Here is a 49784-nt window from a genome sequence, read left to right on the forward strand (position 1 = left end):
CTGCTCCCGGTCGTAGGCGAGCAGCAGCCGGCAGTCCTGGCCGTGTGCGGGGCGGACGTGCGGCAGCCAGCCCAGCCAGGACCAGTCCGCCACCCGCTCCTCGGTGCCGCGCGCACGGTCCGCGCTGATCAGCACGATTTCGAGGGTGCCGGGGGAGTGCAGGGCGGCGAGCTGGGCGACGGCGGAGCGGGCCAGCCCGGCGAGCCGGGCGCGCGGTCCGGCCAGGCCCAGGGAGCCCGCCCGGCGCAGCTCGACGGTGACCGGTACGGCGCTCCGGCCGCCGCCGCGGCTGGCCGTCCCCAGGCGGACGGCCAGGGCGTCGGGGTGGTCCCGGCCGCGCTCCCAGAGCCGGGGCCCCGGGCCGAGCGCGGTCAGCAGGACCGCGGCGGGGTCCGGCCAGCGCTCGTGCTCGGTCGGCCCGGAGGCGCCCGCGGCGCCCTCCGAGCCGCCGGTGGTTCCCACGGGGGCGGGGGTGCCGTCCGGCTCGTAGCGGGCGGCGAAGTCGGTACGGGCGTCGTCCGGGCGCTCCACCGCGGGCCGGCCGCCGGCCAGCCGCCGCGCCCAGGCGCCGATCCCGCCCCGCCGGCCGCCCTTGCGGGGCGCCTCGTCGCCGGGTGCCTCGTCGGCGGGCGCCAGTGCCCGCTGTCCGCCGTGCGTCAGGTCCTGCGCACCGGCGGGGGCGCCGCCGGCCGGCTCCGCGCGGAACGCGGGGCCGAATCCCTCGGCGGTGCCGGTGGTGCGGTCGAAGCCGTGGCCGTAGCCGTGGGCGGTGGCGGCGTCGGGGAGGGCGTCCGCGGTGCCGCCGTACGGGGCGCTGTAGCCGTGGCCGTCCGGGGCGCCGGACGGTGACCAGGTGTCCTGCGTGGGGGTGCCGCGCAGCGGTGTGTCGCGTCGCGTCGCCGGGCTCGTGGGCGGCGCGACGCGGGGCGGGGGTACGGGGGCGGCCGCGGCGGCGCCCTGGGGGCCGTGGTCGTACGCGCCGGGCGGGGCGTCCGCGCCGGTCCCGGTTCGGGGGCCGTCCGTCCCCGGGGCGATGCGCAGCTGCCCCTCGCCGTCGGGGGTGGTGCGCAGGGCGGGGTCGGGGGTGCTGGGGGCGGACTGGAGGCGGAGGGCGGATTCGCCGATGCGCAGCAGGGCGCCGGGCCGCAGCGGAGCGGGCCGTTCGCCGAGGTCGCCGCCGTCGATGACGGTGCCGTTGGTGGAGCGCAGGTCGGCGACGTGCACCGAGCCGTCCGGCTCGACCGTCACGGCGCAGTGCAGCCGGGAGACGTCCGGGTCGTCGAGGGGGACGTCCGCGTCGGCGGAGCGGCCGATGCGGATCTGGCCGCCGTGCAGCAGATGGACGCCGCCGGCGTCGGGCCCGGAGACGACGCGCAGCCGCGCGGTGCCGTGGGGCAGGCCGTGGGCGGGGGCGGGGCCGGGGCCCTGGAGGGAGAGCACCGCGCCGTCGATCAGCGGGGGCTCGCCGATCGCGGCGCGCTGCGGGTCGAGGCGCTCGGAGCCGGCGTAGAGCACGACGGGGCCGCTGCCGGCCTCCGCGCCGGTGCCCGCCACGGAGGCCGCGAGCGAGCCGGCCACGGCCGCCAGGGCGGTGCCGGCGGGAGCCGTCACGAGCACGTCGCAGGCCCGTGTGGTGTGGCCGCTGCGCGGCCCGAGGACGGTCAGCCGGATCTGCATCGCCGTCAACGGTCCCTTCTGCCGGGGCTCCGGCAGGGGGCCGCTCGCTCCCCCCGCCAGCCCGAGCACGTCGGCACGTACAAGTCCCAAGTGCACGCCGCGACAAAGACCGCGCCCCCACCGCTTCGTGCTGGGTGCATCCTCGCACCTGCCGCTGACAACACGCCCGCCGACCGTCAATCAGTGATCTTGATTGGTCTTCTAAGGACGAAAAAGTGCCTGCTTGTACGCGGTGCCCGGCCGGATTCGCGCTGCCGTGGTCATCTCGGAACCATCCCCGATCGGGTGGTGCGGCCCGCCGGGCGGCCGCCGACGGCGGCGGGCAACCATCTGTCCGAAACGCGCGTCTTCCCCACAAGCCCCGCCCGGTCCGCCGGACCGAAAAGCTTGTGCGACGGCACTACAGTGGATCGGACGGCCGCGGCTGACCCAGCGGGCCAGGCAAGAGATCCATCACGACCAGGGAGCGCATGACGTGCGGCCGGTAGGCAGCAAGTACCTGCTCGAGGAGCCGCTGGGACGCGGCGCCACGGGCACCGTCTGGCGTGCCCGCCAGCGGGAGACGGCGGGCGCCGAGGCCGCCGTGGCAGGACAGCCCGGTGAGACGGTCGCGATCAAGGTCCTCAAGGAGGAGCTGGCGCACGACGCGGACGTGGTGATGCGCTTCCTGCGCGAGCGCTCCGTCCTGCTGCGACTGACCCACCCCAACATCGTGCGCACCCGGGACCTGGTCGTCGAGGGCGATCTGCTCGCGCTGGTCATGGACCTGGTCGACGGTCCCGACCTGCACCGCTATCTGCGCGACAACGGCCCCTTCAGCCCGGTGGCGGCAGCCCTGCTGACCGCCCAGATCGCCGACGCGCTGGCCGCCAGCCACGCCGACGGCGTGGTGCACCGCGACCTCAAGCCCGCCAACGTCCTGCTGGCCGGGTCCGACGGCGGCGAGATGCATCCGATGCTGACGGACTTCGGCATCGCCCGGCTCGCCGACTCCCCGGGCCTGACCCGCACCCACGAGTTCGTCGGGACCCCCGCCTATGTGGCCCCGGAGTCCGCCGAGGGCCGTCCGCAGACCTCCGCGGTGGACGTCTACGGCGCCGGCATCCTGCTGTACGAGCTGGTCACCGGCCGCCCCCCGTTCGCGGGATCGACCGCCCTGGAGGTGCTGCACCGCCACCTGAGCGAGGAGCCGCGCCGCCCCAGCACGCTTCCCGAGCCGCTGTGGACGGTGATAGAGCGCTGCCTGAGCAAGCGCCCCGAGGAGCGGCCCAGCGCCGAGAACCTCGCCCGGGCGCTGCGCACCGTCGCCTCCGGGATCGGTGTGCACGCCACCCCCGCGCAGGCCGAGGCGGCGCTCGGCGTGGCCGCGCTGCTCGCCCCGGACCCGGCGCCCGCGTCCGTCCCCGGTACCGGCACGGACGGCGGCCAGGCCGCCGGAGGCGATGCCGAGCCCACCCAGGTGCTTCCCTCGGGCCCCGGCGCCGGCGGCTACGACCCGGCGGCGGCCACCAGCGTGCTGCCGTCCACCGGTGGCCCCGGTGGCAGGGACGCCGACCCGACCCGCGCGATGCCGCCGATGCCCATGGGCGCGCCGGCCGGTGGTCCGCCGGAGCCCGACGGCCCCCATCCGTGGGAGTCGCAGATGCGGGCCGCCCGCGACCGCAACGAGCAGACCCAGGTGCAGTACCTGGACCCCACCCAGGACCCGCTGCGCCGACGCCCGCAGCGCCGCCCGGCCGCCCCGCAGCAGCCGCCGCAGTACCGCCAGCAGCCCGCTCCGGTGCCGTACGCGCAGCAGCGGCCGCAGGCCCCGCAGCGCCGCCAGGAGCCGCCGCCGCAGCGCTACGAGCCGCAGCGGCCGCCCGCGCCGGAGCCCCGGCCGCGGCGGGAGCCCCGTCAGCGCAGCGCCAACCCGATGAAGATCCCGGGTCTGGGCTGCCTCAAGGGCTGCCTGGTCACGCTGATACTGCTGTTCGTGGCCGCCTGGCTGATCTGGGAGCTCACCCCGCTCCAGGAGTGGATCGGCACGACCCGCGGCTTCTTCTCCCAGATCGGGCACATGTACCGCGACGTCGAGCAGTTCGTGAACAAGCTCGGCGGCTGACGCCGGCCGCCCGTGGTCCCGTGCGCCGCACGGCGGCTCCACGGGCGGCTTCGTTGATTTGTCGACTTCTGCGGGCAATTTTCGCTCACAGAAGTGAAGGTTGCCGCCGTCCGGGGCAATGAACCCGGTGGCATCCGCGTAGCTTTGACGCCAACCTCAGCCCCCGCAGGACGCTCGGGGGCCCGACACGTCGGAGCAGTCTTGGCACGGAAGATCGGCAGCCGGTACACCGCCCACCAGATCCTGGGGCGCGGCAGCGCCGGCACGGTATGGCTGGGCGAGGGTCCCGAAGGGGCCGTGGCCATCAAGCTGTTGCGTGAGGACCTCGCCTCCGACCAGGAGCTCGTCGGCCGCTTCGTGCAGGAGCGGGCGGCGCTGCTGGGCCTGGAGGACCCGCATGTCGTCGGCGTGCGCGACCTGGTCGTCGACGGCAACGACCTGGCGCTGGTGATGGACCTCGTACGGGGGACCGACCTGCGCACCCGTCTGGAGCGCGAACGCCGGCTGGCCCCGGAGGCCGCGGTGGCGATCGCCGCGGACGTCGCCGACGGGCTCGCCGCCGCGCACACCGCGCGCATCGTGCACCGCGACGTCAAGCCCGAGAACGTCCTGCTGGACATGCAGGGCCCGCTCGGCCCCGGTGGTGCGCACCCCGCTCTGCTGACCGACTTCGGCATCGCCCGGCTCGTCGACTCGCCGCGCCGGACCCTTCCCCAGCCTCCGGCCGGGGGGAGTGCCGTCCCGCTTCGCTCGACCAAGGTCATCGGCACCCCCGACTACCTCGCCCCGGAGATCATCGAGGGTCTGCCGCCGCGCGCCTCGGTGGACGTCTACGCGCTGGCGACGGTCCTGTACGAGATGCTCGCCGGGTTCACGCCCTTCGGGGGAGGCCACCCCGGGGCGGTGCTGCGCCGCCATGTCACCGAGAGCGTGGCGCCGCTGCCCGGCATCCCCGACGAGCTGTGGCAGCTGCTGCTGCAGTGCCTGGCCAAGGCGCCCGCCTCCCGGCTGCGGGCCCCGGAGCTGGCCGCCCGGCTGCGCGAGCTGCTGCCCGGACTGGCCGGTATGCCGCCGCTGGACATCGACGAGCCGGACGACGAGCAGCCGGAGGACGAGCAGGAGGGCGCGGCCGGCAGGTCCCGCGAGGAATCGTTCTACCCCCCGGTGGCGGGTGAGGCCACGCCGCCGCGCGGCGCGGTCCCCCTGGTCCAGGGCTCGGCCCCGGACTCCAACCGGGAGACGCACACCAGCATGCGGGTCCCGGGCCCGGACGAGCTGGCGGGCGGCGCGCACGGCACCGCCCGCGCCCCCCGGGCGGCCGGTGAGCGCAGGGCGGGCTCGGCCCGGCACCGTGCGTCGCCGGAGGCGCTGCGCCGGCGCCGGACCAGGCTCGGCGCGGCCGCCGCGGTGGTGGTCGTGGCGGCGGGGCTGGGCGGCTGGCTGGCCTCGGGGGACGACGACGCCGGCGACGCCACACCGGGTGTCCACCAGCCGGACCGGGACGCTCCGTGACCGTGTGACGACCCCGAGTGGGGCGCGTCCTGCGGTGGGGACACGCCCTCCGAGGGCCCGGTCCGCCGGGGCGGGTCAGGTTGCCGGTGGTAGCCGTTAGGCTGGGTGCGTGGCAGTCGTCGATGTATCCGAAGAGCTGAAGTCCCTCTCCTCGACCATGGGGTCGATCGAGGCCGTCCTGGACCTCGACAAGATGAGGGCCGACATCGCCGTGCTTGAGGAGCAAGCGGCGGCGCCGTCCCTGTGGGACGACCCGGAGAGCGCTCAGAAGGTGACCAGCCAGCTGTCCTACCTCCAGGGCCAGCTGCGCCGCGCCGAGGAGCTGCGCGGCCGGGTCGACGACCTCGAGGTGCTCTTCGAGCTGGCCGAGGCCGAGGGCGACGAGGAGACCCGCGCCGAGGCCGAGGCGGAGCTCGCCGAGGTCCGCAAGGCCGTCGAGGAGCTGGAGGTGCGCACCCTCCTGTCCGGTGAGTACGACTCCCGCGAGGCGGTCGTCAACATCCGCGCCGAGGCCGGTGGCGTGGACGCCGCCGACTTCGCCGAGAAGCTGCAGCGGATGTATCTGCGCTGGGCCGAGCGGCACGGCTACAAGACCGAGCTGTACGAGACCTCGTACGCGGAGGAGGCCGGCATCAAGTCGACCACCTTCGCGGTGAACGTCCCCTACGCCTACGGCACGCTCTCCGTCGAGCAGGGCACGCACCGCCTGGTGCGCATCTCGCCGTTCGACAACCAGGGCCGCCGCCAGACGTCGTTCGCCGGTGTCGAGGTGCTGCCCGTCGTCGAGCAGACCGACCACATCGAGATCGACGAGTCGGAGCTGCGGGTGGACGTCTACCGCTCCTCGGGCCCCGGCGGCCAGGGCGTCAACACCACCGACTCCGCGGTCCGGCTGACGCACATCCCCACCGGCATCGTCGTCTCCTGCCAGAACGAGCGCTCGCAGATCCAGAACAAGGCGACCGCGATGAACGTCCTGCAGGCCAAGCTCCTCGAGCGCCGCCGCCAGGAGGAGCAGGCCAAGATGGACGCGCTCAAGGGCGACGGCGGCAACTCCTGGGGCAACCAGATGCGTTCGTACGTCCTGCACCCGTACCAGATGGTCAAGGACCTGCGCACCGAGTTCGAGGTCGGCAACCCCACCGCCGTGCTGGACGGCGACATCGACGGCTTCCTGGAGGCCGGAATCCGCTGGCGCAAGCAGCAGGAGAAGTAGCGGCTCGGGCCGGAAAACGCGCGAAACAACCGCCTCCTCGGGGAGGCGGTTGTTTTTGCTGTGGCGGTTTGGTCACAGTCGTATGTCCATGTACCACCCATCCCTCGGCAATTCGGGCATCGGGACTTTATTCGACCTTGACGATGTCGGCCTGACTGGGAAGGCTGAGCGCGGCATGCGTATGTTCTGGGGCGCGTGTATGAACGGGGGAAGAGTGGCCGGTCGGCATTCCGTGGCCAAAACTCGCGTACCCCCATCGGCTCGTCGCCCCGTACAGCGGTGCTCCAATGACGAGTTCAGCTACTGGGGGTAGCAGTACATGACGAAGAAGACGCGGCTGCGCGTAGCGCGCATTGCGGCCGGTGCGGTGATCGCGGCGGGTGCGTCGCTCACCGCGGCCGGCGCCGCTTCCGCGGCCAGCCCGGGTGATTCCGGCGGCTCGGACGGCGGGATCATCGGCGGCATCATCGGCGGGATCATCGGCGGCGGCGACTCCGGTGGCGACACCGGCGGTTCCGACGACGGCGGCACCACCGGCGGTTCGGACGACGGCGGCACGACCGGCGGCGAGATCGGCGGTTCGGACGGCGGTTCGGTCGACGGCGGCACCATCGACGGCGGTACGACCGATGGTGGAACGACCGACGGCGGTACGACCGACGGCGGTACGGTCGACGGCGGTACCGACGACGGCGGCACCTCCGACGGTGGTACGACCGACGGCGGTACGACCGACGGCGGTTCCTCCGACGGCGGCAACGCCAACGGCGGCAACTCGGGTGGCAACTCCGGTGGCAACTCGGGCGGCAACTCCGGTGGCCACAACTCGGGCGGTAACTCCGGCGGCAGCGTGAGCTCCGGTGGCAGCGACAGCTCCGGTGGTAGCGACAGCTCCGGTGGCAACACCAGCGGCGACTCCACCGGTACCGGCACCGACAACGAGGGCTCCAAGCCGATCGAGCAGCCCGGCCAGGGCAAGGAGCAGATCGGCGACACCCCCGGCCAGGCCAAGCAGCAGGCCAAGGGTGGCGAGCTGGCGGAGACCGGTTCCTCCGGTACCACCTTCCTCCTCATCGGCGCGGCGACGATGATCGCGGGCGGTGTCGGCTTCCGTATGCTGCCCCGTCTGATCAACAAGAACGGCGGCGGCGCGGCAGCGGCCTGACGCTGACGCGGCACCACGAGGGGCCCGGGACGCAAGCGCGTCCCGGGCCCCTCGGCGTTCGTGTGGCCCCGCGTCATGGTGGCCCGGGGCGGAGCCGCTATCGGTTGCGGTGAGTGCAACCCCGATCACCGGCGCCGGTGATCGGGTCAGACGGCCTGGTGGAGCAGCACACCGACCGCGACCAGCGCGATCATCAAAGCCACCAGCATCGCGGGGCTGAGCTGGGCGAATATGCCGCCCGCCTGCTGCTGGAGCCGTTCTCTGCTCGCCCGGCACACAGGGCAGCGGCCCTCGCTCACAGGGGCCGCGCAGTTGGCGCACACCAGTCGGTCGTACGTCATGCGACCTCCTTCTCCACTGCACCAACGCACCGGACGGCGCATTGGTTCCCTCTACCACTGTGCCAGCTCCTGGAGGGAACGGCGCGCCCCGCAAGATTGTGCGCCTTTTGTCCCGTAGATGCCGTGAATAAACGCACCAACCCCCCACGGCGACTGCACCGTGCTGCGAGGTTCGCGTATGGTCACGCACACCGACGGGAGCCGCAACTCGGCAACCGTGCCCCTATCCAGGTCGACCGTGGTGCATCTGTGATCCGATTCGACAACGTCTCCAAGACCTACCCGAAGCAGAACCGTCCCGCACTCAGGGACGTCTCGCTCGAGATCGAGCGCGGCGAGTTCGTCTTCCTGGTGGGGTCCTCGGGCTCCGGCAAGTCCACCTTCCTGCGGCTGCTGCTGCGCGAGGAACGGGCCAGTCACGGCCATGTGCACGTGCTCGGCAAGGACCTCGGCAAGCTCTCCAACTGGAAGGTCCCGCAGATGCGGCGCCAGGTGGGCACGGTCTTCCAGGACTTCCGGCTGCTCCCCAACAAGACCGTCGGGGAGAACGTCGCCTTCGCCCTGGAGGTCATCGGCAAGCCGCGCGGCCAGATCCGCAAGACGGTCCCCGAGGTCCTCGAACTCGTCGGCCTCGGCGGCAAGGAGGACCGCATGCCGGGCGAGCTCTCCGGTGGTGAGCAGCAGCGCGTCGCCATCGCGCGGGCGTTCGTCAACCGCCCGATGCTGCTGATCGCGGACGAGCCCACCGGCAACCTCGACCCGCAGACCTCGGTCGGCATCATGAAGCTGCTGGACCGGATCAACCGGACCGGTACGACGGTGGTCATGGCCACCCACGACCAGCAGATCGTCGACCAGATGCGCAAGCGGGTCATGGAACTCGAGAAGGGCCGGCTCGTCCGCGACCAGTCGCGCGGCGTGTACGGCTACCAGCACTAAGCGTGTACGGCCCCCAGCACTGAAAGGACGCCATGCGCGCCCAGTTCGTCCTGTCGGAGATCGGCGTCGGTCTCCGCCGAAACCTCACGATGACGTTCGCCGTCATCGTCTCCGTAGCCCTCTCGCTGGGCCTGTTCGGCGCCTCGCTGCTGATGCGCGACCAGGTCAGCACGATGAAGGGCTACTGGTACGACAAGGTCAACGTCTCCATCTTCTTCTGCAACAAGAACGACGCCGAAACGGGCGCCAACTGCGCCAAGGGTGCGGCCACCCAGCAGCAGAAGGACGACATCAAGACCGAGCTGAACAACCTGCCGATCGTGCAGAACGTGACGTACGAGTCCAGCGACCAGGCCTACAAGCACTACAAGGAGCAGTTCGGCGACACGCCGGTCGCCGGCCTGGTGACGCCCGACCAGCTGCCGGAGTCCTTCCGGGTCAAGCTCAAGGACCCGACGAAGTTCACGGTCATCAAGTCGGCGTTCTCCGAGCGGCCCGGTGTCCAGGAGGTGCAGGACCAACGGGACACCGTCGAGCCGCTGTTCAACCTCCTCAACGGCATGAACATCGCCGCGCTGTGTGTGATGGGGCTGATGCTCGTCGTCGCGCTGATGCTGATCGTCAACACCGTCCGGGTGTCGGCGTTCAGCAGGCGGCGGGAGACCGGGATCATGCGGCTGGTGGGGGCGTCCAGCTTCTACATCCAGATGCCGTTCATCCTGGAGGCGGCCATCGCGGGCCTGCTGGGCGCGGCCTTCGCCTGTGTGCTGATCGTCGGCGGCAAGTACATCCTGGTCAACAACTGGCTGGCGGAGAAGATCCAGGTGATCAACTTCATCGGCTGGGACTCGGTGGTGGCGGTCCTGCCGCTGGTGCTGCTGATCGGTCTGCTGATGCCCGCGCTCGCCGCGTTCTTCGCGCTGCGCAAGTACCTCAAGGTGTGAGCCGCAAGTACCTCAAGGTGTGAGCTTTGCCAAGGGCGCCGTACGGTCAACTCGCCGTGCGGCGCCCCTTTGTCCCCTAGACTCACCGGCATGTCGGGCCCGTGTTCGTACGACCGGCCCCGCCGCATTCGCCGCGGGGCGGCCCTGACGTTGTTTCTCGCCGGCGTGCTCGCCACCGGTGCGGCGACCGGCACCTGGAGCGGTCACGGCGAGCGCGCCGCGAGCCGTACGGCCGCGGACCGCACCGCCTTCGGGGCGCACGCACCCGACGCCGCCACCGCCGACCGCGCGGCCGTCGAGCGGGCCGCGAGCGAAGCCATCGAGGACGGGAAGTCCGGTTCCCAGGCCGCCGCCGAGGTCGTCAGCCGCAGCGGCGACCGCTGGTCGACGATCTACACACCGGGCGAGTTCGAGTCCTTCCAGGAGCAGTTGGACGGCGCGTACGTCGGTGTCGGCCTGTGGGTGCGGCAGGCGGCGGACGGCCGGACCGAGGTGTCGCGGGTCCAGCCCGGCGGTCCCGCCGCACGGGCCGGCGTCGGGGTGGGGGACCGGCTGCACGCCGTCGACGGCCGGGCCACCCGGGGAAGGCCGGTCACCGAGATCGTCGCCCGGCTGCGCGGGTCCGCCCCGCACGGCGCCGGCGGATCGGCCGCCGGTACGCCCGTACGGCTGGACCTGGAGCGCGGCGCCCGCCACTGGAGCGTGACCCTGCACCGTACTCGGCTGCGGACCCAGAACGTCGTCGCCGACCGGCCCGCCGGAGCGCACGGACCGACCCGCGTCAAGATCGCCGCGTTCGCCAAGGGCACCGGTGAGGCGGTCCGCCGCGCGGTGCGCGGGGCCTCCGCGCACGGCGGTCTGCTGCTCGACCTGCGCGGCAACACCGGCGGTCTGGTCACCGAGTCCGTCGCCACCGCCTCCGCGTTCCTCGACGGCGGCCTGGTCGCCACGTATGACATGCGGGGCAGCCAGCGCGCCCTGTACGCCGAGCGCGGCGGCAACACCCGCCTCCCGCTCGTCGTGCTGGTCGACGGCGGGACGATGAGCGCCGCCGAGCTGCTGGCCGGCGCGCTGCAGGACCGTGGCCGGGCGGTCGTGGTGGGTTCGCCGACCTTCGGCAAGGGTTCGGTGCAGATGCCCAGCCGGCTGCCCGACGGCTCGGTCGCCGAGCTGACCGTGGGCCACTACCGCACGCCGTCCGGGCGGGCCGTGGACGGCGCCGGCATCACCCCCGACCTGGTCGTCGCCGGCCAGGCCGAGAAGCGGGCCCGCACAGTATTGAGTGGCCTCGGGACCGGTGCTTAGTGCGAAAATGGCGGCACTATGAGCAAGCAGACCAAGGACAAGGACAAGGCGCCCGGGCGCAAGCTCGTGGCACAGCACAAGAAGGCGCGGCACGACTACCACATTCTGGACACCTATGAGTGTGGCCTGGTGCTGACCGGCACCGAGGTGAAGTCGCTGCGCCAGGGCCGGGCGTCGCTGGTGGACGGTTTCATCCAGATCGACGGCAATGAGGCCTGGCTGCACAACGTACATATCCCCGAATACGCCCAGGGCACCTGGACCAACCACGCGGCCCGGCGCAAGCGGAAGCTGCTGATGCACCGCGCCGAGATCGACAAGCTGGAGTCCAAGAGCCAGGAGTCGGGGCACACGATCGTGCCGCTGGCCCTCTACTTCAAGGACGGCCGGGCCAAGGTCGAGATCGCGCTGGCCAAGGGCAAGAAGGAGTACGACAAGCGGCAGACGCTCCGTGAGCAGCAGGACCGCCGCGAGGCGGAGCGCGCGGTGTCGGCGGCCCGCCGCCGGCAGCGGGCCTGAGGTGCGCGGGCCGGCCGGCCCGGCCGTCCGGCCACGGGGAAATACGCTGGCGACCTCGTGCGTTGTTCACGTACGATGGCTCCGCACCCCACGGAGGGTGCAGGCATCACCTTGATGCAGCTTTTCAATTCAACATGGGGATGATCGGTTTCGACAGCGGATGTCGAAGCAGGGGAAGCGAGTCGAGGAAGCGGCAATGATCTCGTAAACCATATGCCGAAACCAATAATCGCCAACACCAAGCGCGATTCCTTCGCCCTCGCTGCCTAAGTAGCGACTTGCGAAGTGTCAGCCCGGGGCTGTTCCCGACCCGGATCCTGGCATCAGCTAGGGGACTAAACTTCTAGACCCGGTCACGGGGTGTAGAAGGAAATCAAACAGTGACTGAGCCCGTCGGAGACTTGTCCGTGTGATCTCCGGGGCTGAGAAAATCGCAGCGGACTGCACTCGGAGAAGCCCTGGTTCCGCACCGTTGGACGCGGGTTCGATTCCCGCCATCTCCACAATTCCCATGTGACGGCCCAGGCCCCGTTCGTCCGACAGGACGAGCGGGGCCTGGGCCGTTTTTGCGTCCCGCCCGTGCCGCGGGATCAGCGGGGGCGGGGTGCGAGCAGGGTCGCGGTCAGGGCGAGCGCGGCCGCCGCGGCGGGGACGAGGTAGGCGGGCCCGGGGCCCGTCAGATGCTCCACGGTCCAGCCGCCGGCCGCCGAGCCTGCCGCGATACCGCCCAGCAGGGCCGTCACGGCGAGCGTCATGCCCTCGTTCAGGCGGCCCTCGGGGGTGCGGGACTGGACCAGCCCCATGCCGGTGACCATGGTCGGTGCGGTGGCCATACCGGCCGCCAGGAGCGCGACCGCCAGTACCGCCGGGCTCCCGGTCCCGGCGGCGAGCGCGGGCAGCAGCATCAGGGCGGCCATCGCGCCGACGCACAGCGCGAAGCGGTGCGCGGGGCGGGCCGCCGGGCGCAGCAGGCCGTAGAGCAGTCCGGCGGCAGCGGATCCGGCCGCCTGGAGGGCCAGCAGGCCGCCCGCGGCGGAGCGTATGCCGTGGTCGTCGGCGTAGGCGACGGTGACGACCTCCAGCGAGCCGAAGATCGCGCCGGTGCACAGGAAGGTGCCCAGCAGCGGTGCGAGACCGGACCGGCGCAGCAACGAGGCCCTGGGGGCCGCGGTGCGGCCCGCCGCCTGTGCGGTCACCGGTGGTTCGGTGCGGCGCTGGGCGGCGAAGAGCAGGACCCCGGTCAGCAGCAGCGCCGCGGCCACCGCCGTGCCGGCCTCCGGGAAGAGCGCGGTGCACAGCAGCGTCGCCAGTACCGGCCCGAGCATGAAGCACAGCTCGTCGGCGGCCTGCTCGAAGGAGTTGGCGGTGTGCCAGGCGGCCGGGTCGTCGCGGAAGAGGTGCGCCCAGCGGGCGCGGGACATCCCGCCGGTGTTGGGGGTGGTGGCGGTGGCGGCGTACGAGGCGAACAGGGTCCAGTCGGGCGCGCCGTGGCGCACGCACAGCAGCAGGGAGAGCGAGCCGAGCACGGCGAGTGCGGTGGCCGGGACCGCGATGCGGGCCTGGCCGTGGCGGTCGACGAGCCGGGCGGTCCACGGCCCCACGAGCGCCGTCGCCGCCAGCCCGGTCGCGGTGACCGCACCGGCCAGGGCGTAGGAGCCGCGTACGCCGGCGATCATCAGCACCGCGCTGACGCTGAGCATCCCCATCGGCAGGCGGGCGGTCAGGTTGGCGGCGGTGAAGGCGCGGGTGCCCGGTACGGCGAAGATCCGGCGGTAGGGGGCGAGCAGGCCGGGCCGGGCGCGGCGGCGCGGGGCCGGGCGCAGGGGCGGGCGGGGTCCTGCGGCGCCTGGGGGTCCCCCCGCGCGAGCGCGGCCGAGCGTGGGGGAGGGGCCGGCTGCGGGGGAGACCACCGGTCGGGCGGCGAGGAAGAGGATCATGCCTCTACGGTCGCGGCTGCCCCCGTCGCCGGTCCAACACCTGATCGGCACCCATTGACGCACTTGCGTTGTCAATCGGGGTGCGGGGTGCGGCGGGGGCGGGCACTGCCAGGATGTCCGGATGCCGTTCGCCATCGATCCGCGTCTGCTCCGGGCGTTCGTCGCCGTCGCCGAGGAGCTGCACTTCACCCGCGCCGCGGGGCGGCTCTACGTCGCCCAGCAGGCGCTCAGCCGCGATATCCGGCGCCTGGAGCGGGAGTTGGGCGCGGCGCTGTTCGTGCGGACCACCCGCCAGGTGGCGCTGACCGCGGACGGCGAGCGGCTGCTGCCGTACGCGCGGCGGGTGCTGGCCGCCCACGAGGAGCTGGCGGCGGCCTTCGCCCCGGCTCCCGAGCGGCCGCTGCTGGTCGACGTCCGGGTCCCGATCGGCACCGCCCACCGGGTGCTGGAGGAGGCCAGGGACCGGGTTCCGGACAGCTGTGAGCTGGTCGCCCGCTTCCACAGCGGGCTGACGGGCGCGGCGGCGGAGCTCGCGGCCGGGCGGCTCGATGTCTCCTTCGGGCGGTACGCGGGCCTGCCGCCCGCCGTCCGGGCCGGCCTCGAACACCAGCCGGTGCGGCTGGAGCCGATGGCGGTGCTGCTGCGCGCGGACCATCCGCTGGCCGCGCACGCCGCGGTCCGGCTCGCGGAGCTGGCCGGCGAGACGCTGTACGCGGCGGCCGGGAACCCGCAGACCGCGGAGTGGACACAGCTGGCGGCGCGGCTCTTCGCCGGGCGCGGTATCGCGATGGCCGGGCCGTTCCCGGAGATCGAGGGGTCGCAGGAGTTCGTCCGGGTGGTGCGCAAGCGCGGGTGGTCGGTGCTGGCGAGCGTGGAGTTCATCGAGGTGCCGGGGATGGTGTTGCGGCCGCTGGTCGACCCCGTACCGCTGTCGCCGGTGTCGATGGTGTGGCGGCGGGGGCTGCGGCACCCGGGGCTGGGCGCGTTGCGGGCGGTGGCGGGGGAGTTCGCCCAGCGGGGCGGCTGGCTGTCCGTCCCCGGCGGCGGGTGGCTGCCGCCGGAGGACGCCCGGGTGATGGGGGTGACCGGGACGGTCAGTTCCGGGCCGCGGGACGCGGAGGCCGCGCCGGGACGCTGAGGGCCGGGCCCGGCACCTCGGGTACGGGGGTGTGGGTCGGGCACTGCGCGCGGAGCCAGTACTCGGTGGCGAGGGTGGGGTCCAGGGCGTGCGGGGACGGCTGGAGGGAGGTCAGGTGGCGCTTGAGGACGCCGGGCCGGATCAGGCCGCGCTCGGCCAGCAGCGAGTCCTCGCACAGGGCGGCCAGGGCGCCCCGGTGGGTGCGCAGCCCCGTCCGGGCCTCGGCGTCGTGCCCGACGGTGGTGCCGCGGGAGAGTACGGCGCCGGGGACGATGCCGCGCAGGGCGCGGGTCAGCAGCGGGGTGTGGACGCCGGCCCGGGTGCGGTCGGCGAGCCGCAGGGTGAGCGCCGCCTCGATGACGGCGTCGTCCAGGAACGGCGCTTCGTAGCCGATGCCGTAGGCGGAGGTCAGGGCGGCGATGCCGCGGACCCGCTCCCCGGCCCGGACGGCGGCCCGGACGGTCTCGTGCTGGGAGCGCAGCGGCGCGAACGGCTCGGGGGCTCCGGCCGCGGCCTCGCGCAGCAGCCGGCGGACGACGGCGACGGCGTCCGGGTGGGTCCAGGGCGGCAGGGCCGCACGGACCTCCCAGTCGGCGCCGGTGGTCCGGGGGCCGGTGGCGGCCACCCGTGGCGCGCTGCCGGCCAGCCACCGCGGGTAGGAGCAGCCGCCCAGCAGGGTGCGCAGGGTGTCGCGGGCCTTCCAGTGGCACAGGTGGTGGGCCGTCCAGGCGCGCCGGGCGGCGGTGCGCGGGTCGCTGCGGGCCAGGGAGTTGAGGGCCGCGGGGCGGTGGGCGAAGAGCGCGTCGCCGCCGATGCCGGCCAGATGCAGCCGGGAGCCGCGCGCGGCGAGCAGGCGGGCGAGGTGGGCGAGGCGGGCGGCCTCGTGGAAGGCGGCGAGCGGCGCGGCCGGGTCGGCGGGGGTGGGGTGGCCGGGGTCGTCGGGCGGGGTGTACCAGGTGGGCGCCTCGGCGTACGGAAGGACGAGGTGTTCGCCGTCGCACGGGCAGGACCGCCGGCAGCCGTCGCGGCCGGCCTGCTGCTCGCGCTGGTGGGGTACGGCGCCGGGGCGGGCCGCGGCGCGGGCGCCGCCGGTGGTGTCGGCGCCGCCGCGGTGGCGGCACCCCCAGGACGTGGTGAGCAGGTGGACGTCCTCCCGGGCCGCGAGGAAGGCCAGGCCGGCGGAGTCGGTGGCGCCGAAGACGTCGGCGCTGAGCGTGCCGCCGCTCCCCGCCGTGCCGTGGGCGGCCCGACCGGCGCGGTGGGCGCGGGCGGCGACCGCGTCGGTCAGGGCCCGGCGCACGGTCTGCGCGGCCTGCTCCAGCGGGGCGTCCGGCTCCGGCGGCTGCCACCAACGGGCCACGCTGTGGCGCCCGTTGGCGTACAGGGTGAGGTGATGGCCCGGGGGGACGGCGAGCACCGAGCGCCACAGCGGGCGCAGGGCGAGGGGGAGCGGCGCGAAGGGGAACAGCAGGCGCAGCGCCAGCGACTCCTCGTCGACGAGGCCGGTGGCGGGGGCGCCGGAGAGCGGTTTCGCGCCGGCCGCGGCACGGGCGAGCGCGGCCAGGTCCTGGGGCCGGTTGCCGGCGACGGTGATACCGCCGATCCGGGCGTGGTGGACGGGGTGGACGGTGGCGAGGTCTCCGCGGCAGCGCAGGTCGCCTTCGGCGGCGGTCAGCAGCACGTAGCTGCCCGGGATGCGGCGGGCGCGCTGCCCGACGCCGTCGAGGTGGCCGGGGCCGGGCAGCAGCCGGGCCAGCGCGGCGGGGTCCGCCGAGGCGGTGCCGAGCAGCACCGCGCGGCGCGGCCCGGCCTCGGCCGTCACCGCCTCGTCGGCGGTCCAGCGGCCGACGATCCAGGGGCGCCCCGAAGGGTGGCGCAGGACGTGCGCGGGCGGGCCGGCCGGCAGCAGGCGGCACAGCGCCCGGCCGGCGGGGTGGTCGGGGAAGACGAGGAAATCCACGGTGGGGGAGCACTCCACTTGGTGCGCGGTGACGGAGCCCGGGCGCCGCCGGTGCCGGGCACGGACCGTGCCGAGGGCGGGAAGCGGCGCATTGGACAGAAATCCTGACAGTGTCCACGTCAATATCCATTACCCCGAACGAGTGGCGAAAGGGAGCGTGCGAGGCATTTCGGGGCGTCTGCCACCGGCGCGTACGCCGTGGCATCCGCCGTCGCTCACGTACCGCCCCCGCTCCCGGTGAGCGCAAGGTTTCCGGGCGGTCACCTCCCCGCCACGGCACCGGAAACCGGCCGTCCCTACCTTCGGGGCAGATGACCCGACTCCCTGGGAGGCGCGATGACGGCCGAGGCCGCGGGCACCCGAAGCGACAGTCCTGACCACGGCGGTACCGAGGCACGCACGCGGCGCGGCGGGCGGTGGATCGAGCACTGGGAGCCGGAGGACGAGGGCTTCTGGCGGGAGACCGGCGAGCGCGTCGCCCGGCGGAACCTGGTGTTCTCCGTGCTCTGCGAGCACATCGGGTTCTCCGTCTGGAGCCTGTGGTCGGTGATGGTGCTGTTCATGGGGCCGCAGTACGGGATCGATCCGGCCGGGAAGTTCTTCCTGGTGGCGATGCCGACGCTGGTGGGCGCGGTGCTCCGGGTGCCCTACACCTTCGCGGTGGCGCTGTTCGGGGGGCGCAACTGGACGGTGATCAGCGCGGTGATGCTGCTGGTGCCGACCGCGGCGGCCGCGGTGGTGATGGAGCCGGGCACCTCGTACACCACGTTCATGCTGGTCGCCATGCTGGCGGGGGTCGGCGGCGGGAACTTCGCCTCGTCGATGACGAACATCAACTCCTTCTTCCCGCTGCGCAAGAAGGGGGTCGCGCTGGGGCTGAACGCCGGCGGCGGCAACATCGGGGTGCCGGTGATCCAGCTGCTGGGGCTGCTGGTCATCGGGACGGCCGGGGCCGGGCACCCGCGGGTCGTGCTGGCCGTCTACGTGCCGCTGATCGTGCTCGCCGCGGTGCTCGCGGCGCGGTTCATGGACAACCTCGCCCCGGTGACGAACGACACCGGAGCGGCCCGCGACGCCGTGAAGGAGCCGCACACCTGGGTGATGTCGCTGCTGTACATCGGCACGTTCGGGTCGTTCATCGGCTACAGCTTCGCCTTCGGCCTGGTGCTGCAGATCCAGTTCGCGCGCACGCCCCTGCAGGCGGCGTCGCTGACGTTCGTCGGGCCGCTGCTGGGGTCGCTGATCCGGCCGGTCGGCGGGCGGCTCGCGGACCGGTTCGGCGGCGCCCGGATCACGCTGGGGAACTTCGCGGCGATGGGGCTGGCCACCGGCGTGGTGATCTACGCCTCGGCGCTGCGGTCGCTGCCGGTGTTCCTCATCGGGTTCATCGCGCTGTTCGTGCTGTCGGGGCTCGGCAACGGCTCCACCTACAAGATGATCCCGGGGATCTTCCAGGCCGAGGCGCTGCGGCGCGGACTGGTGGGCGAGGCGGCCGAGGCCCACGGGCGGCGGCTGTCCGGTGCCGCGATGGGGCTGATCGGTGCGGTCGGCGCGCTGGGCGGGCTGGGCATCAACCTCGCCTTCCGGCAGTCGTTCGCGGCGACCGGCTCGGGCACGCCCGCGTTCGTGTCGTTCCTGGCCTGCTACGTGGTGTGCGCCACGGTGACCTGGGCGGTGTACCTGCGCCCCGCGGCCCGCGCGCGGCGTACGGCGCCGGCGGGGACGGCGCCGGCCGCCGACGGGGAGCGGCGCCCGGCCTACGCGGAGGTCTGAGCCGGCCGGCGCGGCCGGCGGTCGTATCCAGGCCGCCGTGCCGCGCCCCTCGCCGGGCCGTGTACGCGGTGGCCGGAACGGGCCGCCGCGCGCCGCGCCGTAACCGCGGGGAAATACTGGAGGACCGAGCCTGTCACGTGCCGTTGGCAGCCTGGGCACCCTGGCACCCCGTGCCGCCCGAGCCGCGGCGGCCGGAGCGCAAGCACGCAGCACAACCACTCTGGGCGGAGCGGGCCATGCACGATCAGCAGCACAAGCAGGGCGAACAGGGGCAGACGGAGCCGGAGAACACGCCGGCGGTCCGGCCGCTGGACGGGTTCACGGTCGGGGTGACCGCCGCCCGGCGGGCCGAGGAGCTGGGCGCGCTGCTGGAGCGGCGCGGCGCGCAGGTGCTGCACGCGCCCGCGCTGCGCATCGTCCCGCTGCCGGACGACACCGAACTGCTCGCCACGACCCGGGACCTGATCGCCGACGCCCCCGACGTCGTCGTGGCGACCACCGCCATCGGCTTCCGCGGCTGGGTCGAGGCCGCCGAGGGCTGGGGCCTGGGCGAGGCGCTGCTGCACCGGCTGGCCGGTGTGGAGCTGCTGGCGCGCGGACCGAAGGTGCGCGGCGCGATCCGGGCCGCCGGGCTGACCGAGAAGTGGTCACCGGCCTCCGAGTCGATGGCCGAGGTGCTGGAGCGGCTGCTGGCGGAGGGCGTGGCCGGGCGCCGGGTGGCCGTCCAGCTGCACGGGGAGCCGCTGCCGGGGTTCGTCGAGGCGCTGCGGGCCGGCGGCGCGGAGGTGGTCGGCGTCCCCGTCTACCGCTGGATGCCGCCGGAGGACATCGGGCCGGTCGACCGGCTGCTGGACGCGGTGGTCTCCGGCGCCGTGGACGCGGTGACCTTCACCAGCGCGCCGGCCGCCGCGTCGCTGCTGAGCCGCGCCGCGGAGCGCGGTATCCAGCCGGAGGTGCTGACGGCGCTGCGGCAGGAGGTGCTGCCGGTGTGTGTGGGGCCGGTGACCGCGCTGCCGCTGGAGGCGGCCGACGTCGCCACGCTCCAGCCCGAGCGCTTCCGGCTCGGGCCGCTGGTGCAGCTGCTGTGCCGGGAACTGCCGGGCCGGGTGCGGCCGTTGCCGGTGGCCGGGCGGCGGCTGGAGATCCGCGGCCGGGCAGCCGTGGTGGACGGCGCGCTGCGGCCGGTCCCGCCGGCCGGGATGGCGCTGCTGCGCGCGCTGGCCCGCCGCCCGGGCTGGGTGGTCTCCCGCGCCGAGCTGCTGCGCACGCTGCCGGGCGCGGGCCGCGACGAGCACGCGGTGGAGACCGCGATGGCCCGGCTGCGGGTGGCGCTGGGCGCGCCCAAGCTGATCCAGACGGTCGTCAAGCGGGGGTACCGGCTGTCGCTCGATCCGCACGCCGACACCGACAAGTACGACGGCGTCTGAGGTTCGCCCGACGGGGAACGGCCGGGCCCGCGGCGTCCGCCCTACGGGACGGACCAAGGGGGCGCCCGCGGCGCCCCCTCGTCCGCCGGCAGCCGGGTGCCGTGCGGACGGCCGGGCGGCGGCCGCCTTCCGGAGGGTTCCGGCCGGACCGCGCGCCGGGCACTCTGGGAGCACACGCCCGGTGGGTTCCCGGGGCCTGCCCGGCCCCGACCCGCCGGAGAAGGCCCTAAGGAGTGACAGGCACATGGCGGCGCCTTGCGACCTGCGGTTCGACTGCGGGCGGATCTGCCTGGACCTGGTGGCCACGGCCGGCGGTGCCCCGGCCGAACGCCTCACCGGCCCCGAGCAGTTGACGGCCTGGCTGGTCGGCGCGGGGCTGGTGCCGCCCGGCGCCCCGCTGGAGGGCGTCGACGGCCGCTGGGTCGCCCGCTTCCGGGCGCTGCGCGAGCTGCTGCGCCGGGTGGTGCACGACGAACTGCGGGGGCGGGCGGCGGACGGCGACCTGACGCTGCTCAACTCCGCGGCCGCCTCCGGGCAGCCGCCCGCCGCGCGCGCCGTGCGCACCGCCGACGGCGCCCTGGCCCGTACGCTGCCCGGCCCGCCGGACTGCGCCGGGCTGCTGGCCGCGGTGGCCCGTGACGCGGTCGGGCTGCTGACCGACGCGGTGGCGCGGGGGCAGTTGCGCCAGTGCGCGGGCGAGAGCTGCTCGCTGGTCTACCTGGACACCTCGCGCGGCCGGCGCCGCCGCTGGTGCTCCAGCGAGGTGTGCGGCAACCGGGCGCGGGTGGCGCGGCACCGCCGGCGCACGATGGTGCGCCGCGGAGCCGCCGACGGGGCCCCGCCGTCCCGGGCCGCCGCCCCCGCCCCCGCCGCGGAAAATATTTCGGCCGACCGCTGAACGCCCCGCCCGTAGCGTCCGTACTCCTCACCGCAAGTCCGATTCATGGCCAGGTCCCCGGCGATCTTGGGCGATCCGCGCTATCGACCCGGGAGTTGGAGTGCGTAAGGATGCCGTCGTGGCAGACAGGACGACACCTGACGAGGAGCTCATGCGAGCCCTCTATGACGAGCACGCGGGCCCGCTCCTCGCCTTCGTCCTGCGACTGGTGGCGGGCGACCGCCACCGCGCGGAGGACGTGGTGCAGGAGACACTGGTGCGGGCCTGGCGCAACGCCGAGCAACTGCAGCGCGCCACCGGCTCGATCCGCCCCTGGCTCGTGACCGTCGCGCGGCGGATCGTGATCGACGGGCACCGCAGCCGCAAGGCCCGGCCCCAGGAGGTCGACGCGACGCCACTGGAGATGATGCCCGCCACCGACGTGATCGACCGGACGCTGCGCCTGATGACGATCTCCGAGGCGCTGGGCGACCTGAGCCAGGCCCACCGAGAGGCCCTTGTCGAGACGTACTTCAAGGAGCGTACGGTCAGCGAGGCGGCGGAGGTGCTGCGCGTGCCGGCCGGGACCGTCCGGTCCCGGGTCTTCTACGCGCTGCGCTCCCTGCGGCTCTCGCTTGAGGAACGAGGAGTGACGGAGTGACCCCGCCCACGCAGCCGGACCGGCACACCGACGTCGGCGCCTATGCGCTGGGCGTCCTGGACGCCGCCGACGCGGAACGGTTCGAGGTGCATCTGGCCGGCTGCGACCGGTGCGCCGCCGAGCTGGAGCAGCTCATGGGCCTTACGCCGGTGCTGGCCGAGTTCAAGGCGTCCGCCCCCACCGTGGAGACGATCACCGCCGTGCCCGGCCCCGGGCTGCTGGACGGGCTGCTGGAGGAGGTCACCGAGGTGCGCCGCGGCCGCGCCCGGCGCCGGCTGTACCTGGTCGCCGCCGCCGTCGTGCTGATCGTCGGCGGACCGCTCGCCGCGCTCTCCCTGAAGGGCGGGGAGCCTCAGGAGCCGGCGCCGCCGCTCGCCAGTGCCGTCCGGGCCCAGTACGCCGAGGGCGAGCAGGTCCGCTCCGTCGACCCGGTCACCAAGGTCTCGGCGGGCGTGTCCATGGCGCCCCGCACCTGGGGCACCCAGGTCGTCCTCGAACTCGCCAACGTCAAGGGGCCGCTCAGCTGCGACCTGGTCGCGGTCGGCAAGGACGGCCGGCGGCAGACCGTCACGACCTGGGCGGTCCCCCAGGGCGGCTACGGCATCGAGGGCAGCGCGGCGAAGTGGAACCGCGAGCCCCTCTACGCGGCCGGCGGCGCGGCCCTCGACCGCGGCGACATCGATCATTTCGAGATCAACACGCTGGAGGGCAGGCGGCTGGCCACCGTGAAGGTCTGAGACGCCCGACGTACCGGTCCGAATCAACATCCGACCAAATCCGCCCGACTTTGTCCCTTTCACCAGGTGCGCAGGGCCCCTGGTTCGCGTACGGTTGACGGCTGCCCTACGCACAGCAGAAGGGGGCCTGGGTGGCCGCGCAGAACGCCACGCACGCACCGGATCACGCATCGGATTCCGTTCGCGACCGCGAGATCGAAGCCGAGCAGACGCATCTGGACCGCGTCTACCGGCGCCTCGAGGAGAAGATCCACGAGGCGGAGTTCCTGATGGACGACGCCGCCAAGCGCGGCCAGGTCGGCACGCCCGGCGCGCTCGCCGAGCGCGACGCGCAGGTCTTCCAGGCCGGTGTCCATCTCCACCGCCTCAATTCCGAGTACGAGGACTTCCTCTTCGGCCGGATCGACCTGCTCCTCGGCAAGGACGGCAAGAAGGGACCGGACGGCGCCTACACCTCCGTCGAGCCCGCCGACGGCGCCATCGAGGACAACCGCGCCGCGATCGCCGAGACGCTGCACATCGGCCGCCTCGGCGTGCTCGACGCGGACTACTCCCCGCTGGTCATCGACTGGCGGGCGCCGGCCGCCGCGCCCTTCTACCGCGCCACCCCGGTCGCCCCCGGCCGGGTCGTGCGCCGGCGCGTGATCCGCTCCAAGGGCCGCAGGGTCCTCGGCGTCGAGGACGATCTGATGCGCCCGGAGGTCACCGCGACGCTGGACGGCCGGGAGCTGCCGGCGATCGGCGACGGCGCGCTGATGGCGGCGCTCGGCCGGGCCCGCAGCCACACCATGCGCGACATCGTCGCCTCCATCCAGGCCGAGCAGGACATGGTCATCCGCGCCCCCGCCGCCTCCGTCACCGAGGTCGAGGGCGGGCCCGGCACCGGCAAGACCGCGGTCGCCCTGCACCGCGCCGCCTACCTCCTCTACCAGGACCGGCGCCGCTACGCGGGCGGCATCCTGATCGTCTCCCCGACGCCGCTGCTGGTCGCCTACACCGAAGGCGTGCTGCCGTCCCTCGGCGAGGAGGGCCAGGTGGCCATCCGGGCGCTGGGCTCGCTGGTCGACGGGGCCGAGGCCACCGCCTACGACCCGCCGGCGGTGGCCCGCATCAAGGGTTCCTCGCGGATGCAGAAGCTGCTGCGCAAGGCCGCCCGCGGGGCACTGGAGCTGGCGGCACCGGAGGCCGGGCCGGCGCCCGCCGCCGCGGGGGACACCCAGCTGTCCCTGGAGGACCTGGCCGCACCCGCCCCCGAGGCGGGGTCGCGCCGCCGCACCCGCGGCGGCGCCGCGCGGCCCGCCGCGGCCCGGCTGCGGGTCGTCGCCTTCGGCGCCCGCATCGAGCTGGACGCCGACGAGCTGCACGCCATCCGGCAGTCGGCCCTCGGCGGCACCGCCCCGGTCAATCTGCTGCGCCCGCGCGCCCGCCGGCTGATCCTGGACGCCCTGTGGGACAAGTCGGGCGCCGGCCGCCGCTACACCGACCCCGAGCTGGCCGCCGAGGCCCGTGAGGGCTTCGACGAGGACATCACCACCGAGGCGGACTTCCAGGAGTTCCTCCAGTCCTGGTGGCCGGAGCTGACCCCGCGCGCGGTCCTGGCGTCGATGGCCGACGAGCGGCTGCTGGGCCGCTGGGCGCGCCGCCTGCTCAACCCGCGCGAGGTGCGCCAACTCGCCCGCTCCCTGCGGCGGTTGGACGACCACGGCCAGGGCCCGCTGTCGGTCCACGACGTCGCGCTGCTGGACGAGCTGCAGCTGATCCTCGGTGCGCCCGCGCGCCCGCCCCGCCCGCGCGAGGCCGACCCGCTGGACCACCTGACGGGCCTGGAGGAGCTGACGACCTTCGCGGACCGCAGCGGCGGCGGCCGCGGCCGCCGCGAGCGGCTGGAGGAGGAGCGCACCGACTACGCCCATGTCATCGTCGACGAGGCGCAGGACCTGACGCCGATGCAGTGGCGGATGGTCGGCCGCCGCGGCCGGCACGCCACCTGGACCGTCGTCGGCGACCCGGCGCAGTCGTCGTGGTCCGATCCGGACGAGGCCGACCTCGCGCGCCGCGAGGCGCTCGGCACCCGCCCGCGCCGCCGCTTCACGCTCACCGTCAACTACCGCAACCCCGCGGAGATCGCCGACCTGGCCGGCCGGGTGCTGGCCCTGGCGATGCCCGGCATGCAGTCGCCGAAGGCGGTCCGCTCCACGGGCGTGGAGCCCCGCTTCGCGCTCGCCGGGGACGGGGCGGGGGCGGGCCGCGACGACGACGGATCGCTGGCGCGCGCCACGGTGGCGGAGGCCGAGCGGCTGCTGGGCGAGGTGGACGGCACGGTCGGCGTCGTGGTGGCGATGAACCGCCGCGAGCAGGCCCGCCGTTGGCTGGCCCCGCTGGGCGAGCGGGTGGTGGCGCTGGGCTCCCTGGAGGCCAAGGGCCTGGAGTACGACGCCACGCTCGTGGTCTCGCCGGCCGAGATCGCCGACGAGTCCCCGGCCGGCCTGCGGGTGCTCTATGTGGCGCTCACCCGGGCCACCCAGCAGCTGACCGTGCTCTCCGCCGGACGCGACGAGCCGGACGCGGCGGGGGTGCCCGACCTGCTGCGGGACTGAGGGACCGGGGGGCGGACCGCCGTACGGGCGGTCTTGGAAATCGGTGCCCCACGACGGGATTCGCTTCCGGAGATGGTTTGTTAGCCTGGGTGACGGCACCGGCTCGATCCAAGCCCCCGGGCCCAACCATCGTCGCTACGAGCGACCACTTGCCGCGAGGCGAGCATGGCGGGTCGGTGTCGCCAACGTCGGCTGCGGGCGTCTCTCCACAGGGAGAGGCGCCCGCAGCCGTTTTCGCGTGGCGGTGCTCACGCCTGTGCCGGAGGGGTTCCGTCCGGACGATCATCTCTCGTATGGTGGAAGAAGTTTTCCGGTTCCACCCACCGCCTGCGAACAAAACGTTCGCAATACGGGGCGGCTACCACGTACTCAGCGGTAGGTGCGACGATCGGACGCGATCCAGCGACACGGTGAAAGCAGAGGAAGTCGGCCATGGCAACGGCGCCCAGCGTCTCCTACTCGATGACGGTCCGGCTGGAGGTGCCCGCGAGCGGAACCGCGGTCTCCCAGCTCACCACGGCCGTAGAGTCCCACGGAGGCTCGGTGACCGGCCTCGACGTCACCGCGTCCGGACACGAGAAGCTCCGCATCGACGTCACCATCGCGGCGACCTCCACCGCCCACGCCGACGAGATCGTCGAGCAGCTGCGGGGCATCGAGGGCGTGTCGCTCGGCAAGGTCTCCGACCGTACGTTCCTGATGCACCTCGGCGGCAAGATCGAGATGTCGTCGAAGCACCCCATCCGCAACCGCGACGACCTGTCCATGGTCTACACCCCCGGCGTCGCCCGGGTCTGCCAGGCCATCGCCGACAACCCCGAGGACGCCCGCCGCCTGACCATCAAGCGCAACAGCGTCGCGGTGGTCACCGACGGCTCGGCGGTGCTGGGCCTGGGCAACATCGGCCCCAAGGCCGCGCTGCCCGTCATGGAGGGCAAGGCGGCGCTCTTCAAGCGCTTCGCCGGCATCGACGCCTGGCCGATCTGCCTGGACACCCAGGACTCCGACGCGATCGTGGAGATCGTCAAGGCCATCGCCCCCGGCTTCGCCGGCATCAACCTCGAGGACATCTCCGCGCCCCGCTGCTTCGAGATCGAGGCGCGGCTGCGCGAGGCCCTGGACATCCCGGTCTTCCACGACGACCAGCACGGCACCGCCATCGTGGTGCTCGCCGCGCTCACCAACGCGCTGCGCGTCGTCGGCAAGAAGATCGAGGACGTCCGCGTCGTGATGTCCGGCGCCGGCGCGGCCGGCACCGCCATCCTCAAGCTGCTGATCGCCGCCGGCGTCCGGCACGCCGTCGTCGCCGACATCCACGGTGTGGTGCACGCCGGCCGTACGGACCTGGTCGACGCCGACCCTGACTCGCCGCTGCGCTGGATCGCCGACAACACCAACCCCGAGGGCGTCACCGGCACCCTCAAGGAGGCCGTGGTCGGCGCGGACGTCTTCATCGGCGTCTCCGCGCCCAACGTCCTGGACGGCGACGACGTCGCCAAGATGGCCGACGGCGCGATCGTGTTCGCACTTGCCAACCCCGACCCCGAGGTCGACCCCGCCATCGCCCGGCAGACCGCCGCCGTGGTGGCCACCGGCCGCTCGGACTTCCCGAACCAGATCAACAACGTCCTGGTGTTCCCCGGTGTCTTCCGGGGCCTGCTCGACGCCCACTCCCGTACGGTGAACACCGAGATGATGCTGGCCGCGGCCGGCGCCCTCGCGGACGTCGTCCTGGAGGACGAGGTCAACCCGAACTACATCATCCCCAGCGTCTTCAACGAGAAGGTCGCGGGCGCGGTGGCCGGGGCGGTGCGCAACGCGGCCAAGGGCGGCGACGACGCTGTGACGGCCACCACGGCGGTCTGAGCACGGCGCGTCGCGCGACACGCCCTCGTTGGGGGCCCCATAGGGTGGCGGGCAGTGTGTGGCCGCCGTCTTCTGGGGCCGGTACGGAGCGGGATCGGCACGGAGCGTCACCAGGTGCAGCCAGTGGCGCTTTTCGTGTGACCCTGCTGGGTGCCGGATTGGCTTTACCGCCGCAGGTAGGGGCAGGATGCGTAACCGGGCGAGAGGGTCTGGCACCAGACCTGGGTCCGGAGAGTGTCCGAGGACCCTGGCAGCATCGGCTTCGCTGTGCCCTACATGCGGCCAAAGCCGCGTGGCACGCCTCATTGGCAAGAAGAACACGGGAGTACAAACATGAACCGCAGTGAGCTGGTGGCCGCTCTGGCCGATCGCGCCGAGGTGACCCGCAAGGACGCCGACGCCGTTCTGGCCGCCCTCGCCGAGGTGACCGGCGAGGTTGTCGCCAAGGGCGACGAGAAGGTCACCATCCCCGGCTTCCTCACCTTCGAGCGCACCCACCGTGCCGCTCGCACCGCGCGCAACCCGCAGACCGGCGACCCGATCCAGATCCCGGCCGGCTACAGCGTGAAGGTCTCCGCGGGCTCCAAGCTCAAGGAAGCCGCCAAGGGCAAGTAAGGCCCTCCGCACGGCACAACAGGGCGGCCATCCCTTCCAGGGGTGGCCGCCCTTGTGCGTGTGCGCCGGGAGCGGGGCCGCACGCGCCCCTCAGAGCCCGCCACGGCCGCCTGGGGGGCGCCGGGACGGGCGCCGTGGAGGCGACGGCCACCGGGAGCGGCCGGGGCCGCGGTGCGGCGTACCGCGGTCCTCGCCGGCCCGGGGCACCGCGCACGGCGGCGTCCGACCCGTCGCACCCGCAACGCCCGGGCCTGCCGGGACGCACCAGGGGCGGCCACCCGGCTCGGGTGACCGCCCCTTTGGCGCGTCGGCGGACGGGCCGCTCAGCTGCGCAGCGCCCCGTTCGGCAGTTCCACCTTGGCGCCGAGCTCGACCAGCTTCTCCATGAAGTTCTCGTAGCCGCGGTTGATCAGGTCGATGCCGTGGACCCGGGAGGTGCCCTGGGCGGCGAGCGCCGCGATCAGGTACGAGAAGCCGCCGCGCAGGTCGGGGATGACCAGGTCGGCGCCCTGGAGCCGGGTCGGGCCGCTGACCACCGCGGAGTGCAGGAAGTTGCGCTGGCCGAAGCGGCAGGCGGAGCCGCCCAGGCACTCGCGGTAGAGCTGGATGTGCGCGCCCATCTGGTTGAGCGCGGAGGTGAAGCCGAGCCGGGACTCGTAGACCGTCTCGTGGACGATCGACAGCCCCGACGCCTGGGTCAGCGCGACCACCAGGGGCTGCTGCCAGTCGGTCTGGAAACCGGGGTGGACGTCGGTCTCCAGGGCGATGGCGTTGAGCGAGCCGCCCGGGTGCCAGAAGCGGATGCCCTCGTCGTCGATCTCGAAGGCTCCGCCGACCTTGCGGAAGGTGTTGAGGAAGGTCATCATCGACCGCTGCTGTGCGCCGCGGACGTAGATGTTGCCCTCGGTGGCCAGCGCCGCGGACGCCCAGGAGGCGGCCTCCAGGCGGTCGGGGAGGGCGCGGTGGGTGTAGCCGTCGAGCTTGTCGACACCGGTGATCCGGATCGTCCGGTCGGTGTCCATGGAGATGATCGCGCCCATCTTCTGCAGCACGCAGATGAGGTCCTCGATCTCCGGCTCCACGGCGGCGTTCGACAGCTCGGTGACGCCCTCGGCCAGTACGGCCGTCAGCAGCACCTGCTCGGTCGAGCCGACCGAGGGGTAGGGCAGGCGGATCTTGCAGCCGCGCAGCCGGTGCGGGGCCTCGAGGTACTGCCCGTCGGCGCGCTTCTCGATCGTCGCGCCGAACTGGCGCAGCACGTCGAAGTGGAAGTCCACCGGCCGGCCGCCGATGTCGCAGCCGCCCAGGCCCGGGATGAAGGCGTGACCGAGGCGGTGCAGCAGCGGGCCGCAGAAGAGGATCGGGATCCGCGAGGAGCCGGCGTGCGCGTCGATGTCGGCGACGTTGGCGCTCTCCACGTGCGAGGGGTCGAGGACCAGCTCGCCGGGCTCGTCACCCGGGCGGACCGTGACGCCGTGCAGCTGCAGCAGCCCGCGCACCACGCGGACGTCCCGGATGTCGGGGACGTTGCGCAGCCGGCTGGGGCCGCTGCCGAGCAGGGCGGCGACCATGGCCTTGGGTACAAGGTTCTTCGCACCGCGAACCCGGATCTCGCCCTCCAGCGGGGTGCCGCCGTGGACAAGCAGTACGTCGTCAGTAGAGACGGTCATGGATCTCGCGTTCCTGGAGACGGGCAGGGCCAAGCAGAAATGGTAAGGGCGGCCGAGGGTGTGCCCGTAGGCCCGTGCAGGCTCTGAGCATGTAATGGCTTTGTCACAACACACTCCGCTACGGTCCGCCTTTGATTCGTAATCGCCTTATGGGCGAAGCGTTGGCAAATGCCCTTGATGTCCGGCCGGATGGCGAGCGGCGGCCGCCGGCGGGAAAAGGCGTGCGCCCGGTGCTGCCGCCGTACGCCCTGCCCTGCTTTCGCGCGGTCCTGGGCTTTGACTCCCCGCTTCGGCCGGAAGTGCGGGATCATGTGCCCATGACCGAGGTGTCCTCGCTCACAGGCCGGCTGCTCGTCGCGACGCCCGCGCTCGCCGATCCGAACTTCGACCGCGCGGTGGTGCTGCTCCTCGACCACGACGAGGAGGGCTCCCTCGGCGTGGTCCTCAACCGCCCCACGCCGGTCGGCGTCGCGGACATCCTCGCGCCCTGGGCCGCGCTGGCCGGTGAGCCGGGCGTGGTCTTCCAGGGCGGCCCGGTGTCGCTGGACTCGGCGCTCGGCGTGGCCGTGGTGCCCGGCGGCCTGTCCGGTGAGGGCGGCGTCGCGCCCGCGGACGGCGGCGCACGACCCGCCGGCGACGGTGAGGAGACGGCCGGTGTGCAGGCCGCGGACCGCACCGGCCTGCAGTCGGGTGAGGAGCCGCTGGGCTGGCGCAGGGTGCACGGCGCGATCGGCCTGGTCGACCTGGAGGCGCCGCCCGAGCTCCTCGCGGCGGTCCTCGGCAGCCTGCGGATCTTCGCCGGCTACGCGGGCTGGGGGCCGGGCCAGCTGGAGGACGAGCTGGTGGAGGGCGCCTGGTACGTGGTCGAGTCCGAGCCCGGCGACGTCTCCTCGCCCGACCCGGAGCAGCTGTGGCGCGCGGTGCTGCGGCGCCAGCGCAACGAGCTGGCGATGGTCGCGACGTATCCGGACGATCCGTCCCTGAACTGAGCGGCGGGCGCACGGACGGGTGAACGATCGGGCGGGGGCCGGAATTTTGTTGAGCGCTGGATTATTGTGACGGCTTCGTCATGGGGAATTGTCAGTCCTCGTCGCTATGGTTCGAGGCGGCAGGGGACGGTGCGCGGCCGCGTCGGCGGGGCCGCGCTGGACGACGGGGGAGAGCGCCATGCACAGGCCGAGTGTGCCCGAGGACCTGGACCGCCCGGAGCGGCTCTGGGCGCGCGCCGCGACGCTGGCGGTGGTGGCGGCCGCCATGGACGACGGGGACGAGTTCTCCTGGGGCGAGAGGGGGCTGCAGTGCTGGAACGCCGGCGGCAGCTACTGGTGGCGGCTGACGCCGTGCCCCGGCGGCCGGGCGGTGCTGTGCGGCCAGGACGCGGACGGCAGTCATACGCACAGCGGGGGCCGGCAGATCGACTTCCTGGCCGGCGGTCCCGCCTGGCTGCCCAGGGAGTGCTTGCGCGAGGACGCCGAGGGCAATCTCCTCGGGTTCGTCTACTGGTGGCAGGACGGCGCCTGGGCCCGCGCGCCGTACCCCGCCCAGCTGCCGGACGACGGTCTGGCGATGGCCATGAGCTGGGTCGCGCCGGGCGACGCCGCGGTGGCGAAGATCGTGGAGGACCTCGTGGCGCTCACCGAGACCGAGCGGGACGCGGCACCCGCGGTGCACGCCTTCCTCGCCGCGGCCGAGGCCCGCACGGTCGGCGCGGGGGACGTCGCGGCGCTGCTGGACGCGGTCTGCGACAAGGATTCCTGGTACGAGGTCCGGCCGGAGGCCGCGCTGGCCTTCGCCGCGGAGCTGGGCCTGACGGCCGGCGACCGGGGCGGGGTCACGGTGGCGTCCTAGCGGGCCTGCCGGGCCTGCCGGGCCTGCCGGGCCTGCCGGGCCTGTTGGGCCGGTCCGGTCACCGGGTCGCCAGGGCGAGGAACCGCTCGGCGAGCGGATGGGCGTCGCGGGCGGGCAGCGCCAGATGGACGGGCACGGCGGGCGCGTTCTTCAGACGTACGTAGCGGATGCCGGGGTGTGTGTGGCGCTCGGCCACCGGCTCCGGTGCCACTCCGACCCCGTGCCCGGCGGCGACCGCCTCCAGCCACTCGTCGAAGTTCCCCGCGGTACAGGCGAGTCGGGGGCGCCGGTCCGCGGGCCAGAGCTCGGGCCGGGTGCTGCCGGTGACGGTGTTGACCACCAGCGGCAGCCCGGCCAGCTCGTTCCAGTCCAGCACCCGGCGGCGGGCCACGGCCCGGATGGCGTCCTGCTGCGCGCCGGTGAAGCCCTTGCCCCCGGGGCGGCCCGGCGAAAGGCCCGGCGCACGGGTGCCGCTTCGGTCTCCCGCGGGGAACGGCGTACGGGGCAGGGCGGCGACCCGCGGCTCGTGGAGCAGGACCGCGGTGCGCAGCCCGGCGGCGTGGGGCACCTCACCGCGCAGCACCACGATGTCCGACTCCCCGCTCTCCAGCCCGGCGAGCGGAGCATCGCGGCGCACCAGCCGCACCCCGGCCCCGGTCGCCGCCTCGAAGGCCGCGGCCAGCGGGGTGCAGGCGGCGGGCAGCAGCGAGGTGAAGCCCAGTCGCAGGATCGACGGGCCGGTGGGCGAGCGGAGCGCGACGGCCAGCCGGGGGAGCAGCGGGGCGAGGTCGGTGTAGAGCCGGCGGCCGGCGTCGGTGAGGTCGACCCGGCGGGTCGTACGGTCCAGCAGCCGGGCGCCGAGCATGGTCTCCAGCGCCCGGACGGTCCGGGTCAGCGCGGGCTGGCCGATCCGCAGCCGGTCGGCGGCGTGGGTGAAGCTGCGCTCCTCCGCGACGGCGAGAAAGCCCCGCAGATGCCGCAGCTCGATGCCGTCGAGGGCACGGTCGCAGAAGGGGTCGAGGGCGGGACCGGGGGCCGGGTCCGCAGCGCCTCCGGCGTCGCGGTGCGCGCTGTCGTCATTCATGCCGCCCCAGCATAAGTACCCCTCACCGGGCATTTCCCCGGCCATCCGGAGACTCCCTACGTTTTTCTCGTCGATTCACCCCGGGGCGCACGAGGACCCAGCGCTCCGGACGATCACGGGAGATGAGCACGGTGCGCAAGGTCTGGCTGCTGACGCTGGGGGCGTTCACCCTCGGCCTGGACGCGTATGTGATGGCCGGACTGTTGCCGGTCCTCGCGGACGACATCGGTACCCGGGTGTCGCTGGCGGGCCAGCTGGTGACGGTCTTCACGCTGGCGTACGCGATCTGCGCGCCGCTGGTCGCCGGACTGCTCTTTGGCGTACGGCCCCGGCTGCTGATCCTGCTCGCGCTGGCGGTCTTCACGCTCGGCAACGGCGCCACGGCCCTCGCCCCCTCGCTGGGCACGCTGCTGGCGGCCCGGGCCATCGCGGGCGCCGGCGCCGGGGTCTACTCGGCGCTGTCCACCGCCGCGGCCGCCGCGCTGGCGCCGGACGGGCGGCGCGGGCGGGCGCTGGCCCTGGTGATGGGCGGGATGAGCGCGGGCACGGTACTCGGCGTGCCGATCGGGGTGCTGCTGGCCGAGCACACCGGCTGGCGGGCCACGATGTGGCTGCTCACCGGCCTCGGCGCGGTCGCGCTCGCCGGTCTGGCGGCGCTGCTGCCGCAGGTCCCGGCGCAGCCCGCGGTGCCGGTGCGCGCCCGGTTGGCGGCCATCGCGGACCGTGCGGTGGCGCCGGTCGTCGGGGTGTCCTTCCTGGCCGCCGTGGCCAGCCTCGGGCTGTACACCTACCTCGCGCCGGTGCTGGCCGCGGCGGGCGGCGTCGGCGAGGTGGCCCCGTACCTGTGGGCCTGGGGCGCCGGCGGGGTGCTGGGCAGCGTGCTGGCCGGGCCGCTGGTGGACCGTACGGGACCGATCCGGAAGCTGGTCCGCCCGACCACGGCAACCACGACGTACAAGACGGGACGCGGGAGGGAGAGCGGAGGGCAGACCCGGGCGGTGGTCGCCGGGGTGCTGGTGATCATCGCCGTGGCGCAGGCGCTGCTGCCGTCGCTGGCCGCCGCGGCGCTGCCCGGCGCGGTGGTGGCGCTGGTGGCGTGGGGCGCGGCGGGCTGGGCGGCGCAGGTGCCCCAGCAGCACCGGCTGCTGGAGGTGGCCGGGGAGCGCGGCACGGTCGCCCTCGCGTTGAACAACTCGGCGCTCTATCTGGGCAGCGCGGTGGGCTCGGCGCTCGGCGGGCTGGCGCTCGGGGCGGGGCTGGCTCCCTACGCGCTGCCATGGGTGGCCGCCGGGGTGGCGGCGGCGGGTCTCGTGCTCCACCTGGCGGCGGGCCGACGCTCCCGGGTTGCGGCGGGCGTGAGTACCCTTGGCAGTTATGAGCACTCTTGAGCCCGAGCGCGGGGCAGGTACGGGGACCCTCGTAGAGCCGACACCGCAGGTGTCGCACGGCGACGGCGACCACGAGCGCTTCGCCCACTACGTCCAGAAGGACAAGATCATGGCGAGCGCGCTCGACGGTACCCCCGTCGTGGCGCTGTGCGGCAAGGTCTGGGTCCCGGGTCGCGACCCGAAGAAGTACCCGGTCTGCCCCATGTGCAAGGAGATCTTCGAGTCCATGGGCGCCGGTGGCGACAAGGACAAGGGCGGCAAGGACGGCGGCAAGAAGTAACAGCCGCGCACCGTCCCGCCCGCGGAACGGCAGTGGCCGCACGACCCGGCCCCCGGCCGGGCGGTGGCGGCGCCCCGCAGTGGCTAGGGCCCGGGTCCCTCGTGGACCCGGGCCCGTCCTCGCTCCCGGACGGGGCGGGCGGACGACGGCGACGGCGTGGCGAGGCGGCCCGTGCGGTGACGCCCGCCTTATGGGGGCGGCCTGTTGGGCGTACGGCACGCCCAGGGCCGGCCGTACGGCAGGCCCAGGGCTTGTACTCCACGGGCAGTTGACGGTCCGACGGCGACGAGGGGCGGGATCATGGCAGCATCGACCGTGACGACCATCCCCGTGCTGGTCTTCTTCTTCGTACTCGTGACAGCGCCGAATGGTCCCGGGCCCGGGCGGCGCGGTGGAGGACTGACGGCATGCCGGACACGGACACCCCCAACGGACCTGGCGGCGGCCTGATCCCGGCCCCGCTGAGCATCGACGGCCCCGGTCTCGGCGCCGTCCGCCTCGCCGAGGGCACCGCGCTGGCCGCCGCGCCCGGCACCGAGGACACCGCGCGCTGGCTGCGCGCCACCCTCGGCGCGGCCTACGGCCTCCCGCTGCCGCCCGGCTCCGCCGAGGCCACCGACACCCTCGCCCTCGCCCTCGACGGCGCCCTGCCGGCCGAGGGCTACCGTCTGGAGGCCGACGCCCGCTGGGGCGTACGGATCACCGGCGGCGGCCCGGCCGGCGTCTTCTGGGGAGCGCAGACGCTGCGTCAGCTCCTGGGCCCGCAGGCCTTCCGCCGGGCCCCGCTCACCCCCCGGGCGGCCGCCGACCTGCCGCCGCAGACCATCGAGGACGCCCCCCGCTTCGGCTGGCGCGGCATGCTGCTCGACGTCGCACGGCACTTCCTGCCCAAGGACGGGGTGCTGCGCTACCTCGACCTGCTCGCCGCCCACAAGCTCAACGTCCTGCATCTGCACCTGACCGACGACCAGGGCTGGCGCATCGAGATCCAGCGCTACCCCGAGCTGACCGAGACCGGCGCCTGGCGCGAGCGCACCAAACTCGGCCACCGTGCCTCCCCCCTCTGGGACGAGCGCCCGCACGGCGGCTACTACACCCACGACGACATCCGCGAGATCGTCGCCTACGCCGCCCAGCGGCACATCACCGTCGTCCCAGAGATCGACATCCCCGGACACTCGCAGGCCGCCATCGCCGCGTACCCGGAACTGGGCAACACCGACGTCGTCGACACCACCTCCCTGAAGGTCTGGGACACCTGGGGCGTCAACCCCAACGTACTGGCGCCCACCGACAACGTCCTGCGGTTCTACGAGCACGTCCTCGACGAGGTCCTCGGCCTCTTCCCCTCGACCTTCGTGCACTTGGGCGGCGACGAGTGCCCCAAGGACCAGTGGCGGGCCTCCGCCACCGCCCAGGCCAAGATCGCCGAACTCTCCCTCGCCGGCGAGGACGAGCTGCAGAGCTGGTTCATGCGGCACTTCGACCGCTGGCTCGCCGACCGCGGCCGGCGGCTGATCGGCTGGGACGAGATCCTCGAAGGCGGCCTGGCCGAGGGCGCGGCCGTCTCCTCCTGGCGCGGCTACGCGGGCGGGATCGCCGCGGCCAAATCCGGCCACGACGTCGTCATGTGCCCCGAACAGCAGGTGTACCTGGACCACCGTCAGCACTCCCGTCCCGACGAGCCGGTGCCGATCGGCTTCGTGCGCACCCTGGAGGACGTCTACCGCTTCGAGCCGGTGCCGCCCGAGCTGACGGACGACCAGGCCGCGCACGTCCTGGGCACCCAGGCGAACGCCTGGACCGAGGTCATGGACACCCAGGCGCGCCTGGACTACCAGGTCTTCCCGCGGCTGGCCGCCTTCGCCGAGGTCGCCTGGTCGCGGCTGCCGGCCCCGGCCGACCGCGACTACCAGGACTTCACCCGGCGGATGACCGCCCACTACGCCCGCCTCGACGCCCTCGGCGTCGACTACCGCCCGCCCGGCGGCCCCCGCCCCTGGCACAGACGCCCCGGCGTGCTCGGACGCCCGATCGACGGGGCGCCCCCAAACGTGTGAGCCCCAGTGCAAGCAGAGCGCTCATACGGCCGGACCCTGGGACGGTGGGTACGCCACGACGGACCCCGCGCCGCCGCCCCCGCCGTCACGGGCACCCCCGCACGGGGCGTGCCCCCGCCGGACGCGGCCTGCCGCCGCGCCCGGGCCGGCGGGCCGCGGCGGCACGCCCGGTCCTCGCGGCGACGGACGAAACCGGACCAGCACCCCGTGCGGGGACGGAACGTCGCTTGGCGGACCCTCGCGCCGAGGGTCCGGGAAGATGTGCCAGAGTTGCCACGTCCGGGCAGTGAGCACGTACCGTACGGCGGAGCGGAACTGCCGGGACACCGGGGAAGGGGCAGCTGGCTTGACCACGCACGCACCGCACGCGTCGCACACGGTGACGTTGCCGGCCTCGCTCGACGAGGCGGTGGCGGCGCTCACCGCCATGCCCGCCGCCGTGCCCGTCGCGGGCGGCACCGATCTCATGGCGGCGGTCAACGCCGGACTCCTCAGACCCGCGGGCCTGGTGGGCCTCGGCCGGATCAGCGAGATCCGCGGCTGGCAGTACCTCGACGGCCATGCGCTGCTCGGCGCCGGACTGACCCTCGCCCGCATGGGGCGCCCCGACTTCGCCGCCCTGATCCCGGGCCTGGCCGCCGCCGCCCGCGCGGCCGGCCCGCCGCAGATCCGCAACGCCGGCACCCTCGGCGGCAACATCGTCAGCTCCGCCCCCACCGGCGACACCCTTCCGGTGCTCGCCGCCCTGGAAGCCACGCTGGTCATCGCCGGCCCCGGAGGCGCCCGCCGCGAGATCCCGGTCAGCCACCTCCTGGCCGGCCGGGAGATGCTGCACCCCGGTGAACTCGTCGGCTTCGTACGGGTGCCGCTGCTGCACGCCCCGCAGGCGTTCCTCAAGGCCACCGCGCGCACCGGCCCCGGCCGCGCCACGGCCTCCGTCGCGCTGGTCCTGGACCCCGCCAGGCGCGGTGTGCGCTGCGCGGTCGGCGCGGTCGCCGCCATGCCGCTGCGGCCCCTGGAGGCCGAGCAGTGGGTGGCCTCGATCATCGACTGGGACGGCGAACGCGGCCTGGTCCCCGAGGCGCTGACCGCCTTCGGCGACTACGTCGCCGCCGCCTGCATCCCGGACCCGGCACCGCCGGAGGACGGCTCGGAACCGGCGGCCCTGCCGCCGGCCGCACTGCACCTGCGCCGTACGGTGGCAGCCCTGGCCCGCCGCGCACTGGGGAGGGCGCTGTCGTGAGTGAGTGCACCGAGCGAACCATCAGCAGGTGCGCGCCGCGGGCGTGCGAGGCCGAGCGAAGTGAGGTGTCGGCATGAGCGAGGCAGACCACCGCAACCCGCAGCAGCCGCACCCCGATCAGGGCTGGCAGCCGCTGCCGCAGGGCGGCGAGTACGAGTCGGAGGCGACGGCCTTCGTGCAGCTCCCGGAGGGCTTCACCACCGGGATCTACGGCCGCCGCACGCCCGGCTACACCCCGGGCGCCGACCCGCTCGCCGCGCCCGGCCACGGCTACACCCCACCCTCCTCCTTCGCCTCGCACACCACCGCGCCACAGGTGCCGGGGGCCGACACCGACCCGGCGGCCACCGGCCAGTGGACGATGCCGTTCGCGGACCCCTCGGCCGGATACGCCGACCCGTCCGCCGGTTACGCCGCCCAGATGGACGCCGCGGCCCACCAGGGCCCGTCCGGGGCCTACCAGGGCGGCGCGCCCGAGGCGGCGAGGTCGTGGAGCGGCGAGCCGGTGGACTGGCCCGTGGCGGGCAGCCCGGAGGCGGGCGGCACCGGCACCTGGTCGGTGCCGGCGGCGGCCGACGACGGCCTGGAGGAGTCCGGCGAGTACCTGGTCGGCGACGGCGGCCTGACGGGCCGTACGGGACTCACGGGCGGCCGGGCGGACCTTCCGGGCTATCAGGAGCATCCGGGCCATCAGGGACTTACCGGTCCCGGTGGTGCCGCCGGCCACCAGGGCGGCGGATACCCGGGCGCCGGCGCGTACGACGCCGTGGACCCCGCCGAGACCGCCCAGACGGGGCACTGGAACTTCACCACCGGACTGAGCGCCACCAGCGGGGCCCAGACGCACGCCACACCGGCGCAGGAGGCCCCGCAGGGCGGGGGGGTGCCGGATCAGTTCGGCGGCCCCGCCGGCGACCCGTACGCGCGCGGCGGCGGCCTCGCGGACCACGACCACGCCACGGGGGCGCTCCCGGGCCACGGCACCGAGCCGGGCGGCGACCCCTACGGCGCGGGCGGCTCCGCCACCGGTCACTGGTCGCTGCCCGCCGACGCGCTGGCCCAGTGGCCGCCGGCCGCCGACGCCGCGCCGCGGCCCGAGGCGGCGGACCGGCACGACGGGACGACGGAGGTGCCCGCCCCGGCCGGCGCCGACGGCTGGGCCGCCCCGGCGGCCGAGGGCGAACACCCGGAGCGGCCCGGCGAGTTCGCCCCGGGCGACGGCGCGGCCGAGTCCGCGGCGTCCGCCGAGCCGGCCGCCGACCCGGCGGGGTCCGGCGTGCCCGACGACTCCGCCGGCCACGGCGGGCCCGCGGAGCCCGGCGACCGCACCGACCTCGCCGCCGCGCTGGCCCCCGCCGACGCCACCGTCGACACCGCGCCGTCCGGCACCGCCGCCGACGAGGGCGCGGCCCCCGCCGACGGCACCGGCCCCACGGACACCGAGGCCCCCGCCGGCGCGCCCGAGGCCACGCCCGAGGCCGCGGACCACGACCCCGCGGCGGCCGCCGACGCCCACGACGAGCACCCCGCCGCCTCCTACGTCCTGCGGGTGAACGGCATCGACCGGCCGGTCACCGACGCCTGGATCGGCGAGTCGCTGCTGTACGTGCTGCGCGAGCGCCTCGGCCTGGCCGGCGCCAAGGACGGCTGCTCCCAGGGCGAGTGCGGCGCCTGCTCGGTCCAGGTGGACGGGCGGCTCGTCGCGTCCTGCCTGGTGCCCGCGGCCACCGCGGCGGGCAGCGAGGTCCGCACGGTCGAGGGCCTCGCGCAAAACGGCGTGCCCTCCGACGTCCAGCGCGCGCTGGCCGCCTCCGGTGCCGTGCAGTGCGGCTTCTGCGTACCGGGCATGGCGATGACCGTGCACGACCTGCTGGAGGGCAACCACGCCCCCAGCGAGCTGGAGACCCGCAAGGCGCTGTGCGGCAACCTGTGCCGCTGCTCCGGCTACCGGGGCGTGCTGGACGCCGTCGAGGAGGTCGTCAAGGAGCGTGCGGAGGCCGCGGAGGCCGCCTACGCCCAGGAGGAGGACCCGTCGGACGAGGCGGACGGACCGGCCGGGGCGGCGCCGGCGGACACCGCCCGCATCCCCCACCAGGCGGGCCCTGCCGACCCCATGGGCCACGCTCCGCACCACCAGGATCCGCACACGGGAGGCTCCGCATGAGCGGCACGTCCGATGGCGCAGGTGCCGTCACCGCGACCCTCGCGGCGGGCGACCAGATCCCCGTCGAGGCGCCGCCGCACGGCCTGGGCGTCTCCCTGCCGCCCGCCGACGCCCCGGCGAAGACCGAAGGCACCTTCCCGTACGCCGCCGACCTGTGGGCCGAGGGGCTGCTGTGGGCGGCGGTGCTGCGCTCACCGCACCCGCGCGCCCGGATCCTGTCCATCGACACCGCGCCCGCGGCACAGATGCCGGGCGTACGCGTCGTCGTCACGCACGAGGACGTCCCCGGGGACGCGGGCCACGGCCGGGGCACCGCCGACCGCCCGGTCTTCGCCAAGGACGAGGTCCGCCACCACGGCGAGCCGATCGCCGCGGTGGCCGCCGACCACCCCGACACGGCCCGGCTGGCCGCCGCCGCCATCGCCGTCGAGTACGAGGTCCAAGAAGCCGTCACCGACCCCCAGCTCGCCTTCGAGGCCGAGCCGCTGCACCCCGACGGCAACCTGATCCGGCACATCCCGCTCCGCTTCGGCGACGCCGACGCCGTGGGCGAGGTGATGGTCGAGGGGCTCTACCGGATCGGCCGCCAGGACCCGGCGCCCATCGGGGCCGAGGCCGGGCTCGCGGTGCCGCGCCCCGACGGCGGCGTGGAGATCTACACCGCCTCCACGGACCCGCACACCGACCGCGATCTGGCCGCCGCCTCCTTCGGCCTGGAACCGGAGCAGGTCAAGGTCGTGGTGACCGGCGTGCCCGGGGCCACCGCCGACCGCGAGGACCCCGGCATCCAGCTCTCGCTCGGCCTGCTGGCGCTGCGCACGGGCTGCCCCGTCAAGCTCGCCGCCACCCGCGAGGAGTCCTTCCTCGCGCACGCCCACCGCCACCCCACGCTGCTGCGCTACCGCCACCACGCGGACGGCGACGGCAAGCTGGTCAAGGTGGAGGCGCAGATCCTGATGGACGCCGGCGCCTACGCCGACACCTCCGCCGACGCGCTCGCCGCCGCGGTGTCCTTCTCCTGCGGCCCCTATGTCGTCCCGCACGCCGTCGTCGACGGCTGGGCGGTGCGCACCAACAACCCGCCCTCCGGCCACGTACGCGGCGAGGGCGCGATGCAGGTCTGCGCCGCCTACGAGGGCCAGATGGACAAGCTGGCCGCCCGCCTGGGCCTGGAGCCCGACGAGATCCGGCTGCGCAACGTCATGGCCACCGGCGACCTGCTCCCCACCGGGCAGACGGTCACCTGCCCCGCCCCGGTCGCCGAACTCCTGCGCGCCGTGAAGGAGGCACCGCTTCCCGAACTGCCCAAGGACACCCCCGAAGCCGAGTGGCTGCTGCCGGGCGGCCCCGAGGGCGCCGGCGAGCCGGGCGCGGTGCGCCGCGGCGTCGGCTACGCGCTGGGCATGGTGCACATGCTCGGCGCGGAGGGCACCGACGAGGTCTCCACCGCCACCGTCAAGGTCAGCGGCTCGGTCGCCACCGTCATCTGCGCCGCCGTCGAGACCGGTTCGGGCTTCTCCACCCTGGCGCGGCAGATCGTCCAGGAGACCCTCGGCGTCGAGGAGGTGCACGTCGCGGGCGTCGACACCGACCAGCCGTCGGCCGGCCCGGCCTGCCACGGCCGGCACACCTGGGTCTCCGGCGGCGCCGTCGAGCGCGCCGCGAAGATGGTCCGCACCCAGCTCCTCCAGCCGCTGGCCCACAAGTTCGGGATGTCCACCGAACTCCTCCAGATCAACGACGGCAAGATCACTTCGTACGACGGCGTGCTCAGCACCACCGTCGCGGAGGCCCTGGACGGCAAGGAACTGTGGGCCACCGCCCAGTGCCGCCCGCACCCCACCGAGCCACTGGACGACGAAGGCCAGGGCGACGCCTTCGTCGGCCTCGCCTTCTGCGCCATCCGCTGCGTCGCCGACGTCGACATCGAACTGGGCACCATCCGGGTCGTGGAGATGTCCGTCGCCCAGGACGTCGGCCGGGTGCTCAACCCGCGGCAGCTGCGGGCCCGTATCGAGGCCGGCGTCACCCAGGGCCTGGGCGCCGCCCTGATGGAGAACCTGCGCACCACCCGCGGCCAGGTCCGCCACCCCGACCTGACCGGCTACGCCCTGCCGACCGCGCTGGACGCCCCCGACATCCGCATCGTCAAGCTCGTCGAGGACCGCGACGTCGTCGCCCCCTTCGGCGCCAAGCCCGCCAGCGCCGTCCCGGTGGTCACCTCTCCGGCCGCCGTGGCCTCCGCGGTCCGCGCCGCCACCGGCCGCCCCATCGGCCGCCTCCCGATCCGCCCCCAGGCGGCGGTGGCCCAGGTGGTGCGGCAGTAGGGGCCAGGGACCCGCCTTCTGACAGCCTGGTGCCATGCACGAGAGCCCGGAAGATCTTGCCTGGTTACAGCGCCTGCTCGACGACTCGTACGCCGCGGCAGGCCCGCACCTGCGCTCCATCGTCACCGAGGAGCGCCGCCTCGACGCCGCTGGAGTGGTCGCCGAGATGGACGCCATGCGCGTGATGGCGCTGGCCACCACGACGGCCGGGGGCGAGCCCCGGGTCGGTCCGGTCGACGGACTGTTCTACCGGGGGCGCCTCCACTTCGGGTCGGGAGCCGATTCGCTGCGGTTCCGGCACCTGCGCGCCCGCCCCGCCGTTTCCGCCTCGGTCATCGACGGCGAGCGGCTGCAGATCACGGTGCACGGCAGAGCGCGGGAGGTGTCCCCGGCGGACGACCAGGACCTGGCGTCGTTCCTGACCGGGGTGTACGGGCGCGAGGCGTGGGACGGCTGGATGAGCGCGCTGCCGTGGGCCCGCATCGAACCCGACCGGATGATCACCTTCCGCAACCAGGGTCCAAAGGGGCGTTAGGGCCTGCCCGAGGTTTCTCCTGGGGCTTCACGACTGACCGGGGACTTACGACTGACCGGGGACTCACGACCGTCCAGGGCCTCACGACCCACCCGGAGCTCAGGGTCTCCGGATCTCCGGAGACCCACGCACCGCCCGGCGGTCCACGCTCCGTCACGGCGATTGTCAGTGCCGTCACTTACAGTGAATTCCGATGTGCGGAGTGGAGTCGGGTGGGTGGGAGGAAGAAGGCCGAAGGGGCCAAAGTGCTTGCGGTGGAGGGGAATTGGAGGATGCTGGGGCGGCCGGAGTGAGCTGACCGGGCATGGGGGCCGCGGGGGCGGCGGGGAGCGCGAGGCCGAGGGGGCGGGATGCCGCAGGAATGGGCGGGGGAGTCGGGGCGGGACCGGGCCGTGGAGCGGTACGTCCAGGAGCTGTTGGTGCGCAGGCCGGGCAGCCGGCCGGAGCTGCCGGCCACGCTGCTGCTGGGGCCGCGTGGCAGCGGTAAGACGACGGTGCTGCGGCATCTCGCGGACTGGGGCCGGCGCGCGCCGGTGGCCCGGCTCGATCTGGCGGCGCTGGGACAGGAGGGGCGTAAGCCGATCGACGTGCTGGCCGCGCTGGTCTTTCAACTGAACGAGAAGAAGAAGGACTTCGCGAGGCTGCGGTTTCCGGCGTTCGGGCTGCTGACGATCGCCGTCGCGGCCCGGATGGAGGCGGCCGACCGCGACGCCGCCGTGCGGCAGATGGAGGAGGCGCTGGTCGGGCCGCCCAGCAGCCGGACGGAGGTGATCAATCAGCTGGCCACGTATGCCGCCACGGTCCTGGGCGCCCCGACGGCGGTGACCGCGGCGCTGCCCCTGCTGCCCGAGTGGCGGCGCCACTGGGCGCGGCTGCGGGTCCGCTGGCGGCTGGCGCGCATCCAGCGGCGCAGCCGCGGCGGCGGCTCCGTCGACGGCTTCCTGATCGACCTGAACCAGCGCTACGGCGACCGCGAGGAGGCCGAGCGGCAGCGTGCCGAGGCGGTGCTGTTCGACGCCTTCCTGGACGATCTGCGGCGGGCCTACGGCTCGCGCGGCGGCGACAAGCGGCGTACGACGCAGTGTCTGGTGCTGCTGGACAACGTCGACAGTCCATTGGGCAACGACTTTCTCAGGGCGCTGCTGGACGCGCGGAGAAAGGGCGGCACGCCCGATCCGCTGCTGGTCCTGGCCACGGCGGGCAGCTATCCGGCGGCGCTGGAGAGCTTCGCGTTCGGCGGGCCGCGGCGGCCCGGTGCGCTGCCCGGCCGGTGGCCCGCGGAGGAGGAGGGGTTCGTCCCGGAGCGGGTCGTCAAGGGGCTGGTGGTGGGCCGGCTGCGGGACCTGGTCCGCCATGAGGTCGAACAGCAGGCCGAGGAGGTGCTGAGGTCGGTCGGCCGCCGGGCGCCGGCGCCCGCTGCCGACAACGGCGTGCAGTGGCTGGGCTGGGTGGTGCACGAACTCACCCGCGGGCATCCGGCGGGCACCGCACAGTTGCTGGCGGCCCTCCTGGAGTACCCGGCACAGACCGCCTGGGAGGAGCGGCTGCGGCAGGCCCTGCAGCCCTCGTCCGCCGTTGTCGACGCCCTGCTGGAGCGGCTGTTGCCGATAGACGCGAGCGGGGAGCTCACACAGGCGCTGGCCCACGCCGCGGCCGCGGTCGACCTCGCCCAGACGCAGGCCGGCCGGGTGCTGTGGGGCGAGTCCAGCGCCCGCGTCCAGGAGGAGTTCAACGACTTCTGCGCGGACGTGCTGCGCACCATGCACCTCGACAGCGCGGACGAGGAGGCCGACGGCCGCACGGAGACGCCCCACCCGCTGCTGCGCTTCCTGTTGCTGCGCAGGCTCGCGGCGACCCCCGAGGACGGGCCGCCCGGCACCATCCGGGGGTGGCGGCCCGTGCACGACGCCCTGCGCGAGCGGGCGGCCACCACCGGCGAGCCGGGCAACGCGGCGTACCACGCCCTGGCCGGGGGAGACCTGGCCGCGGCCGCCGCCCATCTTGACGAGATCTTCGACCGGGTCACTCCCGAGGAGTGGTGCGCCGAGCTGTGCAGACTGCGCCGCGCCCCGCTCGCCCAAGCGGGCGGAGCCCTCGACCAGCCGTTGTGGGAGCACTATGAGCGGCTGGTGGAGCACCTCAACGACGGCGCCGTCGAGCAGCGGCTGCGGACCATCACCCGGCTGCTCGCCGCGGTGTGGATCGGCCCCGAGCCGCCCGACGACCCGCGTACGGATCGGGTCGGCGACCCGTATCGCGACCCCCTCGGCGATCCCGGCGCCGAGCTGTACGGCGAGATACAGGCCCGCTTCCACACCCTCGCGGTGCACGCCGACAGCGTGCCGTGGACCTCCGCGCTGCTGCGGAAGGCCAAGCAGTACGGAAAGGAGCCGTGGCTGTGAGCACACGTGTCTTCGAACCACCCAGGCCGCCGCGGCGCTGGGGGCTGTGGATCGTCTCGGTGCTGGTGGCGGCCGCGGCCCTGGCGGGTGCCGCGATACGGATCGCGGAGACGGCCGGACGGTGCGGCGAGGGCGTGCACCAGGCGGCCGGCGGCGAGTGCGTGGGGGTGACGGACGGTGCGTACACCTTCGAGAACATGCACGGTCTGAGCGACAAGATCCGCGCCGAGAACGAGAGGGTCGCCCGGTCCGGTGAGCCGTCGGTCGCCGTCGCCTATCTGGAGGCCATGGCGGGCGGATTCGCCGACCGGGGACCGGAGGCCACCCGGCAGGCCGTCAGTGGCGCCTACCTCGCCCAGCGGACGCTCAACACCGAACGCGCGACACTGCCCAAGATCCGACTGCTGCTCGCCAACACCGGTAAAGGCGACCGTAGTTGGCGCCAGGTGGTCGACCAGCTCATCGCGATGAAGGGCCCAGAACACCTCGTGGCAGTGGTGGGCTTCGGACAGAGCAACGACCGGACGGCCGGCGCCGTGAAGCGGCTGCGCGCCGCCGGACTGCCGATGGTCGGTGCGACGGTGGCGGCGGACGAACTGGCCTCCCCCGCCGCCGGGTTCTACCGGGTCTCCTTCCCCAACCGCGACCAGACCGCGGCCGCCGCCGGCTACCTCAAGGAGCAGCAGCGCAGGCACCCCGGCTACCGCGTCCAGGTGATCAGGGACGGCAATGAGGAGGACGCCTACAACACCTCGCTCTACGAGGACTTCCGGGCGGCGGCACGGCGCGCGGAGCTGGACGTGGACGACGGGGTGATCCCGTTCCGCTCGGGGGAGGGCGAGGAGGCGACGGCGGGCAATGCGCTGTCCCTGGTCGCCGACAAGGTCTGCGACGACCCCGAGCCGCCGGACGTGGTGTACTTCGCCGGCCGCGGCCGGGAGCTGCGCCGATTCATCGAGGCGGCCGGTGAGGGCGGCAGGCGCTGCCCCACGACGGTGCTCTCCGGCTCCAGCGCGCTGGGCGTCTACTTCGGCACCGGAGGAGAGGGGCACCGCGACGAGCTCGCGTTGCTCGCCAGACGCTGGAAGTACAGCGGGCTGACCGTCCACTACACGGCGTTCACCCACCCCGAGATATCCAAGGAGGTCTACGGCGGCGCTCGGAACGGGGCGTTCGCCGAATTCGAGCGGACCTTCAGCAAGGAGGTCGGCGGCCCGGCCACCGGCCTCGCCAGCGGCCAGGCGATGCTCGGCCATGACGCGACGTACACCGTCGGCAGAGCCGCCCAGAAGGCCGTCGCGGTCTACGGCACCCGGCGGGTCACCGACCGGATGGTCCTGGCCATGCTGGAGCAGACCAACGGCAGGTCCCGGGTCCGCGGCATCAGCGGCTACATAGCCTTCGACCCGGACACGGGCGAGCCCGTGGACCGCCCGCTGGCCCTGGTGGAACTCCGCCCCCCGACGGCCACCGGCGAGGCCAGGGACATCTACCGTTTTGTGACCGCGCTCCGCACCGGCCGGTGAGCCGCGCGGCACGCTGTGCCGGCGCTGCCACCGCTTGAAGTGGCTCGCATCGCAAGGGCGGCACCCCTGCTGGGATGCCGCCCTCTCCCCCTGCCTGCTCAAGGCACTGGAGGCCGTGGCGGGATTCGAACCCGCGTAACTCGCTTTGCAGGCGAGCCCCTGAACCACTCGGGCACACGGCCGGGTTGCGGTGTGCTTCCGACTGTAGGCCGCGGGGTGGGGGAGGGGGCAAGGGTGCGGGGCGGGCCGCCATGGAGCCGCAATACGGGGCAACACGAGGTTCATCAAGCCCCGTGGGGCGGCCGACGGCTCAGGGGTGCGGCCGGGTGTCGCGTACGGCGACCAGGCCGTTGAAGACGCCGATGTACGCCGTGCCGTCCGGGCCGAGGGTGATCGGGGCCCAGTTGTTGTCGTAGAGCGGGCCGGTGCCGGTCAGACGCTTGAAGCGGGTCCGGCCGGTGCGGAAGTCGACGGCGGTCAGGTACCAGGCGTCGATGCCCAGGCGGTGGGGGTCCTTTGTGTAGCAGTAGAGCAGGCCGTTGACGGTGGAGAGCTTGGCGACGGTGGAGGGGGAGTGCTCCTTGCTCTCCCAGACGGTGTCGCAGCCGCTGCCGTCCGGCCGGATGTCGATCCTGGTGATGCCTCCGACGACCGACTTCCCCAGGAGCAGCGAGGTGACGTTCTCGTAGCCGTAGTTGTTCTCGACGACGAGGCTGCGGCCGTAGCCGATCAGGGAGTTGTCGGTGGTGGAGGCGCCGGCGGTGAAGACCGGGACCTTGCAGACCAGGCGGCCGGCGTCCGGTCCGGTGCGGCGGTGGACCAGCACGTTCATCCGGTCGTCGGCGTTGTCGGTGATGGCCACGTAGGGGTGCGAGGCGTCGCCGAGCAGCGTGGGCGTGGTGCCGGACCCCTGGTTGACGGAGCCCGGTTTGCCGCCCGTACCGCGGTCGTAGGTCCGCCGCCACTGGATCCGCGGAGTGCCCCAGGCGTCCGCGCGCAGGCTGTACAGGGCGTGGTCGGAGACGAGGGAGATGCCGTCCTCGGCCGCCGAGAAGCTGTTCTGGATCTCCTCGCCGGGCAGCCGGAGGGTGCGTATCGCGCCGCTGTCCGGGGCGATGGTGCCGATCCGCCCCTTGCGCGTCACCCACCAGATCCGGCCGTCCCAGTCGGGCTGGACCGAGGTCACCGGATCGCACTGCCCGCGCGGGTGGAGGTTGCTCCAGCCGACGCAGTCGTGCGGGACGTACGGGGTCAGGTCCCAGTCGCGGTCGACGGCGAAGTGCCAGCGGCCGTCGGCGGACCGGCCGTGCGAGAGCCGCAGGACGTGCTGGCGGGAGTCGGCCAGGACGACGCGGTCCTTGTCGTCGAGGTAGAAGTAGGCGCCGCCCGAGGTGTCCTTGAAGATCTTGGAGAAGTCCAGGCGGGTGAGGGCCTCGACGGTGGAGGGGCGCTGCGGCAGCCGGTACTCGGCGAGCGTGTCCAGGCTCGCCGGGTCCAGGAGCTTGAGCCGGAAGCCCTGGAAGGTGCCGCAGACGGTCAGTATCCGGCCCCCGGAGTCGAAGGTGACGGTCGCGCACTCGCCGCCGAGCGCCGCCATCCGCTCGCTGCTGACGGCCGGGTCGGCGCCGAGCGGCCCGGGGAAGGGGTGGGTGTCGCTGCCGGCGCCGTCCCCGTGCATACCGGCCCGCCCGTTGGGCGCCAGGTACGGGTGCTGCGGCGGTGCCTGGTCCGCGGGCAGCGGGGCGGCGGTGGCCGGGGCGCCCTCGTACCGCGGGACCAGCCGGTGCCCCGGGGCGGGCGGTATCGGTGCCGCCCGCGCGGCCGGGGCGAGCGCCACCGGAGCCGGCAGCGTGAGTGCCAGAGCCGCCAGAGCCGTGGCCGTACGGGCCCGAAGTCCGCTCCGGCCGGGCCCAAAGAGCCTGTGTCGCATGGGAGTTCCTCATCCGTCCGTCGGCAACGGCGGCCGAGGCTAAGGCGGCGGGGCGCAGGAGTCCATGCCTTCCGGCGCGCCGCCACGCAGCGTTCACACCGCCCGACGGCCGGCGCCCGAACCGTGCGGCCTAGGACCGACGACCGACCCGATACCCGTCTCCCGACAGGGGCGCAACCGCCCTACGGCCCTTACGCTGGCCGGATGACCGCTGACCGCCCCGCACTGACCGCGCCACCCGGCGAGGGAGTCGCCGACGGCACCGCCGACGGCGTCCTCGGCCGCGCCCACCGGGCCCTGACCCTGGGCATCATCTCCGTCGTCTCCCTCGTCGCCTTCGAGGCCAGCGCCGTGAACACCGCGATGCCCGTCGCCGCCCGCGCCCTGGACGGCATCGCCCTGTACGCCTTCGCCTTCTCGGCCTTCTTCACCGCGAGCCTGTTCGCGATGGCGCTCTCGGGCGAGTGGAGCGACCGGCGCGGGCCGCTCGCGCCGCTGTTCACCGGGATCGCCGCCTTCGGGGCGGGGCTGCTGATCGCCGGCGGCGCGCAGAGCATGGGGATGTTCATCGCGGGCCGCGGGGTGCAGGGCATCGGCGGCGGGCTGGTGGTGGTCTCGCTGTACGTCGTCGTCGGGCGCGCCTACCCCGAGCGGCTGCGGCCGTCGATCATGGCGGCGTTCTCGGCGGCCTGGGTGGTGCCGGTGATCGTCGGCCCGCTCCTCGCCGGGACCGTCACCGAACAGCTCGGCTGGCGCTGGGTCTTCCTCGCCATCCCCGCGCTGATACTGCTGCCGCTCGCGGTGATGCTGCCGGCGCTGCGCACCCTGCCGCGTACGGAGCCGGGCCCGCACGGCGGTGTGCGGCACATCCTGACCGACCGGCGCTGCCGGCTCGCGCTGGCCGTCGCGGTCGGCGCGAGCCTGCTGCAGTACGCGGGCCAGCATCCGGCCTGGTCCGCGCTGCCGCTCGCGGCCGCCGGGCTGGCCCTGCTGGTGCCGGCCATCGTGCGGCTGCTGCCCCGCGGCACGTTCCGGGCGGCGCGCGGCCTGCCGACCGTCGTGCTGATGCGCGGCCTGGCGGCCGGTGCGCTGGTCGCCGCCGAGAGCTTCATCCCGCTGCTGCTGGTCACCCAGCGCGGCCTGTCCGCGACGCTCGCCGGACTCTCCCTCACCGGCGGCGGACTGACCTGGGCGCTCGGCTCGTACGTCCAGAGCCGACGGCGCCTCGAACCGCACCGGGAGCGCCTGATGGGCCTGGGGATGCTGCTGCTGGCGGCGGCGATCGCCATGGTGCCGCTGGTCCTGCTCGACGGGGTCCCGGCCTGGATCGTCGCGGCGGCCTGGACGGTCGGCGGCTTCGGCATGGGCCTGAACATCTCCAGCGGCGGCGTGCTCCTGCTCAAGCTGTCCCGCCCGGAGGAGGCCGGCAGCAACTCCGCGTCCCTGCAGATGTCGGACGCGCTGGGCAACGTCACCTTCGTCGGCATCAGCGGCGTCCTCTTCGTCGCCTTCGGCGGCGGCGCGGTTGCTGCGCATGCCTCCGCGACAACTGCCGCCGCCGGCTCGGCCGGCCATCCGGCGGCCTTCGCGGCGGTGTTCACGGCGATGGCCGTGGTCGCGACGACGGGGGCGGTGGTCTCCCCCCGTCTGAGACGGTAGCGCTGCGCTTGGCTGGCTTCCCACGTTGTCGGCTGGCCCGCCGTGGGGGTTGTTGTGGGTTCGCCTGCGGCGGGCCTCTCCGCTGCGCTTTGCTGTGGTCGACTTTTTGGCTTTCGCGCCGTGGCGCCTGCGGCGGGCGGTGCCGCTGCGCGGGGCTTTCGGGTGGCGGTGACGGGCCGGAGGGGCTGGGTGTCCGGACTGCTGCGCCCGTCCGCTGCGCTTGGCTGGCTTCCCACGTTGTCGGCTTTCCCGCCGTGGGGGCGTCGCGCCGTTGCGCCTGCGGCGGGCGGTGCCGCTGCGCGGGGCTTTCGGGTGGCGGTGACGGGCCTGCGGGGCTGGGTGTCCGGACTGCTGCGCT

36 protein-coding genes, 1 tRNA gene and 1 other RNA gene (1 of these 38 only partly in view) are annotated in these 49784 nt (G+C 74.2%); 30 read left to right on the forward strand and 8 right to left on the reverse strand.

Annotation, left to right across the window (positions count from 1 at the left end; translation table 11 throughout):
* Positions 1-1677: the start of an FtsK/SpoIIIE domain-containing protein gene (locus tag AC0680_RS31150; protein ID WP_478635439.1), read on the reverse strand. 1710 nt of this gene lie to the left of the window's left edge; only the first 1677 of its 3387 coding nucleotides appear in the window; its start codon is at positions 1675-1677; its stop codon lies beyond the left edge, outside the window.
* A gap of 475 nt (positions 1678-2152) precedes the next feature.
* On the opposite strand from AC0680_RS31150, the gene AC0680_RS31155 reads away from it, so the two are divergent.
* The 4 genes from AC0680_RS31155 (at position 2153) to AC0680_RS31170 (ending at position 7674) form a co-directional block, all read left to right on the forward strand.
* Positions 2153-3781 carry a serine/threonine-protein kinase gene (locus AC0680_RS31155; protein WP_478635369.1) on the forward strand — a complete coding sequence of 543 codons (1629 nt, stop codon included), beginning with the start codon at positions 2153-2155 and terminating at the stop codon, positions 3779-3781.
* Positions 3782-3982: 201 nt separating this feature from the next.
* Positions 3983-5293, forward strand: a complete 1311-nt coding sequence (locus AC0680_RS31160; protein WP_478635371.1) for a serine/threonine-protein kinase — start codon at positions 3983-3985, stop codon at positions 5291-5293.
* A gap of 109 nt (positions 5294-5402) precedes the next feature.
* Positions 5403-6509 (forward strand): peptide chain release factor 2, encoded by a 1107-nt coding sequence (gene prfB / locus AC0680_RS31165; protein ID WP_384437893.1) that lies wholly within the window; start codon positions 5403-5405, stop codon positions 6507-6509.
* Between the two features lie 319 nt (positions 6510-6828).
* Positions 6829-7674: a hypothetical protein gene (locus tag AC0680_RS31170; RefSeq protein WP_478635374.1), complete on the forward strand. Its 846-nt coding sequence runs from the start codon at positions 6829-6831 to the stop codon at positions 7672-7674.
* Positions 7675-7820: 146 nt separating this feature from the next.
* Here AC0680_RS31170 and AC0680_RS31175 read toward each other — a convergent pair whose 3' ends face one another.
* A complete protein-coding gene (locus tag AC0680_RS31175) occupies positions 7821-8015 on the reverse strand; it encodes a hypothetical protein (protein WP_478635376.1) in 195 nt (64 codons plus the stop codon).
* A gap of 249 nt (positions 8016-8264) precedes the next feature.
* On the opposite strand from AC0680_RS31175, the gene ftsE reads away from it, so the two are divergent.
* The 5 genes from ftsE to ssrA all read left to right on the forward strand — a co-directional run bounded on the left by ftsE (position 8265) and on the right by ssrA (position 12228).
* Positions 8265-8954, forward strand: a complete 690-nt coding sequence (gene ftsE / locus AC0680_RS31180; RefSeq protein WP_018091242.1) for a cell division ATP-binding protein FtsE — start codon at positions 8265-8267, stop codon at positions 8952-8954.
* A gap of 32 nt (positions 8955-8986) precedes the next feature.
* A complete protein-coding gene (ftsX, locus tag AC0680_RS31185; protein ID WP_399146983.1) occupies positions 8987-9898 on the forward strand; it encodes a permease-like cell division protein FtsX in 912 nt (303 codons plus the stop codon).
* Positions 9899-9988: 90 nt separating this feature from the next.
* Positions 9989-11203 (forward strand): S41 family peptidase, encoded by a 1215-nt coding sequence (locus tag AC0680_RS31190; RefSeq protein ID WP_478635379.1) that lies wholly within the window; start codon positions 9989-9991, stop codon positions 11201-11203.
* Between the two features lie 18 nt (positions 11204-11221).
* Entirely contained in the window at positions 11222-11722 is a 501-nt protein-coding gene (gene smpB, locus AC0680_RS31195; RefSeq protein ID WP_478635381.1) for an SsrA-binding protein SmpB, read from the forward strand.
* A gap of 136 nt (positions 11723-11858) precedes the next feature.
* Positions 11859-12228: a transfer-messenger RNA gene (ssrA, locus tag AC0680_RS31200) on the forward strand.
* An 84-nt stretch (positions 12229-12312) separates the two neighbouring features.
* Here ssrA and AC0680_RS31205 read toward each other — a convergent pair.
* A complete protein-coding gene (locus AC0680_RS31205) occupies positions 12313-13659 on the reverse strand; it encodes an MFS transporter (RefSeq protein WP_478635383.1) in 1347 nt (448 codons plus the stop codon).
* Positions 13660-13780: 121 nt separating this feature from the next.
* On the opposite strand from AC0680_RS31205, the gene AC0680_RS31210 reads away from it, so the two are divergent.
* Complete coding sequence (locus tag AC0680_RS31210) at positions 13781-14797, forward strand: LysR family transcriptional regulator (protein WP_478635384.1); 1017 nt, start codon at positions 13781-13783, stop codon at positions 14795-14797.
* Here the strand turns inward: AC0680_RS31210 and AC0680_RS31215 are convergent.
* Positions 14754-16757: an asparagine synthase-related protein gene (locus tag AC0680_RS31215; RefSeq protein WP_478635385.1), complete on the reverse strand. Its 2004-nt coding sequence runs from the start codon at positions 16755-16757 to the stop codon at positions 14754-14756. The genes AC0680_RS31210 and AC0680_RS31215 overlap by 44 nt on opposite strands.
* A 336-nt stretch (positions 16758-17093) precedes the next feature.
* Here AC0680_RS31215 and AC0680_RS31220 point away from each other — a divergent pair, with 336 nt between their 5' ends.
* The 8 genes from AC0680_RS31220 (at position 17094) to AC0680_RS31255 (ending at position 27310) form a co-directional block, all read left to right on the forward strand.
* On the forward strand, positions 17094-18530 hold the full coding sequence (locus AC0680_RS31220; RefSeq protein ID WP_478635387.1) for a nitrate/nitrite transporter: 1437 nt from the start codon (positions 17094-17096) through the stop codon (positions 18528-18530).
* A gap of 236 nt (positions 18531-18766) precedes the next feature.
* Positions 18767-19957, forward strand: coding sequence for a uroporphyrinogen-III synthase (locus AC0680_RS31225; RefSeq protein ID WP_478635389.1), 1191 nt, complete (start codon positions 18767-18769; stop codon positions 19955-19957).
* 244 nt (positions 19958-20201) lie between these two features.
* Positions 20202-20855 carry a CGNR zinc finger domain-containing protein gene (locus tag AC0680_RS31230; RefSeq protein ID WP_478635391.1) on the forward strand — a complete coding sequence of 218 codons (654 nt, stop codon included), beginning with the start codon at positions 20202-20204 and terminating at the stop codon, positions 20853-20855.
* Positions 20856-20955: 100 nt separating this feature from the next.
* A complete protein-coding gene (locus AC0680_RS31235; RefSeq protein ID WP_478635394.1) occupies positions 20956-21495 on the forward strand; it encodes a sigma-70 family RNA polymerase sigma factor in 540 nt (179 codons plus the stop codon).
* Positions 21492-22232 carry an anti-sigma factor family protein gene (locus tag AC0680_RS31240; RefSeq protein ID WP_478635396.1) on the forward strand — a complete coding sequence of 247 codons (741 nt, stop codon included), beginning with the start codon at positions 21492-21494 and terminating at the stop codon, positions 22230-22232. The genes AC0680_RS31235 and AC0680_RS31240 overlap by 4 nt, the downstream gene beginning before the upstream one ends.
* A gap of 131 nt (positions 22233-22363) precedes the next feature.
* Positions 22364-24829 carry a HelD family protein gene (locus AC0680_RS31245; RefSeq protein ID WP_478635398.1) on the forward strand — a complete coding sequence of 822 codons (2466 nt, stop codon included), beginning with the start codon at positions 22364-22366 and terminating at the stop codon, positions 24827-24829.
* A gap of 432 nt (positions 24830-25261) precedes the next feature.
* Entirely contained in the window at positions 25262-26695 is a 1434-nt protein-coding gene (locus AC0680_RS31250) for an NAD-dependent malic enzyme (RefSeq protein WP_478635400.1), read from the forward strand.
* A gap of 333 nt (positions 26696-27028) precedes the next feature.
* Positions 27029-27310, forward strand: a complete 282-nt coding sequence (locus tag AC0680_RS31255; protein ID WP_006605312.1) for an HU family DNA-binding protein — start codon at positions 27029-27031, stop codon at positions 27308-27310.
* A 323-nt stretch (positions 27311-27633) separates the two neighbouring features.
* On the opposite strand, the gene murA is transcribed toward AC0680_RS31255, so the two are convergent.
* Positions 27634-28980, reverse strand: coding sequence for a UDP-N-acetylglucosamine 1-carboxyvinyltransferase (gene murA, locus AC0680_RS31260; protein ID WP_478635403.1), 1347 nt, complete (start codon positions 28978-28980; stop codon positions 27634-27636).
* Positions 28981-29297: 317 nt separating this feature from the next.
* On the opposite strand from murA, the gene AC0680_RS31265 reads away from it, so the two are divergent.
* Both AC0680_RS31265 and AC0680_RS31270 read left to right on the forward strand, forming a co-directional pair.
* Positions 29298-29969 carry a YqgE/AlgH family protein gene (locus AC0680_RS31265; protein WP_478635406.1) on the forward strand — a complete coding sequence of 224 codons (672 nt, stop codon included), beginning with the start codon at positions 29298-29300 and terminating at the stop codon, positions 29967-29969.
* Positions 29970-30147: 178 nt separating this feature from the next.
* Positions 30148-30828 carry a hypothetical protein gene (locus AC0680_RS31270; protein ID WP_478635408.1) on the forward strand — a complete coding sequence of 227 codons (681 nt, stop codon included), beginning with the start codon at positions 30148-30150 and terminating at the stop codon, positions 30826-30828.
* Positions 30829-30886: 58 nt separating this feature from the next.
* On the opposite strand, the gene AC0680_RS31275 is transcribed toward AC0680_RS31270, so the two are convergent.
* On the reverse strand, positions 30887-31912 hold the full coding sequence (locus AC0680_RS31275) for a LysR family transcriptional regulator (RefSeq protein WP_478635410.1): 1026 nt from the start codon (positions 31910-31912) through the stop codon (positions 30887-30889).
* Positions 31913-32043: 131 nt separating this feature from the next.
* Here AC0680_RS31275 and AC0680_RS31280 point away from each other — a divergent pair, with 131 nt between their 5' ends.
* The 9 genes from AC0680_RS31280 to AC0680_RS31320 all read left to right on the forward strand — a co-directional run bounded on the left by AC0680_RS31280 (position 32044) and on the right by AC0680_RS31320 (position 45837).
* Positions 32044-33300 (forward strand): MFS transporter, encoded by a 1257-nt coding sequence (locus tag AC0680_RS31280; protein ID WP_478635441.1) that lies wholly within the window; start codon positions 32044-32046, stop codon positions 33298-33300.
* The gene (locus tag AC0680_RS31285) at positions 33287-33580 is read left to right on the forward strand and encodes a DUF3039 domain-containing protein (protein ID WP_026169910.1); all 294 of its coding nucleotides are present in this window, start codon (positions 33287-33289) and stop codon (positions 33578-33580) included. Before AC0680_RS31280 ends, AC0680_RS31285 begins: the two co-directional genes overlap by 14 nt.
* Positions 33581-33987: 407 nt before the next feature.
* A complete protein-coding gene (locus tag AC0680_RS31290) occupies positions 33988-35640 on the forward strand; it encodes a beta-N-acetylhexosaminidase (protein WP_478635413.1) in 1653 nt (550 codons plus the stop codon).
* A 346-nt stretch (positions 35641-35986) separates the two neighbouring features.
* Positions 35987-36883 carry an FAD binding domain-containing protein gene (locus AC0680_RS31295; protein WP_478635415.1) on the forward strand — a complete coding sequence of 299 codons (897 nt, stop codon included), beginning with the start codon at positions 35987-35989 and terminating at the stop codon, positions 36881-36883.
* Between the two features lie 73 nt (positions 36884-36956).
* Positions 36957-39047, forward strand: a complete 2091-nt coding sequence (locus AC0680_RS31300) for a 2Fe-2S iron-sulfur cluster-binding protein (protein ID WP_478635417.1) — start codon at positions 36957-36959, stop codon at positions 39045-39047.
* Entirely contained in the window at positions 39044-41374 is a 2331-nt protein-coding gene (locus AC0680_RS31305) for a xanthine dehydrogenase family protein molybdopterin-binding subunit (protein WP_478635419.1), read from the forward strand. The genes AC0680_RS31300 and AC0680_RS31305 overlap by 4 nt, the downstream gene beginning before the upstream one ends.
* 34 nt (positions 41375-41408) lie before the next feature.
* Entirely contained in the window at positions 41409-41909 is a 501-nt protein-coding gene (locus AC0680_RS31310) for a pyridoxamine 5'-phosphate oxidase family protein (protein ID WP_478635422.1), read from the forward strand.
* 350 nt (positions 41910-42259) lie between these two features.
* A complete protein-coding gene (locus AC0680_RS31315; protein WP_478635424.1) occupies positions 42260-44311 on the forward strand; it encodes an ATP-binding protein in 2052 nt (683 codons plus the stop codon).
* Positions 44308-45837: an ABC transporter substrate-binding protein gene (locus tag AC0680_RS31320; RefSeq protein WP_478635425.1), complete on the forward strand. Its 1530-nt coding sequence runs from the start codon at positions 44308-44310 to the stop codon at positions 45835-45837. The genes AC0680_RS31315 and AC0680_RS31320 overlap by 4 nt, the downstream gene beginning before the upstream one ends.
* Before the next feature lie 107 nt (positions 45838-45944).
* On the opposite strand, the gene AC0680_RS31325 is transcribed toward AC0680_RS31320, so the two are convergent.
* Together AC0680_RS31325 and AC0680_RS31330 are read right to left on the reverse strand one after the other, a co-directional pair.
* A tRNA-Cys gene (locus tag AC0680_RS31325) sits at positions 45945-46019 on the reverse strand.
* Between the two features lie 128 nt (positions 46020-46147).
* The gene (locus tag AC0680_RS31330) at positions 46148-47767 is read right to left on the reverse strand and encodes a hypothetical protein (protein WP_478635428.1); all 1620 of its coding nucleotides are present in this window, start codon (positions 47765-47767) and stop codon (positions 46148-46150) included.
* Positions 47768-47971: 204 nt separating this feature from the next.
* On the opposite strand from AC0680_RS31330, the gene AC0680_RS31335 reads away from it, so the two are divergent.
* The gene (locus tag AC0680_RS31335; protein ID WP_478635431.1) at positions 47972-49426 is read left to right on the forward strand and encodes an MFS transporter; all 1455 of its coding nucleotides are present in this window, start codon (positions 47972-47974) and stop codon (positions 49424-49426) included.
* Positions 49427-49784 lie beyond the last annotated feature (358 nt).

The sequence above is a fragment of the Streptomyces sp. NPDC043738 genome, assembly GCF_056436545.1.

Coding starts and splice junctions, on each gene's coding strand:
- AC0680_RS31285 (WP_026169910.1), top strand. CDS start 33,287: ATGAGCACTCTTGAGCCCGAGCGCGGGGCAGGTACGGGGACCCTCGTA.
- AC0680_RS31270 (WP_478635408.1), top strand. CDS start 30,148: ATGCACAGGCCGAGTGTGCCCGAGGACCTGGACCGCCCGGAGCGGCTC.
- AC0680_RS31300 (WP_478635417.1), top strand. CDS start 36,957: ATGAGCGAGGCAGACCACCGCAACCCGCAGCAGCCGCACCCCGATCAG.
- AC0680_RS31310 (WP_478635422.1), top strand. CDS start 41,409: ATGCACGAGAGCCCGGAAGATCTTGCCTGGTTACAGCGCCTGCTCGAC.
- AC0680_RS31205 (WP_478635383.1), bottom strand. CDS start 13,659: ATGATCCTCTTCCTCGCCGCCCGACCGGTGGTCTCCCCCGCAGCCGGC.
- AC0680_RS31210 (WP_478635384.1), top strand. CDS start 13,781: ATGCCGTTCGCCATCGATCCGCGTCTGCTCCGGGCGTTCGTCGCCGTC.
- AC0680_RS31275 (WP_478635410.1), bottom strand. CDS start 31,912: ATGAATGACGACAGCGCGCACCGCGACGCCGGAGGCGCTGCGGACCCG.
- AC0680_RS31225 (WP_478635389.1), top strand. CDS start 18,767: ATGCACGATCAGCAGCACAAGCAGGGCGAACAGGGGCAGACGGAGCCG.
- AC0680_RS31170 (WP_478635374.1), top strand. CDS start 6,829: ATGACGAAGAAGACGCGGCTGCGCGTAGCGCGCATTGCGGCCGGTGCG.
- ftsX (WP_399146983.1), top strand. CDS start 8,987: ATGCGCGCCCAGTTCGTCCTGTCGGAGATCGGCGTCGGTCTCCGCCGA.
- AC0680_RS31220 (WP_478635387.1), top strand. CDS start 17,094: ATGACGGCCGAGGCCGCGGGCACCCGAAGCGACAGTCCTGACCACGGC.
- AC0680_RS31305 (WP_478635419.1), top strand. CDS start 39,044: ATGAGCGGCACGTCCGATGGCGCAGGTGCCGTCACCGCGACCCTCGCG.
- AC0680_RS31290 (WP_478635413.1), top strand. CDS start 33,988: ATGCCGGACACGGACACCCCCAACGGACCTGGCGGCGGCCTGATCCCG.
- AC0680_RS31255 (WP_006605312.1), top strand. CDS start 27,029: ATGAACCGCAGTGAGCTGGTGGCCGCTCTGGCCGATCGCGCCGAGGTG.
- AC0680_RS31250 (WP_478635400.1), top strand. CDS start 25,262: ATGGCAACGGCGCCCAGCGTCTCCTACTCGATGACGGTCCGGCTGGAG.
- AC0680_RS31190 (WP_478635379.1), top strand. CDS start 9,989: ATGTCGGGCCCGTGTTCGTACGACCGGCCCCGCCGCATTCGCCGCGGG.
- AC0680_RS31265 (WP_478635406.1), top strand. CDS start 29,298: ATGACCGAGGTGTCCTCGCTCACAGGCCGGCTGCTCGTCGCGACGCCC.
- AC0680_RS31335 (WP_478635431.1), top strand. CDS start 47,972: ATGACCGCTGACCGCCCCGCACTGACCGCGCCACCCGGCGAGGGAGTC.
- AC0680_RS31175 (WP_478635376.1), bottom strand. CDS start 8,015: ATGACGTACGACCGACTGGTGTGCGCCAACTGCGCGGCCCCTGTGAGC.
- AC0680_RS31315 (WP_478635424.1), top strand. CDS start 42,260: ATGCCGCAGGAATGGGCGGGGGAGTCGGGGCGGGACCGGGCCGTGGAG.
- AC0680_RS31330 (WP_478635428.1), bottom strand. CDS start 47,767: ATGCGACACAGGCTCTTTGGGCCCGGCCGGAGCGGACTTCGGGCCCGT.
- smpB (WP_478635381.1), top strand. CDS start 11,222: ATGAGCAAGCAGACCAAGGACAAGGACAAGGCGCCCGGGCGCAAGCTC.
- AC0680_RS31230 (WP_478635391.1), top strand. CDS start 20,202: ATGGCGGCGCCTTGCGACCTGCGGTTCGACTGCGGGCGGATCTGCCTG.
- murA (WP_478635403.1), bottom strand. CDS start 28,980: ATGACCGTCTCTACTGACGACGTACTGCTTGTCCACGGCGGCACCCCG.